Genomic DNA, 57,671 nt, shown 5'->3' on the forward strand with positions numbered 1-57,671 from the left:
CAATTTGTTACATTACCCTCATTCTGGAAGTAAACTGCACCACCAGTCCCAGAAGCAGTGTTGTCAGTAAAATTACAATTTGTTACATTACCCCCCTTCTGGAAGTAAACTGCACCACCATAGATTCTTGCATTGTTATCAGTAAAATTACAATTTGTTACATTACCCTCATCCTGGAAGTAAACTGCACCACCATACACTGTTGCAGTGTTGTTAGTAAAATTACAATTTATAACAATACCTGAATACATAAAGTAAATTGCTCCTCCATTACCCTCAAAGTTAGCATTTTTAATGGTTAGATTTTTAATTGTTACTCCGGATGTCGTAACAGAAAATGCTCCATGGCCTGAATTGGCCATGTCAATAACTGCACCATTACCGTCAATTACCCTGGAAGTAGTGATTTCAATTGTGTCGCCGTCACCGGAAACATAAGTGTAATTTCCTGCAAATAATGTTATATCTCCATCAAAGCGAAATTGGTCTTTTAACTGAGTATAATTATATTCACCTTCGCCTAATACGTCAACATCATTTTCAACGCTTACAATTTCATCATTTTCTCCTGCAGACAGTTTTCCCGTATCATTCACATCAACATCTGCCGCACTTGCCGCTCCAACCACGAGCAGGCCTACAAGAAATATTGCCATGAATATGATTATTTTTTTATTGAACTCCATTCTTTTTTCCTCGATGAATATATATTTTGATAGAAATGTTTTATGTTGAACGAACAAATATTTGAAGCCATTATTTCCACATAAAACATCAATACAATTAAAAATCTATTAATTATATATATTTATATATAACTATAATAAGAAAAGGTTAAAGCGGATTTTTACCTCTTCCCGCATAAATTGTTTCATAATATCCGTGTTGCACAAATATAATATCAAAAACAATATACATTAACTGGATTTATTTCTACCAATGCATACTTGCTGGCCGGCACGAAGCCCTGGAAGTTTCAAATATACTTCATACATATGTACAGACCTGCTTTTTAAAGTATTTTTTTAGCACCATTCAATATTATTTAAGTTAAACATTAACATCGAACTTATTCCAATAATCACTAACTCATCAGAAGTTTTATTCAACTAGGATCATAACTACAAATACTATTGGTAAAGTAAATATAGCGGTTAGTACTAACGATACAAACAATCCTACGAAATTCACCCCAAATATGCCTGTCATTAAAAATATAAAAATAAGAATATCTATAATCAAAGTTATTTCCCAGACCTTTTTTTCTGGTCCACTAACTCTAGTATATGGTGCCTGTTTATAAGTATATTGTATTTTTTCTCCAACTAAATGCACTCCACAATGAGGACATTTACTTGCCCCCCTTTTAACGGGTTTTCCACAACTTCCACATTTCGAACCAGCATAATCATCCATAAAAAACACCTTCTTGTTAGTATATCTATTAACATTACTTAAAAATGTTATTAGCATATATTCATGGTTTAAGTAAATAGCAATTGTTTAAACCAGCATTAACTTTTATTTTCGTAGTGTTTTGATGTGTGTTAATAATGTTTATGCGACACATTTTGTAATACGTTCTGCAAACCGGCACGAAGCATCGAAGTTTTGAATAGCTATGCTCTGACGTTAATGTTAAAGTTATTTAATGTCTTTAAAAATTTTTTTGCACCCAATATTCAATCGCCAAATATAAATATATTCTCTGATAGATTTTTGAATATCTATAATTTGGAGGTAAAAACAATGGATACAAAAAAAATTGTATTTATTACAGCAATCTTAATGATAGCAATTTCTTCATTAAGTATGGTAAGTGCCGGATGGTTTGATTTTGAACCAGAAGAAGTAACTGGTGAAATTTTGAATTCTTCCGTTACTTGGGAAACAGTAGAAAAAATGGATTTGGAGCCAGGTCAATCATTCCGTATAGATGCAAATGGCCACGCAGATGTTAATTATACAAACGAAACTACTATAAACTATACCCTAATAATCAAACTTAATGCCACTGATGACCAGCTGAAAAAAGTAAACGAAAACCTAGATGACAGTGAGCTGTCAGTGATATCAGATAATGATACACTAAGTACCAGTGATATAAGAGTATATAATTCCAGCTATAGTCTAGATGGAAATATCTTAACTATAAATGTAACTACAACATATGAAAATTATTATCTCATCCAAGATTCCGGTCAAGCAAAAATTCTATCGGGCAATATTACTTTCCAAGACACTTCATATCCGTATATAAAATTTTAGAAATATTTTTGTCAAATAGATGTTTTAAGTTTTAAAGTTTTGAATATTTCCCACTGAAAACATAAAACATCTATTATTATCATGCACATATCCAAAAAAAAAGAGTTTTGCATTAATTATATTGATAAAAATGATGAAGACAGAGTTGTTCATGAGACAACTGTTAAAAACATTGAGGTTAAAAAATGAATAATAAAAAAATCGTATATATTCTACTGCTTTTTTTAGTAGTTTTCTCTTTATCTTTTGTACTGACAGTATCATTTACAAATTTCACATCATACGATGGGCCTAATAATTATCATGCTTTAGCAGATGTTGATGTGACAAACGGAAGTGTTGAAATACTGGAACCTAATCCATCTTCTGATGCTAGATGTAAAGTTTATTTTGAGGTTGATTTAGATGATATTGATTGGTATGTGCATCCTGATTCAGATGACGCTTCAGATGAACTAAAAATAAAAGACTTTTTAAAATCAAATACTGGAAAAATTATTGAAAAAGGCGAATCTAAAGACGACGGATGGAGTATTGATAATGAATTATATTTACAATGGTCTACAGGCCCTATGGCTCCTTTCTTTAAACTTGAAGGTAATTTAACTATAGAAGATAATAAATTAATATTTTCAGGTTACGGTTATAACGATACTGAAACTATTGGTAATTTGAATTATCTTGATCCGGGCGTGTTAATGAGTATAAATAATCCGGACAAAAATAGTTCTGCGACTATAGAATTTAAAATTGATAAAAATGATTTTAAATTAAACTAAATAATTAAAAAATTAAATGTTAGAGTATTAAATACTCTATCAAAACTTTTTTTAAATACAATTTATAACTAAAAAAAAGATGAAAAATGCCATTAATAAGGCATTAAATTAAACTATTCAACCAGTTCCCATTCATTGTTTCCCAAATGCCTGTATCTATGGCCATCGGGAGCGTCGTGAATTTCACCAGTGTAGATTATTCTTCCTTCCTGGGCGCTGTAGAATGCACCTGGATCACTGACTGCTGCCGGCTGCGGTGAAACTGCAGGCTCTTCAATGACCTCTATGGTCTCGGATGTTGCGTTTTCAGTGAAATTGTCGTTTCCCTTAAATGTACAGTCGACAGTGTAGTTTCCTTTATCCACATCCATTTTTACTTTTGCAACGCCCCGATCATTAGTAACGGCTGTCTTTTGCTCAGTTGTTCCGTTATTATTGGTAATTGTAACATTTACAGTTTCGTTTTCAATAGGGGTTCCATTGACATCAGTGAGATTAATATAAATCGGGTCCCCCTCGGTTATTGTATCATTGGTTTCGATACTCACATTTGATTTTTCTTTGCCGTAATTCGGCATTATTGCCGCCAAAGCGAGGATAAGGACTGCAACGACTATTATCAATGCGACTACAATAGCTTTATTTCTATCCAAAAAATCACCTCAATTACAATTAAATTGATTAACAATTTAGAGCTTTTAGTATATTAATGTATTTGAGAGAAAAAGCCGGGAAAAAATAAAAACATTTAAATAATATTAAAATATAACTAATAAACGATGTGAAATAAATTTCATATTTGTACATGACACAATTCAACCATTTTATAATCTCCAAAATGATTAGAATATGTTTCATAGGAAGTAGCAAAACAAAAACTACTTCCAAAACTCCCCCTTTTTTGAAAAAAACTTAATTAAAATTACTATTTTTTAGGCGAAATATACTTTTTCTGCATTTATCCCATCAAACGACTCGTTCCAATGAAAATAAAATAAAAACATTTAAATAATATTAAAATATAATTAATAAACGATGTGAAGTAAATTTCATATCTATATATGAACATCAGTAAACCATTTTATAATCTCCAAAATGTTTAGAATATGTTCTTATAGGGAAGTAGATTAAAATACTTCCTCACTCCCCCTTTTTTAAAGATTAAACATCATCAAGTATTTTAGGGTCTGCACCGGCAATTTCAACCAGATATTCGGCTTCGACAATGTGCAGTCTTGAAGGAATGACAATGCAGTGAAGAGGCCCTCCAAAATCAAAGTCCATGAGCTCACTGATTTTACCCGCTCGAACGCAAACGTCCTTTGAACCCACGCGAGCAATGCCCATCGCAAGAGTATCCTCCGTGACCAATCCTTCACGGTCCAAATCATTTTTGATGTTCATGAGATATTCCAAACCCTGGTTCACAGTCATGTAGCGGTCCTTATGAGCCTGAATGTCAAGCAGAACCAATGTATGCAAGTCCATCTTCAAGTTCTCTTCAATGGCCTCATAGGGAGATTTCGGATAGAAGTTATAATCCGGAAACGGGATGGTTGTCACCTTTCCGAACTTGTATCCCTGAAGGCCAGAAATGGCCGGTGCCGAAGACAGTATTGAAGAGCCATGAATGACCTCATATTCAATGCCCCTTTTCGCACATTGCACCAAAAAGTCGCTATGGGTGGTTGCAATCAACGGATCGCCCCCTGTGATTAGGGCAACATCCTCATCTTTTGCCTCATCAATGAACTTATGCTCCTCTTCAACTTCGCCCCTGACCAGAACTTCAATTTCCTGGCCGACCAGCTCCTCAATAGCTTCAAAGCTTGAACCAAACAGTCTGGATGTGAAAAATTCCGCATAAATTCTATCGACATTTTTCAGACATTCCAAACCCTTTATTGAAATGTCCCTATGGTCAAATAATCCTAAACCCACTAAATAAAACATATACATTATATAATAATTTAAACATAATAAATCTTATGAAATGTGTAAAAGTTCCATTAAGGGAGTTGAATGATACCCGCATAAAATTAATGGAAATCGGCAAGATGAACATGGAATATAGGATTAAGGCGGAAGCCGATTTCGGATATATCCCCATCAATGACGATATTGAAGGTTATGAAATCGTCGACATTGAGCTTGAAGCCATGAAAAGGGTTCCCCATAACTTTTCCGAACTGCTTGAAGATGAACTCACTTCAGAGGAAATTGAGGATTTGAGAACCTCCTTTGACACTATTGGCGACATCGTGATTCTTGAGATTCCCGACAACTTGCAGGACAAAAAACAGACAATCGGGGACGCTGCGCTCAAGTTCACAAAAAGAAGGTCAATCTACATGAAAAAAAGTGCAATAAAAGGGACAACCAGGGTGAGGGATTTGGAGTTCCTATCAGGAATAGACGACCCAATCACCATACACAAGGAGCATGGAGCCCGCCTTAAGCTGAATGTCCGAGACATGTATTTCTCTCCAAGGCTTGCAACCGAGAGAAAACGGGTGATGCAAAGCGTTGAGGAAGGCGAAAAGATTCTTGACATGTTCTGCGGAATAGGTCCGTTTCCAATAGTGATTGCAAGAAATAAAGATGTGGATATCACCGCTGTCGACATCAACGGCGAAGCCATCAGATATCTGGATGAAAACATCAAGCTCAATAAACTCAAAGGTAGCATCAAAACATATGCCGGAGATATTGCCGAGGTCAGCAAAGGATTTAAATGCAAATTTGACAGGATGATAATGAACCTGCCAGGTCTTGCCTACACTTTCCTTGACCTTGCAGTCGATTTGATTGAAGACGGAGGAACAATCAACTATTATGAGTTTTCAGATTCATATGAACAGGGAATAAAACGGCTGGAAACCGCATGTGAAAAGAAAAACAAAAAGGTGGAAATAACCAATGCCCGCAAGGTCAAATCCACATCACCTGGAGAATGGCATGTTGCCATCGATGGGAAAGTAAGTGACGAGTGAAAACCTTTTTGCACTTAATTTTTTTAAATTGCAGATTTTGCACAAAATCTAATTTTAAAGTTAATAATATTAATATCTATATTAAATTACAATTGAATAATAAACAAATATGAATAATTTTATTCATCTTATGAAAAAATTAAAATCTGCGCAGTCAGATAAATATTAAACTCTTTTAGAAATTTTTAAATATAATCCCTTAAAAATATTATATTAACTGACTTTGAGGTATTTTTTAATTAACCTAAAAAATAAAGAAAATTCAGCTACAATACACAAACTAAATTAAAATCAAAGGTTATATTTATAAAAAAATATAATGAAAACTTTTAATTTGATGTTTGAAAAAATTCGAAAAATTTCTTAATCGGAGGTAAATAATATGGCTAAGTTTTGTCCACACTGTGGACATGAACAAGAAAATCCAGACAACAAATTCTGTTCAAAATGTGGCGGATCCATGGATAATACCCAACAAGCAGCAGCTGCTGCAGCACCTACCATGAACAATGCTGCAGGTTCCATCTGTAAAGTTTGTAAATCCGTGATTCCAGCTGGACAAGTTGTTTGCCCTAACTGCGGATCACCTGTTGTACAGGATACTCACACTGCAGCAATAGTTATAGGTTACATAAGTGCAATCGTATTAACACTGCTCATAGGTATCTTCGGGGTTATCATTACAGTCGGAATCGGTATCTACCTATACACCAGAGATAACGAAGATGTCCACAAACATGGATTAATCATTATAGCAATTTCCGTTATAATATTTGTTATATGGATACTTTTCGTATTTGCACTAGCTTCTAGCTATCACTCAACCTATTACTACTATTGAGTTTTCTAAACTCAATTTTTTTATTTTTTTAAATTAAAAAAAAACCTCTTTTTAAAAATTAATTGAATTATTGCCTAGATTGGGTCAATAATTCCTTTTTCTGTGATGATTCCAGTGACAAATTCCTTTGGGGTTATGTCAAAAGCAGGGTTGATGACTTCTGTTCCCTTAGGACAGATTCTTGAGCCCCCATAATATCTCACTTCATCACCGTCCCTTTCTTCAATGATGGTATCATAAATGGATATCTCATTATCGAAAGTGGAATATGGGGCTGCCACATAAAATGGAATATCATGGTGCTTTGCGGCCAGGGCAACCATAAATGAACCTACCTTGTTTACGACACCGCCTTTTGCTATCCTATCAGCGCCGATGACAACCTTGTCGATTTTGCCCTGTGACATCAAAAATCCTGACGCAACATCCGGAATCAATTTCACGGGAATGTTTTCCTGCTGCATTTCCCAGACGCTTAAGCTAGCACCCTGACCGCGAGGACGGGTTTCATCACATATCACATTGATACTTTTACCTGCATCTCTTGCGGCCCTGATTACGCCTAAAGCGGTTCCATAATCCACACATGCAAGCGCTCCTGCATTGCAATGGGTTAAAATAGTGTCCCCATCATCGATTATTTCAGCGCCGTACTTTCCGATAGCTCTGTTTGTGGCCATGTCCTCCTCATACATCTTTAAGGCTTCGCTGACTGCATCATCTTCACTGTTCAATACCCTGTCAACTGCCCAGAACAGATTTACGGCTGTCGGTCTTGCGGCTTTGATTTCATCACCAGCCATGTTTAAATCGACCCCTTCAAGTTCTGCAAGAGCCATTGCAAAACCGGCGGCCACACCAATTGCCGGAGCTCCGCGAACAGTCATGTTCTTAATTGCGACAATGACATCCTGATAGTTATCACAATATACGTAAGTTAACTCATCAGGAAGCTTTCTTTGATCAATAAGTTTTAATTTGTTGTCTTCCCATTCAAGTGTTTTCATGTTAACGCCTTTAAAAAAAATATCCTAAAAAAAATAAGTAAAAAAGTATAATTAAATGTTAGTTTCTAATTTTGTTTAATGTTTGAGCATTAATTTTATAATTATACTTTTTTAAAAAATATCCTCACGGATGGATTAGAGACGTATTAAAAATACATCTTAATTATTATTTATCAATTTATTACTTATAAATATTTAGGTCTAATTGAATAAAAACTGTTTATTTAGTATTACCCAAGTATTACGCATTTTCAGTCATAATTGGCACGACCTGTTTCTTACGTGAAACGACACCCTCAAGCAAAACAGTATTATCCTCTAATTTTACATTATATGCCTTTTCAACAAGTGATGCATCCTTGCCCAAAGCGATGACCTGTGAATTGCTGTTAACGATATCAGTGATTAAAAGCATGAATAAGTCCAAATCCTCTTCATCGATGATTTTATCCATTCCGGCTTCCAGATCGTCTTTTAAAGCCATGACATCAGAAATATCTGCAGTATTTACTTGATTTACAATTGATTTTACATCCTTGAAGTCGATTTGCTTTGCATCTAGCGCTAAAATCTCATCGATTGTAAAGCTGCTTAAGTCTGTTCCTGCCTTGAGCATTTCCAAGCCGTATTCTTCAGCATCGATTTCTGCTATTTCTGCAAGTTTCTCGACAGCCTTTATATCATCTTCAGTTGTGGTTGGTGATTTCAAAAGCAAGGTATCGGAAATGATGGCGGACAACATCAATGTTGCGATTTCCTTTGTGATTTCAACACCGTTTTCCTCATACAATTTGCATAGAATGGTTTCACTGCATCCCACAGGTTCAAATCTTAAAAACAACGGATAGGAAGTTTCCAGAGCCAATTTATGATGGTCAACAACTTTTAGGATGTTTGCATTTTCCAAATTGTCCACTGATTCAGCAGGAGAGTTGTGGTCAACCAAAATGACGTTAGCTCCATCTTCAACACTTTCCAAGAGTTCCGGCGCTTGGATGCCTAAATAGTTTAAAATAAATTCTGTTTCTTTGTTGATATTGCCTAATCTGTAAGCTTGAGCTTCACTATTACCCAATTCATGTTCCAAGTTAGTCATTACCAAACTTGAAGTAATACTATCACTATCCGGACTTTTATGTCCAAAAACATAAGTTTTAACCATATTATCTATTTCCTCAAAAATTAATATTCCTATTTAATTATCTTTTTCATCTAATTTATAGATTAGTTCTGAAAAATAACAAAATATATTGATGGTGAATTTGATTGGTGAAAAAAAATGAAATAATAGGCTATGAACAATAGCCCAACAATAATCAGTAATGGCTTTGAGGAGTCATTCCCAAATGATGGTCCTCGCTTTTTTTACCAGGTATCCCGTATGCATCCGCTCTGCATTGGGTGCATGCTCTAAATACCGGAATGATTTCCTCCACCTGCTCCCTTACGGATTCCATCATGGAACAGTCAGGACGTGAGTAATGTTTCATTTTAGCTAAAGGAATTAACGGCAAAATGTTCATTAAAGAAGCGCCTCGCTTTTTCACTTCCTTAGCTATTTCAACAATATGCTCATCATTTAGTCCAGGAATTAAAACTGAATTAACCTTAACCACCAAGCCATTGGCCGCTGCCTTTTCAACACCTTCCAATTGATTTTTGATTAGTATTTCGACAGCCTCATAACCTTTGTAAACTTTTCCTTCATACTTGATGAATGAATAAATATCAACTGCAATATCCGGATCGATTGCATTAATTGTTACAGTAACTGAGTTCACTCCAAGTTCTGCAAGTTTATCTGCATATTTTGGAAGCAAAAGACCATTTGTACTCATACATTTGATTAAATCCGGTTGTTCAGATGCTAACTTTTCAAAGAATTCGAATGTTTCCTCATTAGCTAGTGAATCTCCTGGTCCAGCTACCCCTACAACTGCTATTGGACCATCTGCAGTAACATCATTAATGTGACTAATTGCAGCATCAGGATTCATAACACAGCTTGCAACACCTGGCCTATTTTCTTCATCATTAATATCCCTTGTACAGAAGTTACAAAAAATATTACATTTTGGTGCGACAGGCACGTGTGCTCTACCTACTTTATCATGCATCTTTTCATTGAAACATGGATGTGCTTTTGTTATATGTGCAAATCTTGAACCTTTGTGTTCAGCCATAATATCACTTCTCCAAAATATAACTCGTGTTAATTTGTATTAATACGAACAAATATATAAAGTTTTCTATTTGCCATTGCTTAACTCATCAATATATTCATTGGCTTTTTCAATCCATGCATCCTTAATTAGCTCATCTGTAGCAACGACAGCGACAATATCCTCTGTTGACATGTCTTTAATAATCTTAAAGCCTTCAGGCAATATTCTAAAGATGGCATCATAGATTCTTCTTTGTAGATTGGAGTGAGGGTCATCAATAACCAATGTTTTTAAATCCAAATGATTTCCAGTAAGCTCAAGCTGATACCTGTTCGGTTGATAAATTTCATCTCTTGAAAATCTTTTCCACAATTGCTTCAATATGTTTGGAAGGTAATTCTCGTCATCAATGATGATTCTTGTAATGTCATCGGCCTTAACATAAGACAAGTTGGCCACCTCTTCAAAAGTGATGGCATTTGAAGTCTTTCTCATTTTAATAGCTAAGACAAATACAGGATCATCCGGATTGACATAAGCTTTTAAATCATCTACTGCTGTTCCAAGAACCAAATCCTGAAAGATTTGCTTAATGATGATATCATAAACTTCTGCACCTTTTTCATCATAGCACTCAACTAACATTAAATCAACCCTTAAGACTATTTATTATCTTGCCTGCGCCCCATTCCAGATACTAAAAGAGCCGCTCCAACAGCACCGATATGTTGAGAATATTCAGGAACAATGACTTCGATTCCACCTAAAGTCTCACTTACGGCTTCAACAAGACCTGAGATTAGGCTTGTACCTCCCACCTGAATTAATGGTTCACGAATATCGATTTCTTGAAGTTGCTGTTCATAAACCTGCTCTGATACTGAGTGACATGCAGCGGCTGCAACATCAGCTTTGGAACCTCCTGCTGCAAGTGTAGTTACCAAGTCCTGAATACCGAATACAATACAGTAGGAGTTAAGCATTGCTTTTCTCCAGTCCCCCTGCACGGCCAATGGACCCAATTCGGTGATGTCCACATCTAACCTACGGGAAGTCATGTCTAAAAATCTTCCGGATGCTCCCGCACAGATTCCTCCCATTGTGAAGTTATCCGGAATACCGTTATTTACAGTGATTACCTTGTTATCCATACCGCCTATATCCAATACGGTAGCTTCACCTTTCTGACAATCTGCCAGATACACTGCACCTTTCGCGTTGACTGACAATTCTTCTTGAATGAGCTCTGCATTGAATTCCTGGCCCATGGTAAATCTACCATAACCAGTGGTTCCGATACCATCCAGGTCATCCCAATCATAATCAGTTTGTGAGAATGCCTCTGCAGCGGCTGTCTTTGCAGATTCTATGATGTCCTTTGTGGATGTCCAGCCAGTTCCGATGACCTGATTGTTTTCCATGAGAACAGCTTTTGTAGTGGTTGAACCTGAGTCCAGACCAAGGGTAAGGCCTTCCTGTTTTTCACGGGCAAGAATGCTTCTGCGTGTTACAGTAGTGGCCAACGCTTCCATACGGATGAACAATTCATCCGCTTTTGTCCTTTCAGTGAATGAATATGTGACTACCGGGATACGAGTGTTGTTTTGTATGAATCTTCTGACCTCATTTCTGACCAATGCCGCTTCAGCACACCTGAAACAAGTTGCAATGAATACCGCATCAGGCTTAGACCTGCCTTCGACAATAGCCATAGCTCTTGCAATCATTAATTTCAAGCTTGAACTTTGAGCTGAAAATCCAAACTTTTCATAAGATTCATCAATGTAATCCAAATCGATTTCAGGAAGAACAATCTCTGCACCAAATTTGTTTGCTGCTTTTTCAATTTCTTTTTGAATTCCACTATATTCTGTTCCGCATGAAACTAAAGCAATTTTAACCATATTACTATTCCCCCTCAGCAGTCTCTTCTAGTGAGTCCACAAATTCGTTAATTTTATTTACCATGACATATGTTTCATCCTGATTATTAGGATAATCAAGCTCTAAAACAGGAATATCTTTATTTCTGAGCAAAAAGATTGATAATTCATTAGTTCTTGCACAACCGATACAACCAAAGCCATATGGAGCGCCATCAACAACTATGGCCGCTTCCGCTTCATCTATAATAGGTCCGATGATTGACATTCTTCCACGAACCCCTGACGGAACTTCGATAGCCGCATATTTAAGGCCCTTAATCGGGTCCTCTTCAGTGATATTCATCGGCGGAGAATCAATTTCCGGGTCTTTGATTTTTTGTCTGATTTGTTTTTGAAGAACTAAAGGAGTGTGACCTTTCCTTTCAAGTAAATCTGCTAAAATTAATGAGTTTGGAGGATAAATAGCTATTTTAACCATATTTTCACCTATTCTTTATTTTCTAAACATTCGTTCATAATTCTTTTAAATTCGTCAACGTCAACTGGTTTTTTCTCTTCCAATTCCACTTCTTTTGGATTTTCTAAAGCTTCAGCAACAAAGCCGAGTATTCTGTATTCCTTTTCCATTTGGTGGAATCCTTCCCTAGGTCCAAATCTATGGCCTCTGCATCTCCTAGGGTCACCTGGAGCAAAACCTCTTTCTTTTGTGAAAATGTGGTTTGGATCAAGTTTTCTTATTTCCTCAATGGCTTTATAGACATCTTCACTTTTTCCACTTATCATAGAGCCGTAGCAAGTGTTTTTTATTGTAAGAGGCAAGTCAAGCAAATGAAACTCATTTACAATTTCCTGCTCACTCACATGAGCTCCCGGCCCAATAAAAATCATACGGGTAATTACATCTGGGTCCCAATCTTCCTTACCCAAATCAGGACTCATGGTTAGATTCTGTGACATATACTACAACTCCTTCTTTTAATTTTTCGAGATAATCATAATCTGAAACAATATCGCCAATAATGTTAGTTGCCTCAAAGTTTTCCGCAGTCGGTCCGAATTCCACATTATCCTCAAATCTCACACCGATTAAACCTGCGCTTTTTGAAGACATGTTAGTGATACCGATTTGGCCTCTGATAACTTTGCCTACAGGATTATTTTCAGGAATCAAACCTTTGGCGGCTTTCTTATCACCTTCAAAAATAACAATGTGCATTCCGGGAACTGAGAAATGAACCTTTATTTGGCCAACAGGATTTTCCAAAAGACCTGATAAGAGTTTGAAATATCTAACAGACCTTGGCGCATTATCAACAAACTTAATTTTACAGATATCCTCTTTTTTGACAGCCTTAGTTATTACTTGTCCTTCTTTTAGGATGTCGATTGTATGTTTAGGATTTTGCTCAACAATGATTGCATCATCATCAACCAAGCCATCGATTAAATGCTCAACACCAGACTGAGACAATAATCTTGAAGCTTCTGCCTGAGTTTGATTTAACAATACCAATCTTTGTTGTTCTGATTTGACAGTAATAAAGTCATTTTCCTTTGCAATATCGATAATCTCCATTCCTCTAACGACTTTTCCAACAGTCGTATGGTTTGGAGTTAAAACTCTATTTTCCCGATATACAAAAAGCTTTCCCACACCTTTACCAGTATTCCTAACAGTGATTGTTCCTCTGAGTCTTTGAGTAGTATTCTCTTTAGGTTTATCAAGCCCTTCCAACTCATAAAAACCGATGAAAGATTCACTATCAAAAGAGACTTTTATTCTACCATCTTTAATTAAAGAGAACAAATGTTCAACACAAACCGGTGATTCCTCATCAATTTCAATGGAAATATAGGTATATAATTCATTGCCTTCTTCCAGTACAGTACTTAAATCAGATGTGGATGCACTATCGGTTGTTGTGCTTCTCTCTATAATCGGTTCAATGCCGGTTACAGAATCATCATCAGTAAGTTCCTCCAATGTTTTCTTACCTCCAATAATACGAGCAAAAATACCTTTATTATATGGAGGGACACTGTAAACATTAGTTGTGTTCTCTTTAAGCATGATTAAATGAGTAGACTCATTACTAAAACTAGATAAACTTAAAACAACATCTCCTTCAAAATACTTATATTCATCGGAAGTCGGTTCCAAATCAGTTACGATAGGGCCAATAGCCACCTCAGTAGGGGTGGACCATCGAATATCCAAATCAACAAACTCCTCATATTGATTTTTCCAAACATCAACCAAAGGTTTTGCTTCATCAGATTCATCGAGCTGGATTATAATAGAACCCTTATTTGTTTTAATTTTATATTTATTAATATTTTTCTCAAGTTCTTTTTTACCCTTAATCAAACAAACAACACTACCAGGAGTATATGGAGCATTAGTTTTATCAATCACGTCTTGTATTGAAGAACCTTCCGCTACATCTATTTCTTCTCCATTAATTTTAATTAACATACAATCTCCCAATAAGAATTTTTAATATTATATATTTATCATTTCACTATATTAAATAATTATTTATTTGATTTTCAAAAATTATATTAACACAAAGTTATAACAATATTATAAGGAGGAAAAAATAATGACCATTACAAAAAAGCATGTTTTTTCTTTACTAATTATATTGTTTATTGCAATAGGAACTATCTCAATAGTCAATGCATATACCGGAACCGGCTTTTCACATGACATTCCCACTTCCAGATATTCGGACATGTCTGCAGATGACATTTTGAGCCAGTATAATGATACTGATTGTGAAGCGGAAGTGACAGGAACCTGCGTAAAGGTAGTTGATGGAGACACACTTTATTTAGACAATGGCTATAAAGTTCGTTTAGTGGGAGTAAACACCCCTGAAAGAGGTGTGGAGGGATACATCACATCCAAAAACTTTGTTCAGAAGCTATGCTTAAATAAAGAAATTAGTCTTGATATTGACGATTCGAAACCTAACGACAGATATGGAAGAACATTGGCCGTTGTTATCGTTGATGGTAAAAATCTGAATGAAATTCTATTGCAAGAGGGTCTTGCAGAAATCATGTATATGCCTCCAAGCGAGTTTTATCCATATTCCTGGGCCAACAGTGACACACCGGTGGCAAATACAGACAGCACATCTTCAAGCGACAGTTCCAACACAGACACTTCTGATTCCGGAAGCTACATAGGAAATTCAAATTCTGGCAAGTTCCATCGTGCCAGCTGCAAAAGCGTGGATAAGATGTCTGATTCGAACAAAGTGTATTTTTCAAACAGAGATGATGCGATCAATCAGGGATATGAGCCGTGCAAGATATGCAATCCTTGAATTTTTTTTCTTTTTTATTTTGAAAAACAGTGAATCAATCTTTTGACATCATCGGAACATGAAAACTGGATTTTTCTCTTGATTGAACACTTCAGCTTGTTCATCACCATGATTCAAGTAAAGAGAATTGGAATCAGTCACTTCACCAACGACTTCAGCTTCAATTGAGTATTTTGCTAAATATTCTTTAATAAAATCGCATTTGTCTTCACTAGCTGTAAAAACAAATCCTGAACCCGGATAAGACCTGAGCCAATCAACCCATTCCACTGTTTCATTTCTTGGAATTTCCTCCAGATTAACAACAGCTCCTTTTCCGGATGTCTCCAAAAGCATTTCCAAAGTTCCTAAAATTCCCGGATTTGAGATGTCTTTTCCTGATTTAATGTAATCGTTTTCTGCAAGGTATTGGACAGCAGTGATTTGATCACGAACCAATTGAGAGTCTTTGTCATAGGTAGTATCCCAATTTAGGCTAAACATTTCATGAGGTTTTCCGTCCAAATCTATTGCAACAATTACCTTATCACCCACTTCAGCTCCAAAACTAGTGATTATTTTATCCTTTTGAGCAATTCCAACAATAGCAACACCCAATGAATCGACTTCGCCATCAGGGTGCAAATGACCTCCAACCATAGGAACGCCGAATTTTAGACATCCATCGTTGATTCCATTTAATAAGTCTTCATAAATCTCATCATTACTGATGGACATTATATTCACCATGGCAAGCGGTTTTCCACCCATTGCTGCAATATCATTAACGTTTACAAGAACGGAACAGTATCCTGCCCAATATGGGTTTACATTCATTATGTCGCCCCAAATTCCATCAGCGGCGATTAACATTACCTGATTATTTCCAATGTCAATAGCTGAAGCATCATCTCCAATGTCAATGACAACATTCCCTGAAACATTATATGATTCTTTTAAAAGAGATATTACATTATCTATTGAACTTTTACGAGATACTCCTTTAAATTCTTGAATAGATTTAACAAGACTTTTAAAATCCAAGATTACACTTCCTGTTTATTTAATATAATTTATTTTGTATTTGCAATTAATATTTTTTATTATTTCAACTATTTTTTCCTCAAGCTCGCCAATATCTGAAAAATCATATGTTGCCTGCTTTCCGTCAAATATTATCCTTTGAATATCTTTACCGCAGATATCATCAAAACCATCTTCAACCTCAAAGATGATTGAATTTTTTACTTTGAATCCATCTGCTACAACCTTATCCAAATCGCCATCCGTTATCCCCACTACAGGTATATCAAATCGATATAAAATATCAGAAGAGATCAATGTCGTATCATCGCCGACAGTAACGACAACGCTGGAATCCCTGAATCTATAAACATCTTCACCTGCATGATCTAGAAATGTCACCTTGAAATCTTTAGGTTTTTCCTTATTTAAAACCCTCGGTTTGACCTTGGCATTCCTTAAAAGTCCTGTTTTGATAATGGCCGAATCCAGGTCAACCTCGCCAAGCTTTTCAAGGCCATGCTCCTTAAGCTCACCGCCAACGATATCTACAATATGATTATCTTTAGCTATTAAGACAAGCTTATCAGAATTGGTTTTGCCGATGACAACACTGTTAACCATGATGTTTTCACCAGGACTTACACCATGTACAATTCTTTGATTGGTGCCAGCATCATCTTGTCTGATATGATTATCATACACCTCTTCAGGCATTACAATAGCTAAATCCAATCTTTCAGACAATTCATCAACAATATCCGGATGACCATTCCAAGGTATGATGCTTCCATCCACTTCACCAGGACGCTCTATTTGAACTACAGGAATGTTATTATCAGTTATTTTATTTTTATAATGATTATGAACCTTATATCCGAATACCTGTCCTGTCACATCAGATTTTCCATAGTTTAACAGAAATATTACATCAACGTTATCGTCATGGAACAACTTTAAAGAATCGCTAGGAACCAATTTGCGAGAGATATCAACAATATTTTCCAAACTTGCATCAATAACGGCAGTCCTGCCCATGGTTCCGCCCAATCTTGCTGAAACATCTCCATATTCCTTAAAAAGATTGATTAATTTTAATGCATAACCAGAATCAATAACATTTGGGCCATGAACTACAACACCAATCCTCATTTATTCACCTTAATTCTTTTTTTGAATATTCTGGATCCGCAGATTTCACAATCATCAAAAGGATAATCCTCATCAAATTCCTTTTTGCAACCTTCGCAGACCTTTTTCCAATTATATATTCCTTTAATTCCTTCAGTTATAACGCCAGAATAAGGAATTCCCATGATTTTTAAAGTGTTTTGAATGGTATAATCATCAGTAATCACCTTAACATCCTCACCATTTTGCGACAGCATGTATGCCAGAGAAATCAATTTGACGTCAGGCAATGACAATCTTAAAATATCACCACTACCAGATATAATTTCATTAACACTATTTATATACTGAAAAGGAACCTCTTTAATATTCAATAGCCCATCATTAACAACACTATCAAATTTCAAGCGGGACTCGAAATCCTTAATTTCGGCAGTTATTTCAGGGACTGTGAAATTGTTCTTGGAAGTTATCTGGAATCCATTTATAAATGCCGATGCATCCAACACATAACAAATTTCCATGATGAATATTTTAATCGTATAAACTAATAAATCTTAGCAATTCAAATTATGATTTTATGGAAATTTTGAAAAAAGGTTGGAATAAGCTTGGGAGAAGTTTGGGAGACATCTGGGAGAAGTTTGGAAAAATCTATTTAAATTTAGATGAAAAAATGTGTTATTACAGAAAATTCTTAGATTTTTCAAGAATTTTTATAAAAATAGAAAAAATGGAGGAAAGTGAAAATGCACATTGACAATGAAATTGACAATGAAATCCGATTTCTTGCACAATCAGAAATCAGATTGAAAATTCTCAGTGAACTAAACAAACGCCCAAATAATGTACGAGGACTTGTGAAGACCACAAAAATTACTTATAGCTCTGTATCAAGCAACATCACAAAATTAGAAGAAAATAACTACATTACAAAAGTTGGAACCAAATACCATGTCGACCCTATGGCCAAAATATATTTTAAGACACTGATGGATTTCAAGAAAAGCATTGAAATCATCAACAATTACGATTCCTTTTGGGACAAGCATGATTTGAAACTAATGAGCATTGATTCTATACGAAACATCAATGATTTGAAAAACTCACAGCTAATTGAAACAACACCATTGGACATTTACAAAACCCACAATACCATAAAACATCAATTGATGAACTCCAAACGGGTTAAAGCAATATTTCCATATTTACATCCGGAATATCCTAAATTAATTGAAAAGATATTGAAAAATGGAGGATCTGTTGAACTAATCATTCCAAAAGAAATTGTCAAGGCAATATTATTGCCTATGAATGAAAAATTAAAAAAGGATGCTACGAATAACGGGAAACTTAAAATATGCTCTGTAACAACTGATTTAAACTTATATCTAACCATTTGCGATAATAAGATGAGTTTGGGACTATTTAAAAACGACGGCAGTTTCGATCAGAACAGGATTCTGATATCCGATGATAAAAAATCATGCAAATGGGCAAAAGAATTATTTAAACATGTGAAAAATACGGTGATAGGATGACCAGCGTTCAAACCAAAAAAGAACTAAATCAAGAATTTAAAGACGTGAAATATATTTTAACATCCAGCATGAGAACCAAATTGCTATTGGCCGTATATAATGCTCCAAAGAATCTGGATGAGCTTAGAACAGAATTGCAAAAACCTTCAGCAACAATACTTCACGGGCTAAAAGAATTAGAAACGATCAATTTAGTCCGCAAATCACAAAAATACTATGAATTAACCTCAAACGGATACCTTTTGACAACTAATATGTTAAAATTAATTGAAAATTGGTACTCCTTAAGTAAAAGCGAAATATTTTGGAACAATCATGACTTGTCCGACATTCCTGAAGAAACAATCAGGAAAATCTATCTTCTAAAAGATGCGGAATATATCAGCTCAACAACAAGTGACTTATCGATATCTTTTAACAAATACATCCAATTAATTTCAAAAGCAAAAAAATTAGAAATATTGCTTCCAATATACTCTGAAAACCATTTGAAACACATTGTAAATCTTTTAAATGAAGGTAGCCTGAAGAAATTAGAATTGATTGTCAGTGAAGAAATATACAATTCAATCAGTGAAAATGAATTATTCAAAAATGAGTTGCTAGAAAATAAACAAGTGACCATAACAATCCTTGAAAATAATTTCAAGATATTCTTAACATGCTCTGATGAATTCATATCCCTAACACTGTTCTTCAAAGATGGGCATTATGATGATTCCCAAATACTAATCGCAACCGATGAGAATGCTAAAAAATGGGCATTTTCAATAATAAATCAATATCTACGGTGATTAGTTAATGAAGAATAATAGTAAAATAAATTTGACTATGTTAAAAGATAAAGAGTTATACAATCTGATTGTAATTAGAAATGGCGGTAGAACTACAATGCGGATAATTGACGAACTATTGGTTAATCCTACAAATGCTAATCAATTAGCAGACGCTCTGAATTTAGACTATAAAACAATCAAATACCATTTAGAGATTGCTTGTAGGCACAAATATATTGTAGAAGAGAAGTTCGACAATTACTATTCCTATCATCCGAGCGACAAGTTAATTAGAAACCTGGAGGAATATATGATAATAAGGGAACACCTCGAAAAAAGATAAAAGGTCAAAATATGAAAAGTGAAACATCAATTCAACATCAAGAAGAATCTTCCAAAGACATAACATGTGGAGTAATAACCTTAAGCGACAGTAGAAAATCTAAAAAACTAGATTTATCCGGCAAATACATATCTGAAGAAATCGAAAAACGCTACACCCTAAAATCAAGAAACCTAATCCCAGATGAAAAGGAAGATTTATTGAATGCCATCGAAAACATGGTTGAAGACGGCACTGATGTAATTTTAACAACAGGTGGAACAGGACTGGCATCCCGTGACATCACTGTTGAAACTGTTGAATCACTTTTCGAAAAGAAGTTGGACGGGTTTGGTGAACTATTCAGGGCAAAATCATATGAGGAAATTGGTGCGGCAGCATTGCTTTCAAGAGCTACAGCAGGAACTTATAAAAAAAGCATCATTTTTTCAATGCCGGGATCACCGAATGCCGTTAAAACAGCATTAGGACTAATAATTGAGGAACTGCCTCATTTAGTCCATCATGTAAAGAAATGATGAATCTTTCATCATTTTTTCTTTTTTTTAATCAAAAAATTCATTAACAATAATCAAAGGTTCTAGTTTTATTCCTGCTTTTTCAAACTCTTCAATAGCCCCTTCTTGCCTGTCAACAACAACAAAAGCTCTTTTTACATTACCGCCATTATCCTGGATAGCTTTAATGGCTTTAAGCAATGATCCTCCAGTTGTTGAAACATCTTCAACGACGATTACATCATCACCTTCATTTAACTCACCTTCAATGAGTTTAGATGTACCATAACCTTTCTTTTCTTTGCGTATCATCAATAACGGAAGTTTTGATTCAAGTGAAACGGCAGTGGCTATTGGAACTGCGCCTAAAGCAGGCCCTGCAACTTTATCAATTTCATCATCTACTATTTTTTCAGTGATTAGCTTTGAAATTGCAGATAAAATTTCAGGTTCTGTTATGGCTTTTTTCATGTTAATGTAGTAGTTACTTTTCTTTCCGGAAGATAAAGTGAAATCGCCTTCAAGAAATACTTCATTTTCCTTTAATAAATCTATTAAATAATCTTTAGAAACCATACAAATCAATTATAAATCGTCTTCGCCTTTAAGCAAGATTTTATCCCCAATTACTTTCACAAGCTCCATTGGAACCATATTTTCACTGGACTTAATTTGTTCTGAGAATCCAGTCTTCTTAAGTACTAAATCAGTGATTTCAAAGGTATCCCTATCCAAAATGACATCAGAAACTTTTCCAACAATTTGAATTTCTGCATCCAAAACTTCTTTACCAAATAATTCATCTTTAACTCTCATAAAATCACACATAATGTTGATGATATTATATTTGATAATCAAGTTAAAATACATTTACTTTCGTCATTTTTCATGTCATGGTAAAATTCAAGATTCTCATCATCGAAATTGACGACTTTAATCATGTCATATATTTCCTCATCGAGCTCGCCGTTAATATCAAGCAATTTATTTGGATAATCATTTATTAAATCTTTATTGAAAGCTATTCTTTTCTCATTTTCAAAAATTGCTCCATAATAAATGTCAGCTTCAACTAAATCCTGGAACATGTGACTTCCAAATGACAATTCAGGGACATAACCAACCTTACTGTAAGACTCTTCAAGGATAGCTCTGAATTGACTTATCTCTGCAAATACAACAGGAATTCCAAGCTCTGGTGAAGAGGTGCCTATCCTTCCAGGAACAATCAGCATTGAATTTCTTTCGTTTTCCTTGCAATATCCGTTTATCTCACCGATTATCCTTGCAATCAAGCTTTTTTTAGCATATGGATATTCATAATACTTGTGTGAATCGACATAGACCAATGTGTCAATCTTTTCCTTTCTTGACCTTCCCATGGATGCCTTCTTAATGTGGAAATAAGTTTCCCCAACATCCTCAGGTATTTCAATGACTTCTTTTGTTGTTGAAATCTGCAGCGGCCTGCACTGAAGTAGATTGACAACAAATGACTTGTCCGCACCAATATTGACCGTATATTCCACATCAACAGGATAATCATAAGCATTTTCCAGAGTCTTAAGCAAATCCTTCATCATCAAGATGAAATCGTCATTGTTTACAATACCATTACAGTTTACAAATACTATTTCCCTTCTTTTACCTCTTTCCCTAAATCTTCTTTCGGCTTCGGTATCATGTTCTATTACAGGGCGTTTTGCATATCTTGGGAGGACTTCCAGACCTTCCTCCACTGGGATTTCATGTAGAGAAATCTCCTTTAAATCCAAGACATCCAATGAATGTTGGGAGTATTTGTGGCGCTCGGCAACGTCAGGATGGTCGATTGCATGAGGCCTATCCAGATTGATAATTCTTGGATAATCATTTTGAGTTCTATCAACCGCTTTTGTACCAAGCCCCATTACAAGCCTAAGCATTCCTCCGTTATGCCCCATATCAGGCTGTGGAGAATATGGGCTGTATGAGAATCCGACGCCAGCTATTGTTGGGAAGAAATAATCTTCATAATAGGAACCTGAAACCCTCTGAACCAAAAGCCCCATCTGTTCATCACAATCGTCCAGATCATTCAATGAACGGTATTCCAATGCAGAAATGTTCATTGTACTTGCATAAACGGTTTTTACAGCCTCTTCAAATGCCTCAAGTCTCTCATCCAGGGACCCTCTATTTACGCAGAATACTGATTCATATTTTCCTGCAAATGCATTTCCGAAACCGTCTTCCAAAAGACTACTTGAACGGACGATGATTGGACTTTGTCCAAAGTAATCCAGAACACGTCTGAATTCATTTTTAATGTCATCCGGGAAAGTTCCATTTTTTAGGCCTTCTTCCAGCTCACGGCCTGCCTCATAGTAACCCTCTTTAGTCCTTTGCTTTACGCGAATATTCCACAAATCATTTGAAACAATGTATGTGTAAAACAAATCAGAACCTATGTAAAATGAATCATCCGGTTCAAAGTATGCGTATAAATCCGGGCGGTCCTTTTCGATGATTTTACGGGCCAAAAGCATACCGCAAGCTTTACCTCCAATCATTCCGCTTCCAACCAAACGATTATATATGCTGATGTAATCCTCATAATCAAAGTACTGCTTGATCTTTTGGGCTACCTTGTCATCCTTCGCCATCATCATGGAGCACATCAAATCGCACTTATCTGAAACATCAACCCCATTTTGATGCAACAATTCGGTTGCAGTGAAGAATCTCTCCCAACTGTCGGTATTCTGCTCGTTGTGATAAGCGGAAGTGGAATTGATTACCTGATAGAATTTGGAAACTTCCATTCCATCCGTTAATGTTGTGACTTCGCCAGTTTCAGGATTGTATTTATGGCCTAAAAACATTGTCTGCGAATATCTGTTCCAGACTTTTAGGGGATGTATATAAACATCTGACTTGTTAGAGTAGATATCGAGGAACAGTTGGGTGGTTTCCCTTATTTTTGCAATTGCTTCAAAGGAATGTTTTCCACGAATGACCGGGAAAAATGCTACCGTATCCAGTATGAATAAATAAGGACATGTTACTCTGAAGAAATTGCCCATCATTAGATCTGTTGACCATGCAGACTGCAAATCGGAAAGACAATCGAAAACGTAAAATGCATCAAAACCTTCTTTGGTGATAATATTGTGGACTTCCAGGGTAAATGATTCAAACTGTTCCATCGGGTCGACTTTATAAATTTTAATCCCGTTTCGCTCAATCATTGCAAATTCGCTTTCAGGATTTTCTCGCTCCTTTTCAAGTTCCGCAAGGTCATCATCAGTCATTGGGATTAATGGTTCGTGCTGACCGAAGTTGATGTAAATAAGATTTCTGTTATCTTCAAGTGCCTGTTTTACATAGGGGTTTACGAAATAGGAAAATTCCGTTAAGTTAGAAACTTGCCAAACAACATTATCCCCTAAGCGAATGTTGTCCAAAGTTTCGTCCAACTCATCGATACCTGATTTTATTCTTTCAAAAGCCGCCATAAAAATTCCTCATTTATTCAGATTTAAGTCAAATTTAAGTTCTATTTTGAAAATATATTCAATTAAATATATAAATATAGTGAATAACATTTAAAACGTCGGCAAAATGACTTCCGAGGCATTATGGCATTCAAAATGAAAAATTGTATTTAATACAAACAACATACTAACATCATAATTTAAAGGTGAACATATGGAAGCAGAATACTTAACCGTATCTCAAGTCAATGCCTACATCAACAAAAAGCTGAAATATGACCCTGAACTGAAAAACATTCATGTGAAAGGCGAGATATCCAATATCAACATCTATAGAAGCGGACATATCTATTTCACACTAAAAGACGAGTCCTCTCAAATCTCGGCAGTGATGTTCAAAGGCATGAGGAGATTCCTGAACTTCGAACCTAAAGATGGCATGAAAGTAATCGTCAAAGGTAAAGTAGAAGTTTACGAAAAAAATGGAAAATACCAATTATACGCCGCCCGAATTACTGAAGACGGAATCGGGGCACTATACGAAGCTTATGAGAAATTAAAGAATAATCTCCAAAAAGAAGGCTTGTTTGACGATGAGCACAAAAAGGAAATACCAAAATATCCCAAAAAGATTGGAGTCGTTACGGCAGAAACCGGAGCTGCAATAAGGGACATAATAACAACAATCAAAAATAGATATCCATATTGTGAAATACTGGTCTTTTCAACACTTGTTCAGGGAAATCAGGCAGCGCCCCAAATTGTACGACAAATAAAACATGCACAACAATATGACATCAATACCCTCATTGTTGGACGTGGAGGAGGAAGCATAGAAGATTTATGGCCATTTAATGAGGAAATCGTTGCAAGGGCAATTTATGACTGCAGAATTCCGACAATAAGTGCAGTGGGACACGAAGTCGACCATACAATAGCCGATTTTGTAGCGGACAAAAGAGCACCTACCCCAACAGGAGCTGCAGCAATTGCCGTGCCTGACATTAGGGAAGTTGAATTGAAATTGAATCAATTAACCGATAGATTAAATAAAAATATTGGTGACATGATTAGTCAAAACAGAATGAAATTAGATAATATTTCTCAAAAGCAAATATTCAAAAATCCCGAATCGATTTATGAGATAAAAGGGATGAATCTAGACACTATTGTAAATAAGCTAGAGTTTACCTCTAAAAAAATAATATTGGAAAACAGGAATAAACTGTTCCGGCTCGAGAATAAAAATATCCTAAAAAATCCAGAAGAGATACTTAGAATAAAAAAAGAAGCATATTTGAAAAACATTAACAAATTAGAAGTTCTAAATCCTCTTTTAACATTGAAAAGAGGATATACTCTAACAAAAATAGAAGGAAAAGTAATATCTTCAGCAAAAGATGTGAAATCCGGAGATGAACTTGACGTTGAATTTGATGACGGAACAATAAACACCAGGGTGATATGAATGGAAAACTTAAGTTTTGAAGAAAGCTTAGAAAGATTAGAAGAAATTGTGAAGAAATTAGAAAACGGCGATGTGCCATTGGATGATGCAATTGATGAATTCGAAAAAGCAATGCAATTAGTCAAGGTATGCAATCAGAAATTATCAACTGCAGAAGAATCAATTGCTAAAATCGTTCAGGACAATGGGGAAATAGAAGACTTTAATGTCAAATAAACAAAATAGGCGATTGTTTAACCTAATATAATAATATTCCAGAATGGATAGGTAATTGAATACTATATTACTTCACCTAACCGCCCAATGTAATGTAGACTATTTATTTTTCCTTGACCATGCCCCGGAAATAATTGCAACACAGGCAATGATTGTTATGCAAATCCAAAATATATCGCTCATATTATTATCCTCCCTAATGATAATTAATACTTATTATATTGAAAGGAATATTTAAATTATATTATTAATGAATTTTTCCGCAAATTCTATCGAATCTGATTAAATGGTCCCATAATAATAGAATATTCTGAATCAATCAAAATAGCTTATCCAATATTCCAATAACTTTCTAATCGGAAAACTTTTGCAATTCTTGACAATTCTATTTGCTAAAACCAGAGCATTTTCCTTTTTAATCAAGCCGCAATCAACCTCATCAATCAAATTCAGAACAGAAGTGGCAATAGCAACATTATCCTGTTTTTTCATGTCCTTCTGCAATAGCTTAATGAATTCCTCTTTATCATAATCCAGATTATCATAAAACTCATTAATGTCTAAAGTGAATCTATTCAACCTGACCAGAACATTTGATTGTGACCTGGAAGAGATCCAAACCTGCTTTTTAATTGCCTTCTTTACTGATTCGATTACTGCACCGGCTATCAGCTCACCTAATTTTGAATGCTTGCCTGCATTCGTTAATGCATCATCAGATTCCAAATTAGAAAAAACGCATAACCCATCTGTTCCTGTCCCTGTTGCATAACCGTTGGAATACTGTGATGGAATTTTTAAGTCGTTTAATGCGACCGTTTTTGCTTCGGTAGCGGTCATGAATGCTTCAAGCAACGTTTCATGACCTAAATTAGCATTGATTAGAATAATCGTATTTATTGTTCCGAATTTCCCATTTTCTTCAAAAAATGATGCTGGATCGCCTGCTTTTACTGCATTGGTCCTGACTCCTGCAGTCGTAATGGCCACAACCTCCAGATTTCTGTAGGTTTTGGTTACAATACTTGCATGATTCATCTTGGCAAGAGTAATCAAACCGGTGGTGTAGTTTGAGTCAATATTTAATGACCAGCATAGCTGATTTAAATAATCGCCGACATCATGATTTTCCAGATAATCAATGTTTTCCTGTGACAAATGATGATTGAAAACGCTTTTGAAATTTGAAGAGAATCCTCCATTTAGTTTGGAAGTGGAGATTCCATTGCGTTTAACATTAAACTTAACAAAAATAGTGTCCTTCAAGTAATATACTTCATCATTTAGTGAAGTTATAAAAAAGAGTCTGTCTTTCATAAAAATAAAAAAAAGAAAAGAAATTATAAAAATTTCTTTATATTTACATCATTGGAGGCATTCCTCCGCCCATTGCAGCAGGGTCCATACCCATGTCTTCAGGGCCTTTAGTAGATGCAATTACATCATCAATTCTTAAAATCATTTCAGCTGCTTCAGATGCAGATTGGATAGCTTGTTTTTTGACACGTTTAGGTTCGATTACACCAGCTTCTTTCATGTCTGCAACTTCACCAGAGAATACATCTAATCCCATGTAGAAAGAGTCTTCTTGTGCTGCTCTTAAATCTACCAAGGAGTCAATGCTGTCTAAACCTGCGTTTTCAGCTAAGGTTTTTGGTACGATTTCTAAAGCTTCTGCAAATGCGTTTACAGCTAATTGTTCTCTTCCAGAAATAGATTCTGCGTAGTCTTTGAGTTTTTTAGCCATTGCAATTTCAGGAGCTCCTCCACCAGCAACGACTTTGTCGTCTTCTACAGTAGCTGCAACTACACCGATAGCGTCTTCGATTGCTCTTACGATTTCATCCACGATGTGTTTGGTACTGCCTCTTACGAATAAGGTTACTGATTTTGCACCGCTGCATTCTTCAACAAAGATCATGTCTTCACCGGAGATTTTTCTTTCTTCTACAACTCCAGCAATACCTAAATCTTCTTCAGTTAAGTCATCTAAGTTAGTGATGACGTTTGCTCCAGTAGCTCTGGATAATTTTTGAATGTCAGATTTTTTAACTCTTCTTACAGCTAAAACACCAGCTTTGGATAAGTAATGTTGTGCTAAGTCATCAATACCTTTTTGTGCGAACAATACGTTTGCGCCAGCACCGACAATTTTATCCACCATGTCTTTGACCATTTTTTCTTCTTGTTCGATGAAAGCTTGCATTTGAGCAGGGTCAGTGATAGTGATTTCAGCATCCATTTCAGTTTCTTTAACTTCTAATGGAGTGTTGATTAATGCGATTTTAGCATCTTTGATTTCAGATGGCATGCCTGGGTGTACTCTTTCTTTGTCTACGATTACACCTTCAACTAAGTTGGATTCTTCAACAACAGCTCCATCTTTTTTCTCGATTTTAATGTTGTCGATGTCTACACCATCATCATCTGCTACTGCTTCTACAGCATCAACGATTAATTTTGCTAATGGTTCACGTGCTGCTTCGGTTCCTTTTCCAGTCATAGCAGTCATAGCTACTTTCAATAATACTTCAGAATCAACATCTTCGATTGCGATTTCATCTAAGATTTCTTGTGCTTTTTCAGCTGCTTTTCTGTATCCCATAGCTATGATGGTTGGGTGAATGTCAGAGTCAAGTAATGTTTCGGATTTTTTCAATAATTCACCAGCGATAATTACTGCAGTGGTGGTTCCGTCTCCGACTTCGTCTTCTTGGGTTTTTGCCACTTCTACAAGCATTTTTGCTGCTGGGTGTTCAATATCCATTTCTTTTAAGATTGTAACTCCGTCATTAGTTACAACAATGTCACCAAGTCCGTCGACTAACATTTTGTCCATTCCTTTAGGACCTAAAGTAGTTCTTACAGTTTCAGCTAATACTTTACCAGCTAAAATGTTATTTCTTTGTGCATCTCTTCCGACAGACCTGTTAGTACCTTCCGGTAAAATAAAAATTGGTTGTCCTTGTGCCATTAATAATCACCTTTTTTTAATTTTCAAATAATTAGATCAGTTTATAATATCAACATGAGAAAATAAGTTATAGTGTTGACTAAACCTTTCTACTTATTACATGAGTTTAAGGTTATATAAATACTTTATGGTATAAAGTAAATTAAAGTAAGAAAAAGAAATTACCGAGAAGAGGGGCTGAAAAAACCATCACAATAATGGCATTTTCACTTGATTATATTAGTGGAATAAAATTAAAACATCGAAATTATCATTGGAAACTTACATTATATTAAAAGCAAACTAAAAAAATAATAAGATTGATGATGATATATAGATGCACTGGAAAAAAATTAAAAATAAAAAAAGTTTTTGAGAAATTAATCTCAAAATATAGACTCAGAATAACCCCATTAAAGGAATTGAATGTAGGTAAGATTACCTACGTTGTTGTTTTTTCTCTAATCTGAAAGGTGGTGTCCTTTCAATAGTATCATAAGCTTCTTGTTCATCTTGAAGTTCATTAAAGAAAGCATTAATTTCTTCCAATCTTTTAATTTTGTCATTTTTCCTATTCAATTCATTTTGAAGGTTAAGATATTCTTCACGAGGGATAGTTTGCTGTTTTAAATATCTAAGTTCATTTTCTTTTGAATTGAATTCGGATTGAAGGGAAAGGAATTCTTCACGAGGGACAGTTTTCTGTTGTAAATATTCAATTTGAGTATTTTTTGATGCCAATTCATTTTCCAATCTATTTTGAAGGGAAATGTATTCATCTTTAGGGATAGTCTGTTCTTTTAGAGTATTAATTTGATTATCCAAATTAACCATTTCAGTTTCGAATTGGGTCTGGAGATTATTATAATCTTCTTTAGGGATAGTTTGTTCTTTTAGATTGGTAATCTCACTGTTCATTTCATTGATTTTTGCTTCGAACTGATTTTGAAGATCCAAATACTCTTCTTTAGGAATAGTCTGTTCTCTTAAAACATCAATCTGAGTGTCTCTTTGAGATATCTCATTATCTTTTAAAACAAGTTCATTATTCTTAAGCTCAATTTGTTTTTCAAGCTCCATAATTTGAGTTTTAGACTCGACATTATTTTCCAATTTGATTACTTTGATTTTATAATCATCGATGGTTCTTGAAAGCACATTGATTTGAGCATCTCTCTCAGCGACACTTTTATAGGATTCGTTTAATCTTTCGTTGACATCTGCCAATTCCTTTTTCTTATATTCTCTTAATTGATCAGCAAAATATTCTTTAATTTCATCAAGGGAATTATTAACATAATCCAGTTCGTAGATTCTATCCTCTTGATTTTTGATTAAACTGTCCTTTTCCTCTAATTGTCTTTTTAGAAGATTTATTTCATCTTCTGCTTTGAATTTAATAACAGAAACTTCTTTTTCTTTATCTACAATGTCTTTTTCGAGTTCTCGAATCCTTTGGGGAGTGTTATCGTTACATCGCTCCACTTCAAGTTCAGTTAAATCTAATTTTAACTTATTAAGCTCTAATAGGCAAGACCGAATTAAAGATTGTAGAGTATCTTTTTCAGCATCAATTCCTATTTCCATTCTATCCCTTAGTTTAAATTTTATCCCAATATCGTATTCAAATTATTGTATATTTATGAATTTGAAAACTCCGATATATTGTACAATATAATTCCTTGCTATAAATTATTTATTTTATACTATTTAAATTAAACCCTTAAACTATCCTAAAAATGAAAATAAAAACAATAAGAAAAAAGATAGAAAAAACAAAAAAAATTAAAAAAAATAAGAAAAATAAATTGATAAAATTAGAGTATTTTATCATTAATTAATTCAGCATTCAATATTGAAGCTCCTGCAGCTCCACGAATAGTATTATGTCCAACAAGAACATATTTAAAACTATTATCAAATGCTTGGTCCTTTCTCAACCTACCAACAGTAACAGCCATACCATTACCTGCATTTCTGTCCATTCTTGGTTGAGGACGGTCATCTTCTTCTTTGACAATGACTGGATTTTCAGGAGCAGAATACAAATTTAATTCTTGTGGCAATCCTTTGAAATTTACCATACTATCTTTAACATCCGCAATGTCAAAGTCATCATCTAACTCCACAAATACCGCTTCAGTATGACCATCAATTACAGGCACCCTATGACATGATGCACTTAAACTGAAATCTGCATCAATTACATCAGTCCCATCAAAAGAACCTAACAGATAGAGGGATTCAGTTTCCATTTTTTCTTCTTCCTGACCAATATATGGAACAAGATTATCCACAATAGCCATTGATGGAACGCCATTATAACCTGCACCAGACACAGCTTGCATGGTTGAAACTCTAACAGATTTTAAATCAAAATTATCCACTAATGGTTTCAATGTCAAAGCTAAAGCAATAGTTGAACAGTTAGGGTTGGTGACAATGAATCCATCCCAATTATTTTCCTTTTGTTGAGCATCAATCATGTCTAAACACTTAGGATTGACTTCAGGAATCACCAATGGAATATTTTTCTTCATCCTATGTGCGCTAGCATTACTTGCAACAACATACTCTTTAGCGAAATCTTTTTCGACTTTTAGAGCGAAATCAGCTGGGAGAGATGAAAATACAATATCCACATCGTTATCCATTGCATCGGGATTAGTTTCTACAACCTTAATATCCTTAACGGATTCTGGCATCTCTTCATTCATATACCAAGTTGTAGCATCCTCATATCTTTTTCCAGCAGAACGAGAAGACGCTGCTAAAGCTGTAATTTCAAAATCCGGATGGTTTTCAAGTAATTGGATAAATCTTTGACCTACCATCCCAGTTGCACCGAGTACTCCAACATTTACCATATAACTCACCTATTCTAATCCTAAAACATCATTCATACTACTTACAATACCTTTTTCAGCAGATGGAATGTATCTAATAGCTCTAATTACACCAGCAATAAATACTTCCCTAGTATGGGCCTGGTGTTTAACTTCCAATCTTTCACCATCACCGACAAACATTACGGTGTGGTCTCCAACAATGTCTCCACCACGGATTGCATGAACACCGATTTCATCAGGAGTTCTTTTACCAACCAATCCTTGTCTACCGTAGACTCCAACTTCATCAGTATCACGGCCAAGCTCTTCAGCTATTACTTCAAAAGCAGTCATGGCAGTTCCTGATGGAGCATCCTTTTTCTGATTGTGATGAGCTTCAATAATCTCAATATCATAATCGTATAAAAGCGGAGCTAATTTCTTTAAAGTATTGAAAAATACATTAACTCCAATAGACATGTTTGATGAAATTACCGCAGGGACATTATTGTCTTTAACGTTTTTAATGTTTTCCGCCATCTGATCATCGCTAAATCCAGTAGTTCCAACAACAACACCTACGCCACATGAGGTAGCCACTTTGATGGTGTCAACTGCGGCATGAGCGATTGTGAAATCAACCAATACATCAGCACCGGAAGCTTTTAAAGCCTTTTCCAAATCTTCAGATCCAACAATTTCAACGCCAAGTTCATCAATTCCGGCCTGAAGACCGGCGTCTTTACCCGCAAGAGGAGTGTTTGGCATTTCAATAGCTGCAACTACTTCCATGTCGTCTTGTTCTGTAATTTTTCTAATAATACCAGAGCCCATTCTACCTGCAGCTCCAGTGACTGCTACTTTAATCATAATAATACCAACTTAAATTAAATCAGAATCTTTTAACGCTTTTTTAAGAACTTCTAAGTTTTCTTCTTTCATTTCACATAATGGTTGTCTGAGAGGTCCTGCAGGAAGTCCCATCAGATTCATTGCAGTTTTTACAGGGACAGGATTGCTTTCTATAAACAGGGCCCTTATAATATCGAGCATCTCATAGTGAAGTTCGAATGCTCTTGTATAATCATCATTTAAAATACTGTTAACCATTAGGGACATTCTTTTTGCATCAATATTTGCAGATGCACTGATTACACCAGTTCCGCCAACAGCCATTATCGGCAATGTTAATGAGTCTTCACCGGAAAGGATGTTGAAGTCATCCTCAAGATTTTCACGGGAAAGTGCCTGGTAAATATCAGATACCTTATCAACGCTACCGCTAGCCTCTTTAATAGCTTCGACACCATCAACTTTAGCCAATTCGACTGCAGTTTCTACTGCAATGTCAGAGCCGGTACGTGATGGAACGTTGTATGCTATGAGAGGAATATCACATTTCTCAGCAATTGTGCTGTAATGTTCCACTAATGCGTGCTGTTGCGGTTTATTGTAATATGGAGTGATTAACAATGCAGCATCAGCACCAGCATCAACGGAAAATTTAGTCAAGGACAATGCTTCTGATGTGGCATTGCTGCCTGTTCCGGCAATAGTCTGGACTCTGCCATCAACTTCATCGACTAAAATTTCAATTATCCTTTGATGCTCATCATGAGAAATAGTGGCTGATTCGCCCGTGGTTCCTGCACCAACTAAACCGTCAACACCTTGATCAATTAAATAATTAATGTTTGACCTAAAACCTTCTTCATCGATATTTTTTTCTTTATCAAATGGAGTTACCATTGCAACGTAAGTTCCTTCAAATTTCATTCTAAAACCTCATTAACTAATTTGCATGCTCTTTTACCATCTTTCCAATCAACAAATAATACGACTGCTGTTTGAGAGGAAGTAATTTCAACTATATTAATGTTATTTTTTCTAAGTGGTTCGGTAATGCCTGAGATAATACCTGGAGTTTCAATAATGTCAGGACTGACCAAAGTAATCATTGCTGTGTCTCTACCTAAAGAGAGAGAACTTAATACTTCAGTTTCAACCACTAAATTATGTAAAATATGATATGCCTGTTCTGCATCCTTCTTATTAACAAATGTTGTGATTGAATTTTGACCTGCAGAAATTCCAAAAATATTAATATCATTTTTAGCAAGACAACCGGTTAAATCGGCCAGCAGCCCTACTTTTTTAAGCATTGCTTCTCCAACAAGAACAATAAGTGAAATAGGATCCTTGTAAAGGGATACGGATTTTAAAATATCTCCTTCAAAGGGTCCGGTAATACGGGTACCCTTAGCTTTTAAATCGCCATGAGCGAAATTGATAATTTTTGCACTGATTAATGGATCTTTATATTTTAATGCATGGGGATGTAAGACTTGTGCACCATGAGTAGCTAAATCTCTCATTTCTTCAACTGTTATCTCCTCCAATAATTCCGCTTCCTCGATTTTATTAGGGTCAGTTGACATTACGCCATCTACATCAGTGACAATTACAACTTCATTTGCATTTAAACAATGTCCAATTAAAAATGCTGAAATATCACTTCCGCCTCTTCCTAAAGTGGTGATTTCTCCACTAGGTCCTTTTCCTAAAAATCCACAAATGACTGGAATAATACCTTGATTTACAAGACTTTCAATACCGTTGATTTTCTTGTTAGTTGTGTTAAAATCAATTTTAGCTTCAAGAGAATTAGAATCAGTTACAATCGGCCATAATTCATTATAAGGATCAATAAATTCGGATTTTACGCCTAAAGATTCAATAGTTGCTGAGAATAATCTAGCACTAGTTAATTCACCCATAGCCATAATCTCTGCCTTCTGCTTGTCTGTTAATCCAGTTCCAATTGCGTCATTGGATAGACCAATTAACTCGTCAGTAGTCTTGTTAACTGCAGAAACTACAACTACTACCTGATTGCCTTTCATATACTCATTTACAACGGACTGCGCCGCTTTTTTAATTCTGGAACCGTCTCCTACCGAGGTTCCACCGAATTTCGCTACTATTAAATCCATAAATTCACCTATTTCATAAAAACTATTAAAAGTTTCCCATATTTTTGAGTTTACAAAAATATTAATTTATATTTATATCTAATCATATTAATATACTTTAATTAAAATAATGCCTATTAAAATGAAAATACTGAAAAATTAAAATTAAAAAATTTATACAAAAAAAGAAATTTCCAAAAACAGATTAAAAAATTTTAATAAAAAAAAGTAGTAAGAAAATATGAAAAAAGCTTATTCTTGGGTTTGTTCAATCCTTACAAGCCTTGTAACATATCCTGCAATTTTATTTCTTAAATGTTTAGTACTTACAGTAGAGTATTCTTGTACTAATTTTTTATTTTCCTCAAAATCAGTGGTGAAAACTCCTTTGTGAGTTTCAATAAGTTCTTTTGCTAAACGTTTAACAAATGAAGTTCTAATATTGCCCATCAACATTCCTCCTTAAAATTTTTTCTTGCTCATTTTTATTTAAAATAGTCAGCATGTCCACTATTTGATCAATAATATCAACATCAAGACCCAATTCTCTACAAAGAGTATCTATTTTCTCATGAACTATATCCTCCCTACTTTCATCAAAAATAGGCATACCGAGATACTCTTTAGAAAGTGCAATATCTTGTGCTAAAGCTGTTCTTTGATAAATCAAATCAAATAATTCATTATCAATTTCATCAATGCGATTTCGGGATTTTTCGAGAAGTTCCTCAGCTTCCTGCTTATTGCTAATAGATTTAATCTCATAATCACTTGTCAAAAAATCACCAAATTGATAACAATGATAATAATATAATTTATTAGCATCATAGTATATAAACTATATGTTTCCAATCAAAGAATGGAACAATAATTTAAAAGTGATTTCATCATAGATAGCGATTTTGAAACTGACCCTGAAACTATAGTACCGCGAGGGGCTATAACTTCGCAAGTTACTGCTGGAATGCCTTTCAGACTAACAACATCCTCCAAAGCTCCAGGATATTCCACCCCTGCTTCATTGTATATCAAGCATTTTACATTGCTTTTTTTAGCAATATATTTTGCAATGGTTGCACTTTCGCCAGTCGGGTTATATGTTCCCATGGCAACATTCTTTCCGGGAACGCCTCCAGGCTTGGTGCAGTGGAAATCGCCATAAGCATCACATTTATATTTAACAATCAATTGCACTGTCTTATACGAGATTGTTCCTTTCACATTTGCATTCCTATTTAATTTAATATTATAATCTCTGACATTTTTTTCAGTGGCTTTTGGATGCATGAACGGCATTATGTAAACAGTTCCATTAATTGGATTGGATTCCAAATGTTTAATTAGTTTTAATGCTGCAATCTGTGAGGACAACTCATTTCCATGAACTCCTGCAGTGATGAAAACGACTTTTCCGTTTCCGCCCTGAAACTTAACGACAGGAGTTCCTGATTTTGCAAGATAAACCATTTTTCTAACTAAAGCAGAATCTGGAAGATTGGCTTTTATTTTTTTATTTTTAGTGACAACCCCACCGGAATTCCACTTATAATTTATATAGGAATAAGCGTTTTTGACTTTGAAATTCTTCTTGCCGGAAATTCCCCCAGAAGAATAAGTCACTGGATAATTTCCAGCGCTCAAGTTTAGGTATATCTTAGCTACACCACTAGAGTTTGTAAAAACATTGTAAACCTTGTTATTCACTTTAAATTTAACTGACTGGTTTTCTATTGCTTTTCCTTTCTTATCTAAAACCGTGACTTGGAATTTGGTTGGATTTCCATAGGTGGCTGTGACATCTTTTGCAGAAATTTTTGAAACCGCATTGTTGGTTTTTTTATCTGTTGAAGAACCGGATAAATTATAATAACTGCTTGAAGCTTTCAAATCATTGTCTGGAATTTCAATTGAACTGGAAACCGAATCGTTAGCTGCAGCTAATGTGGAATTGCATGAATCAGGATTTACATCACTGGCATTGACCGCCGATAGTGATATGACTAAAAAAAATAAAAAAATTATGAAGTAGTATCTCTTCATATTATCGAATTAAATTTCAATAAATGTTTCATCATGTTTAGAGAAATATTTACTGATTTTGTTGTCACTGTATTATGTGGAAGGACTACTTCACAAATTACGGCTGGAATGCCTTTTTTATTAACATTGTCCGCTAATGCACCAGGATATTCCTGACCTGCATATTTGTACAGCCGTTTATTTACATTACAATTTTTATAGATATACTCGGTTAGCGCTTCACAATCTTTTGCAGGGCTTCTTGATCCCATCACGATATTTTGACCCGGTGCTCCGCCAGGCTTTGTTGTGTGGAAATCCCCATATGAATCACATTTAAGTTTTACCACCATATTCACAATCTTATTAGAGACAGTTCCAGGATTAGCGGCTACACGATTGAAATCCTTATCTGTGAACCTAACCTTTTTGGAGATTGCTTTTACATTAACGAAAGGAATAATGTAAACAGTTCCGTTAATCGGATTCTCAGTCATATATTTAATCAATTTCATTGCAGCTACTTGGGAAGACAACTCATTACCGTGAACGCCTGCAGTCAAGAAGACAACTTTACCTGACCCTCCTTTAACTGTCAATAAAGGAATGCCTTTTTTGGTTGCCGCTACAGCTTGTTTAACCCAGTAATTATTAGGCATGTACTTTTTGATTAGCGGCGCTTTAGTAACATCTCCCTTAAGGCCCCAATATAAAATTTTCATTGTGATTTTATTGGTGACAGTGTATTTGTTTTGACCGCGCATATCATCAAGAGAATAGCTAATCATGTATTTTCCAGAGTCATAATTCAGATACAAGGCAGCATAACCTTTAGCATCAGTTCGATTATTATATACTCTATCTCCAACTGTGAATTTCACATTAGCTCCTGAAATTGGATTTCCATCATTATCCAAGACCTTAATAGTGTATTTCGCCCAAGTACCGTATTTAACTTTTATGTCTCCAGAAGAAGTAATTTTATATGAATATAAAGTAATATTCCGTGTAACTGAAGCATTGCCGTATTCGATGAAAATTTGATAATCGCCTGCACCTAAACGAATAGGCAATTTACCCTTTCCATTTTCATCAGTGCTGATTGAATAAGCTATACTGTTAAGTATTACTGTAACGTCATCAACTGAAACCCCCTTACCATTTGAGTCCAGAAGTTTAAAGGTATAAACTGGGTTTGCATTATAATAACAAGCATAATCATCAGCTTGAATAGTTATATTTTGTGTGGAATTACCCTCAGTAGAATTACCCTCAGTCACATTACCAGAAGTAGAATTATCATCATTGAAATTACCCTCAGTCACATTACCAGAAGTAGAATTATCATCATTGAAATTACCCTCAGTCACATTACCAGAAGTAGAATTACCCCCAGTAGAATTATCATCTACATCAGTAGTTTCATTAGAATCAGAAATAATTGTGCTGATGTCACCATCATCACAGAAAATATCATCATTAGTACTTTCCATTACAGAATCAGTGAAATTATCTGATGCTGAAACAGATGAAATACTAACAAATAATATTAACATTAATATCATCAAACGTTTCATATCATCACACAACCTTTATTGTCAACATTTGTTTCTATAATTTTTCCATCATATTTACTCCAACATTCTTTAACATCATCAATTGACTCTTCATCAACGATTGCAACAAATGAAGAGCCAGTACCAGATAATCCGGAAGCAATAGCTCCTGATTGAAGGGCATCAACAGCTATTGTTGAATCAAATCCTAAAGTTGCGGAATAAATTAATCCATTTAAATTTAATGCTTTAAAATAATTTTTTTGCTTTGCAAATTCAAAAGCGGTTTCAACCAGAGGCGCTAACAATTTCATTCTTTCAGGGTCTGAATCACCTGATTTCGAATAGAAATTAGGCATATATACTAAAATAGGATGTTCTTCCATTTTTTCTTTTACAATGAACTCCCTGTTTTTATTATCGGTCACTACAACCCCTCCGAAATAGGAAGCTGTTGCATCATCAAAAGAGCCGGTTATTGTAACTCCCGCATCCAGCGATGCATCAATTGCCATGTTAATTGTTTCCAAATCATCAAGAGGAGCTAAATCAAATTCCTCGCTGATTATTGAAGATACAACTTTAACGATTGCATTAGATGAGGCGCTGCTGCTTGACAGTCCAGATGCCATCGGTAAACTAGATTGTGTTTTCAAATCAACTCCAAATTCATTTTTATCAATATTATAATGCTTGAACACCTTTTCGGCACACAAATGCATTAATCCAGTATCTGCTCCAACATCATTGGAGCAAGTAATCGAATTACTTGTTGATTTGGCAATGCATCTAATATCCAAACCAATGCCGAATGCTGAACCAAAGCCAGTTGCAATAGCATTAATGATTGTTGCCGAACCTGGAGACCTCACAGCTTTTTTCATTATTTAACCTCATCATAAGGAATATCCACTTTTGAAAATATCTTGGCCCTGCTTCTTGCATTTAATGATAAAGCCACCCTATACTCCTCATCATTAATTACCTTATCGATTGCGCTTGCAATTGAAGAAACTTTGTTAGGATTGATTAAAAGACCCACATCTTCATTAATAATTTCGGTTATTCCTCCCACATCACTACCGATTACAGGTTTACCGCATGCTAAAGCTTCAATTAAAACTATGCCAAAACTTTCAGAAAAGGAAGGTAGTACCAAAACATCACAACTAGGAATAATGTTTTCCACATCATTTCTAGACCCTGTGAATATCACATCACGGACGTTTTCGTCCTCAACTTTCTTGTTAAGCTTTTTATATAAAGGCCCATCACCTACAATGACCAGATAATAATCACTGTTTGCAATCTTTTTAGCTTCAATCAAAGACTCGACATTTTTCCTTCTAATCAGATTACCTACGAAAAGCACGATAGGCTTGTCGACCAATTTGTTTTCTTGTTTGAAAGAATCATTCTCCTTTAAAGAAAACTTATCAATGTCAACGGAGTTCCAACAAATTGAAGTTTTATCGGAAATGCCGGTAACACCAGTGGCAATAATTTCATGTTTTAAAGCATTGCTTACCGCAAAAACGCGATCTGCTTTTTTTAATACATTTTTAATAGTGGAACGCATCAATGGTTGTTTCTTGTATACTTCAAACATTTCAGATCCATGTGCAGTAACATAAGTTTTTATGTCATGCTCATTTCCAACTTCAACAGCAGCAGCTCCTGCAGGGAACAGGTAATGACCATGAATGATGTCAATGTCAACTTTTTCCAGAAGGTTTTCTAATGCTTTTTTAGCATTCTTTTTAAACATTAAACCTCTGACGCCGGGAATGTTTAGTCCTTTAGTTCCAATCACATGTATCCCATCAATATCTTCAATATTCTTATGGGGATATGTGATTACATAAACCTCATGTCCCTGCTTTACAAGTTCCTTTGATAAAGTATGAATATGAACACCTACACCACCCACATGAGGCGGGAACTGGCCAACCATAGCTATTTTCATAAATTAAAATCTCCACTAATTATATTATTATTTAGTGATGTTATTGTTTAAATAAATATCCGAAAATTAGAAAAATTCTTTAATAAAAAAAGTCAAGTTTAATGTCTTATGCAGAGAATAAATCTCGTAATATTTAACCAATATGTTCAAATCGTGAAAAAATTAACTCCACTGTCCTCACCCCTTGGAAAAATGGAAGAACCCCATAAACATAGGGGAAAAACTGAAGTGATTCTTAAATAAACACTACTTAAATTCATGTTTATCCACCCTCATTATTGATTACTTCTTATTTTGATAACATTAACATTATATCATAACTATATATGGATATTATAACGAAATATTATAATATAATTTGAATGTTAATTAATAACAAAATTTCTCGTGTTTTTAATTGGAATAATACTATTGCACAAAAAATACTTTAAAGCTTGAAGCGGAGGCCATATATTGAATTATTATCAAGATGTTAAATTTATATTGAATGTTGATGTTAATGAGAATTCAATAGAAAATGCCTTTAACAAGGCAAAAAACATTTTGAATTGGAGGATTGATGAAAATTCTAATGCAATCCTAATCGATGAGGAAGTCGATTATCAGATTAAGGATGTTTCCAATTTAAAAGAAACCTCTGTTGAGGAAATTATAGATTCATTTTTTGATTTTACATTTGATGATATTATTGATGTTCCACTTTACAGATTTCTAGTATTGAAAAACAATGAAAATTTTACAATTTTAGCAAACATCAACTCACTAATATTCGACTATTCCTCAATAAATGATTTCTATGAATTATTTGATAATTCTGAAAAATCTCCTCCAAAATTCAATCTGGATTCATATTATAAGGATGTTCAAGTTTACCTAAAATCTTCCGATTTTGAAAATGAATCCCGTTATTGGAAAAACTACGTCCTAAACTCTAGCAAGCATATCAAATTCTACAACATAAAACATGACCATTATAAGAGCCAAAAAATTAATCCTGATATGAATTCCGTTTCCAGATTCATTAAAAATCATGATTGTACTTTATTTGATTTTTATGGAAGCATATTCTCACTATACTTGTCCCGCATTGACAGACTGGACGGATGTTTATTAAAAACTATTGTCCCCCGAAAAACTGATTTACAGATATTTGATAAAAATACTCTTTTTAAAGTTGATGTAAATGACCATGATTCATTCGATGATTTGTTGGATGAATTCGAATCAGCTTTAAAAAATGCTGTTGATAATACTAAAGTTGATGTTGACAATTATTTGGGTGAAAATGTCTCTTATTATACAATTTATGATTTTTATGATTTAAATGAAAACATTAGTGTTTATAATGGAGAGGATTCAGCTTTAACATTGAACATTTATGAAAACTCATTGGAATTGCTTTACAATTCAGACCTGTTTTCAGATGAATATATTGGGCGTATGGCAAAAAATATTGAAAGTTTGATTGATAATGTTTTAAATTCTCCTAATGCCGCAACAAGTGATATTGATATCCTTTCAGAGGATGAAAAAAAGTTACTTCTTGATTTTTATAAGGGAATTGAAGATGATATTGACAAAGAGTTTATACTCAGCAAATATTTCCGCCATATTGCAATCAGTAATCCAGATATTATTGCTGTTGATGACGGTGTTGATCGGATAAGCTATGGTGAGCTGGAAAAATCAAGCAATTCAATTGCAAATGATTTATTTGAGAATTACAATATTTCTTTAGGAAGTCATGTTGCTTTATTATTGCCTCGCAATTATCATTTTCTTGAATTGGTTTTAGCTTTAAATAAAATTGGAGCCACATTCGTCCCAATAGATCTTACATATCCGATTAAACGTATTGAGCACATGTTGGAGATTTCTGAATCCGTGTGCATTGTCACTACTGAAGATATTGCAAATAAATCTGATTTTAATCTAAATGTGGTTTGCATTGAAGACTTAAATTATGATGATGATGCTGATGTTGATATAATCTCTAGAAGCGAGGATTTATTTTCTATAATGTTCACATCAGGAACTACAGGTCTTCCAAAGGGAGTGATGGTTTCCAATTATCAGATGGGTAGTTTAAGTATTGCTTTTAAACACCTCTTTTCTTTTTCATGTGGCGAGACTGCCGGATGTTATGTAAGTTTCAGTTTTATTGCATCATATATGGCTTATGTTGTATTGGCATTGGGGGGATGTGTCAGGATATTCAATGAAAATGAGCAGAAAAACAGCTTATTGATAATAGAAGCCCTTAAAGAAACACCAATGAATAATTTGATTTTACCTCCGACCATCGGCGTTCCTATTTATGACAATGAAGATTTGAAATTGGACTATCTTATTTTGGCAGGTGCAAAATTAAATGAACTAAGTAAACGGGACAGACATACCAAATTAGTTAATTTTTATGGCACAACAGAATTGATTTTAACAATTAGTAAAATTTATAATTTGAATGATGTTAAAGATAATCGTGTGCCCGTTGGTAAGCCTGTTGCTAACACATGGGTTTATGTTTTAGATGAAAATAGTAATATAATGCCTATTGGAGTTCCAGGAGAGTTATGTGTTTCCGGTGAAATTGTAAGTTCAGGATATTACAATAATCCTGAATTAACAAATCAATTTTTTGTAGACAATCCAATCGCTGACAGTGAAAGTAATGGAATAATGTATCGTACCGGAGATATAGGATTTTACAATCCGGAGGGAGAAATTGAAATTATTGGACGTGAAGACGATCAGTTGTCTGTCAGAGGTTTTCGTGTCGAATCAAATGAAATTCTTATCATAATGAAGAAATTTAAAGAAATTTCAGACGTTTATTTGGATGTTGATAATGACAACCTGATTGCATACTATACAACAAATGCCGAGTTGGACATAAATGAAGTTAAAGAAAATTTAGAAGATAATTTGCCTAGTTACATGATTCCTTCCCTTTTCATTGAATTGGATGAAATTCCATTAAATCTCAATGGAAAAATCGATAAATCTTCATTAAAAACAGCTTTAGATAATGATAACATTGAAATAACTGATGAAGTTATCAGCCATGTTGTTAATGCATTTAAAGAGGTTTTAAATATTGATTCTGTTTTCATTGATGATGATTTTGTTGGCAGAGGGGGCAATTCATTGTCTGCAATGAAATTACAATTATTATTGAAAGAAAAATTGGGCGTTAATTTATCCTCAAATGAAATAATAAGTCTTTCCACACCAAAAGACATCAGCAATCATATTAAATATAATATGAATATTCATTCGGCTCTTTATGAAGACAAATATCTGTTTGATGAACCATGTCCTCTATCAGAATCACAATTAAACGTTTATCTTGATGAAAGTGTAAATGATATGGGCACAGCATACAACAATCCATTTAAAATAAAGTTAAAAGACAATTATTCCGTTAGTGAACTTAAAAATGCATTAATTAAATTGTTTGAAGTATTTCCTATTTTAAAAGCTCGTGTCTTTAGCGATGATGGAATTCTGTCCTTTGCATTTGATGCAGAACCTGAAATTAATGAAGGACATCTGAATGACATTAACTCTTTTGTCAAATCCTTTGAATTCGACAAATATTTATCCAGATTTTTAATTGTTGAAAATAAGCAATCTGTTATATTATGCGCTGATTTCCATCATTTGATTTTTGACGGCACATCATTGAACATCTTACTAGATGTCCTGTTTTCGATTTTGAATGGAGAAGATGTTGATTTTGTTGATTATGGGGTGTTAAAACAGGTTTTATTTGAAGAAAATATCGATTCAAATTATATGGATAATGCCCATGAATTCTTTGATGAAATGCTGGCTGATAATGATGAGGTTTATGATTTACTGCCTTCTCTAAAAAGCAGTGAAGATGAATTTGAATTGGTAGATACAATAGAGCTGGATGCGGAATATTTAAATTCATTCTTACAAAAGCATTCCATTACACATAATCAGTTCTTCGCTAGCGTTTTTGCATATGCCTTATCAAGATTCAGCGGTTCGAATAAGGTTCTTTTCAATATTATAGATGACGGCAGAGGCAATATTGATTTGTCAGAGTCTGTAGGAATGTTCGTTAAAACATTGCCCGTCCTATTGGACTGCACAAATCAGAATGTTGATTCTTTTTTAGATTATTCTTCCACTTTGATTAATTCTGTAATGAAATATGATTTGTATCCTTTCCGTCTTTTGGCTAGTGAATATGATTTAAATTCAAATATCTTATTCCAATATTCCCATGATCTTTTTAATGACATGCTAAATAAAGAAGATTCAAAATATGGTATTGAAGAATTGGAACATGATTTGAATGCAGATTTATCTTTATCTATTTTCAACGCTGGCGAAGATAGATTAATGATTAGGACTTTATATTCATCATTATATTCTAAAGATTTCATTGAGCATTTTGTTGAATCTTATAAGCTAATTCTGCAGGATATAATTGAAGTTGAAGAATTAAAAGACATCAATTATACTGCAGGTGTTGATTTTGAGCTTTTAGACAGTTATAATCAGACTGGACATTCCTTGATTTATGAGGATATTTTGGATGCTTTTAATGACAATCTTGCCAAATATCCTAAAAACAATCTTGTAAGTTACAATGATAATGTTTACAGTTATGATGAAGGCGCTTTCATAGCCGATAAGATAGCCGACAGTTTAAGAAGTTTTGGTGTTGGAAAAGGGGAAAATGTCGCATTTTTAGTTGAAAGATCTGAATTATACATTTTCAGCATTTTAGGTATTCTGTCTGCCGGAGCGGTTTATGTTCCTTTGGATGATAGTTTGCCTGATGAGCGTTTAAGTTTTATGTTGAGGGATACTAACTCTAAGGTTGTTATTGTTAGTGATGAAACTAGTGAACGTGCATTTAATTTGGGTGGTAATTGTATTACTTTAAATATTTCTGAGATTGTCAATGATGAAATTGGTATATTGTCTTGTTTGCCTGTTGTTTATAGTGATTTAGCTTGTATTTTATACACTAGTGGTACTACTGGCGTTCCTAAAGGTGTAAAAATTACCCGCAAATCTGTAATTAATTTATCAAATTATTTTGCTGAGGATTATCCTTTTGATAATTTAGATGTGTGTGGTTTGTATCCTTCCATTGGTTTTGATGCAGCTTCTCAATCAATATTCAAAACTATTTATGCAGGTGCTTCTCTGGTTATTATTCCAGATGACATTAAATTAGATATGATAAGGATGAATGATTATTTCTTAAAGTATAATGTCACATACTCTGCAATTCCTACTCAAGTAGCTAAACTTTTCATGCAAACTGTTGAGGATACTTCTTTAAAGAGTTTATCAATTGGTGGTGAAAAATTAGGTGAGTTTGAAAATCCTTTAAATCATATGTTAATTGATGAATTTGGACCTACTGAAGCATTTGCTTTTATCTCATCAATTGACAATTCTAAAAAAATTGATTCGTCCTCAGTAGGATTCCTAAATTACAATACAAAAACTTATATTTTAGATAATGAATTTAGACAAGTGCCAATTGGTGCTGTCGGTGAATTGTATTTGGCAGGTTATCAAATAGCTGATGGATATCTAAATCGTGAAGAAGAAAATATCAAATCATTTATTGAAAATCCATTTGATGATAGTGTTGATTATGGTGTTTTGTATCGTACTGGCGATATGGTGCGTTTATTGCCTGATGGGTCTTTGGGTCTTGTTGGTCGTCGTGACAGTCAAGTTAAAATCAGTGGAAATCGTGTAGAATTATCAGAAATTGAATCGGTAATTCGTGAAATTGATTATATTACGGATGTGACAGTTCAAACTATCAAACATATGGATAATTATGAATTGGTGGCTTATGTTGTAGCATCTGATGAATCTGATGATGAAACTCTAAAAGAGCATGTTCGTGATTATGTTGCTCAATTTAAACCAGGTTATATGATTCCTTCATTTGTTGTCCGTTTGGACAGTATCCCTCTTAATATCAATGGTAAAATCGATTATAGGCATCTGCCTGAAGTTGATTTGGACAGTTTGCGTGTGGAGTATGTTGCTCCAAATAATGAAATTGAAAAACAAATAGCCAATGCATTTGAGATTGTATTTAATCAAAAAGACATTGGATTAAACGATGACTTTGTTCGTCTTGGCGGAGATTCCATCACTGCCATTCGTGTTGTTTCACTCTTGGAGAAAAATGACATTAACTGTGGTGCTGGAGATATATTGAATTATAAAACTCCATATTTGATTGCTCAAAATGTTGGCAGCATAGAGAAAGTTGCATACGATGCAGTAGAGGGAATTATGGATTTGCTTCCTATTCAGGAGTATTTCTTTGATCAAATTAACGAGGATGAATTTTCACAACACTTTATCTTAAAATCCTCAGAAAAAATAGATATAAATACATTACAAGAATCTTTTGATGAATTATGCAATGTTCATGACATGCTTCGTACAAAATACAGCTATGATGAAAATGGAAAAGTAATACAGGAAATATTGCCCGTGAATACCCAAATCCGTGAAATAGGTGAACATAATATCACCGAGAATCTTGAAGAATCACTGAAAGCAATCTATATAAAATCATTCAAATCACTTAGCATAAAGAATAAGTTAATTGAAATCAATTTAATCCATCACAATAACGAATCCTACCTCATGTTCATCATCCATCATTTAATCATAGACGGAGTAAGCTGGAACATTCTAATCACAGATCTAACCCACATCTACACCAATTTAAAACAAGGAAAAGAAATTGAACTTTTAAGGCCGTATCCTTATAAAAATTGGGTGGAAGATGTTAGATATTTGGCTGAAAATATCAGTTATGAAGAAAAACAGCACTGGACAAAATTAAACCGACAAATTGATGATTCTACTATCAAAGGAGATAATAAACCATTTGCGTTAGATTTTGATGTGAATTATGATGCGGATAATCTTTTGATGTTGTCTGAAGAGGAATATTGGGCCTTAGCAATCGCAAGAGCATATAAAAAGACATATGGAAAAGAGTTAATATTAAACCGTGAGAGCCATGGCCGTGATGAGAGTATTGCAAAACTTAACAGAACAATAGGATGGTTCACAAGCCAATACCCAATACTAATCAACACAAACAACAAAAATGACAACATTTCCATAATGAACGATGTCTACAACATCAAAACAGCACTCAGAGACGTTAAAAATTTAGGTTTGAATTATTCCTCCTTAATCTACACAACAAAAGAATTAGAATTCAAGCACTGCCCAGTAACCTTCAATTTCCTAAGCAGCGAATTTGCATTCGAAAACGAACTATTTGAATCATACATTCCAAAATCGGCTTCTAATGAGGAAATAAACATTAAACAAGACCCTACCTCTTATGGTATCACATTCAATATTGCTCGCAATGCTGATTCGTATATGGTTAGTGGGGATTATGCAGATAATACTTACATAGGCAATGATTTCAATGTTTTCATTAAAAATATCGAATCTGAATTGAAATTCCTTGGCAATTATACATTCAAGGACAATAACATTGTTTGTTGTTTGTCTGAGTCTCAATTGGGCATTTATCTGGATGAAAAAGTGCATGAAAAAGATACTGCATATTCAGCACATGGAATTTTCGAATATGATGCCAAATATACGACTGAGAACATTAAAGATGCCATTCATGCTTTAATTAATAGGCATCCCATCTTAAAAGGCCGAATTTTAGACACTGAAAACCTGCCTCTTTTAATTTGTGACAGCTATCCAACAATTGAAATAATCAATACGACAGATTATTCAAATCTAATCAAAGCATTCGATTTAGATAAATTCTTAGCGCGTTTTTACATCTTAGATAATGAGCAAAAGAAATTTGTATTTTATGATATGCACCATATCATTAGTGATGCAACCAGCTGTACAATCATTAATAAAGAATTACGGCAAGCTTTATTGGGCAAATTAGATGATAATGTGGATTTGGGCTTTGCTTATGCCAGCCGAAATTCATTTGAATCCCACTACAATCATAAATATGAATCCTCTCAGAAATTCTTCCATGATGAATTTGCCGACATTGATGAAATCCAACATCTTTTAAGTGACCTTGATGGAGATAAAGGTAGTGTTAGTCTTCCTATTAGGGGCGTTCGTGATGATATTGAAACATTTACGGAAAATATTGGCATTAGTGTTGGCAGTTTATTGAATGCTGCATTTGCATATACATATTCACGTTTCATAGGTGGCAACAAGGTTTACTATAACTTTACTGAACATGGCCGGCATGAAGATTACTCACAAAATGCAATTGGAATGTTTGTGCGAACAATACCAATCATTGCAAATTGTGAAAATAAATCGATTAATGATTACTTGACCAATATGTCTGATTTAATCTTAAACTCAATGACAAACAGCATATATCCATTTAGATTGCTTGCAAAAGAATACAATTTAAGTATCGATGTTGCATTTGAGTATAATCATGATTTGAATGATTTCGATATTGGCAATGATTTGGTGGCAAGTGATGATGCTGACGGCATTAGCGATTTCTTATGTGTCGTCAATGACCTGGAAGACGGATTTGTCGTGACTGTAAGCCATTTAGATAAATTCAGCCAACATACAGCAAAACAATTCGTTAAAGCATTCAAAGAGGTGTTGGTCCAATTTTTAGAAAAAGAAAAACTAGAGGACATCAGTTATATCTCCAATGAAGACATTGAACTTTTAGACAGTTATAATAAAACACAATGTCCTTTAAAGTATTGTGATATTTTGGATGCATTCAATGACAATCTTGCCAGATACCCAAAAAACAGCCTGGTAACCTATAAAAATAATAGTTATACATATGATGAAAGTGCATTCATCGCCAATAAAATAGCAAACGATTTGAAGAAGATGGGCATTAATAAAAATGACAATGTTGCATTTTTAGTTGAGAGATCAGAATTATACCTGTTCACCATTTTAGGAATTCTATCCACCGGAGCAACATACGTTCCTTTGGATGATGCCCTTCCGGATGAACGCATAAAGTTCATGATGGATGATGCTGATGCTGAAGTTGTTATTGTCTGTGATGATACTTACAATCGTGCTAAAAATCTATCAGAGGAAAACAGACTTCTAAATATTTCAAACATTATCAAAGAAAATATTGGAACTTCTTCTAAGTTGGATGTTACTTATAGCGATTTGGCCTGTATCTTATACACCAGCGGCACTACAGGCATTCCTAAAGGAGTTAGAATAACACGCAAAGCTATTTTAAATCTTTCACAAACATACTGTGACACATATGATTTTGGTCGGAATGATGTTTATGCTTTATATTCAAATATCGGATTTGACGCCGGATCTCAAGCAATCCTTCAAACAACATATGCCGGAGCTTCTTTAACTGTAATTCCTGAGGATATTAAATTTAATATTACTAAGTTGAATGAACATTTCATTAAACAGAATGTTACCCATACTTTTATTTCCACACAGGTCGCTAAACTGTTCATGGAGCAAATTGACAATACCTCATTAAGGATTTTATCAGTAGGCGGTGAGAAGTTAGGTAAATTCGAAAGTCCAAAAGATTATCGTTTAATTGATGCATACGGTCCAACCGAAACATTTGCATTCATATCTTCTATCGACAATGACGATAAAAAGGATGGGTCTTCAGCAGGCATGCTAAACGAAAATACTCGCGCGTATATTTTGGATGATAATTTCAGACGTGTTCCTGTCGGTGCTGTTGGTGAATTATGCTTAGCAGGTTACCAAATTGCCGACGGATACCTAAACCGCCCAGAAGAAAACGCCAAAGCATTCATCAACAATCCATTTGATGATAAAGAAGGCTACAGCATATTGTATCGCACGGGAGATATGGTTCGGTTATTGCCTGATGGGTCATTGGGCATTGTTGGCCGTCGTGACAGCCAAGTTAAAATCAGAGGAAACCGTGTGGAACTGACAGAGGTTGAATCTGCAATAAGAGACATGGATTATATTAAAGATGTTACAGTCCAAATCACTTCAAATAATGGAAATAATGAATTAATTGCCTATATTGTACTGTCTGACGGTTTTTACGGAGATGACATTGATAATTCTGTTCGCGAATTCGTATCCAAATGCAAACCGAATTATATGGTTCCGTCATATGTAATAACATTGTATGAAATTCCTTTAAATGTAAACGGCAAAGTTGATAAGCGTGCTTTGCCCGATGTTGACATAGATAGTTTACGTGATAAATATGTCGCACCAAGAAACAAAAATGAAAAAGAAATTGTCGAAGCCTTTAAAAAAGCATTAAATTTAGAAAAAGTCAGTATATATGATGATTTCATTCGTTTAGGTGGAGATTCATTGACTGCAACTAAGTTATCATCCTATGTTAAGTCTGATGATGTCACTATGGCGGATATCTTCACTTTCCGCACTCCCGAGGCAATTGCAAAGAATATCTCTGAATACTCATTTGATTTGGATATTTATTCTTTAGAAGATGGTTGTCCTTTGAATTCTGCGCAAAGTGATGTAATTGCAGATATAATAGGTTATAATAAATCGGATGCTTATCATGTAATAAGTTATATTCCTATCTCTAAGAAATATGATCTTGAAAAAATACTTAGTTCATTAGATGAGATGTTAAATATGCATCCGGTTTTAAGCATGCGCTTGAGTGAGCGGCATGATGAAAGTGATACTGATGTATCTAATCGAGATGCGCTTAATGATTTAATGAGAACTGCTAAAAAATTCGGAACCAAAAAATTCCTGAACATTATCAACGGATATGGAATAAAAGATATTTGCGGTCTTTACAATATGCTTAGAACCCTTATAAGGTTGTTTAAAGGAGAGTATCCGTATTTAGTGAAAGGAAATAAACCCCCAATTTCAGTGGAATCCAAATTTGATAGGGATGTTTTAATTGATTTCCTTTCTGAAAGTTTCGATATCTATGATTGTTTATCTAAGTTCATGATTATTGAATCTGAGGATTCCTATTATTTATTTTGTGTGGTTCATCATCTCATTTTTGATGCAGTTTCAGCAGGAGTATTCAAAAGTGATTTCATGACGCTTCTTGACGGAGGAAGCATCGATTTTGATGACGGATTTTTAAAGGCATCTGCTTTTACTCATCAAATGAAAAGAACCGGAAAATTCAATGAAGCAAGGGAATTTTATCACAATATTCTGTCAAATCTTGATGATGTAGACTTTTTACTGGAAGATAATCCTTCAGCTGAAGGTTATAATATGTCAACATATGATTTGGATTTTGATAAAAAGGCATTCAAATCCTTTTTAAATAATGCTGGAATTAGTGAATACGTATTATTTATCGCTGTATTTTCTTATGCATTGTCCCAATTTGTAAATGGTGATAAAGCCCAATTTATAATGAATGAAAATGGACGTGACAGATTCAACGAGAAATTCATATCCATGACCTCCAACCTGGTGCCGGTAGTTATAGACTGCAAAGATCAAAGCATCAATTCATTTATTAGAGATGCCGCAGATACTGTTTACAAATCATTGAGATATAGCTATTATCCAACTTTCCTGCTTTATCCGAAATACGACTTTGAAAGAGATATAGCATTCCAATTTGTACCCAACTGGATTGCAGACGATTTTGATAGTTTTGAGAATATTGATGATATGGGTGCAGGAGAAATTATTAATCAAGTCCTTAATGATTTCAATGATTTTGTAACGGAATTATTTGTTCAAGTTCACCAAAACGGTGATGATTACAGGTTAATTATCTCACATTCAAACAAATATTCCCAAAAGATGATTAATGACTTCAAAGACACTTACACATCAATTTTATCAAATATTATTAATGCATCCATGTCCTCTGATTTAAGCAGCACTTTGAAATAGGATTATGATGTCTGAAATTTTTAGTTTTTCTGAAAGTTATTGAATGGCTGTTTTTAAGTTGAACCACCTCACCTATAGAGGTCAAAGATTCCAAGATTTAATGATAATTAAGTATTTTCCGGGCAATTTTCGGTAAATTCCAACCTATTGAAATCAATGAACTCTAAACAGTATGAGAAGTCAGAATAAATGTTAAAATGTAGTGGTGGTTGAAATAAAACACACATCGGGTAATTTTTATATTTGAAAAAAATAATAATTTATTAAGCATAATCTCAAGGATATGATTTTGAAAAGTTTTTTCATTTATTTTTAGGATTTTGAATTTTGGAGACAATCATGCCATTGAATATAATTAAAGACAGGGAAGTATACAGCATATATGAATTAGCTTTCTAAACTATTTTTTATTTGAATTATCGTTTGTTTAAGGATATTACATATAAATATTAATAAATAATAAGGCACTACGGCTATAATCTAGAGAACTATAAAGTAGTGATAAATAGCATATTATTGTTTAAATAAATATCCGAAAATTAGAAAAATTCTTAATAAAAAAAAGTCAAATTTAATGTCTTATTACAGAGAAAAAAATCCCTACAATATTCGCTGTAGACATTAAAAATCAATAGATGTACATCTTCAAAGAGGTTTACTTTAAAAATAACTCTCTCGTATAATCTTATTTTAAAATTTTATATAAACTTAACTATTTTTAAAAAGAAGGTAATTAAACAGTGCCCATATTGTCGTTCAAATAATTCCCTTCCATATCCACTAAAATCACATTCAAATCCAAGTCAAATCGTTGCATGCATCGCTCATGAATTGCAGATGCGATGCTGTTTGAAACTTCTAATGAAAGGCCGACTTCATTTAAGATGTCCATCATGTCATCAGTTGTTTTGGAATCGTATAATTTTTGCAGATTTTCCCGGTCAACACCACAGAGAGCTGCATGAGTAACCATTATCTCGCGCCTGCCGTCTGCAACAGCATGCTTTGTGTCAAATATTCCTCCGGCAACTTTTATTAGTTTGCCCATGTGGCCAAAGTAAGTGAATTTAGTGATTCCCCTATTTTCAGCTTCTTCAAACATGAACCCGACATAATTACCAGTTTGAATGATTTGTTCCTTTGCAACATCCAATTTTTTAAGGGCTAATTTTTCGCCAATGTTTCCTGGAACGAAAACCAAATCCTCGATTTCAGAAGCGATGGCAACATCAATCTGCTTAACAATTGAATTTTTATATGCTTCACTGGACATTGACCTTGCAATTCCAGTTGTTCCCAAAACGGATATCCCATCGACAATGCCCAATTTAGGATTCATTGTTTTTCGGGCAATATTCTTACCTTCAGGAATTGAGATTACAACTTTGGCTATTTTGCCATCAGGAATTTTATCTTCCAAGTTCTTAACAATCATGCTGCGAGGAACTGGATTGATTGCATAATCCCCAATGGGAATCTGAAGGCCGGGTTTTGTAACCTTGCCGACACCTTCTCCTCCAGTAATGACAACATTAGATTCTTCTGCGGTTTTATCCAATAATTCCACAGTGGCAATAATGTCCAAATTAACAGTTACATCAGGATCATTATATGGATTTTTATGAGCTACGGCTTGCGCCTTAAAAGAAGACAATAATTTACACTCATCAATAATAATATCTAATGTTTTTTTGGGAGTTTCAACTTTAACGCATGCAATATCCGGCGATTCAATGATTGCATCCAAAGCGGCAAGGGAACATGCTGTTGCAACCGTGCCTGTTGTAACCCCAATATAGTTGTCATTAGTCATTTTAACAAAAAAGAATGAAAAAAAGTTTAATTTAGATTAAAGATTTGAGCCTGTCAAGAAGTTCTCCTTCAGCAGGTGCCCCCAAGAATTCCAATTCGCCATTAATCATAATAGTGGGAACAGCCATTATTTGATAATCGATTGCTCTTTGTCTATTTTCTGCACTTTCATCGATTTTTATTATTTCTACATCGATTGCATCGCCTAATTCATTTTTTGCTGCTTGAGCAGCATCAATTGCTGCCGGACAATGCGGACAGGAGTTAGTTGAAAATACTTCTACTTTAATTGCCATTATATTAATCTCCTATAATTTGATTTAAAACTATTTTAATAATTTGTAATATATAACTGTTACCACCTTCAATAGTTTTCAAATGCTCTCTGCAAATATTTATTATATATTAAAAAAATAAAAATTAAATGATTAAAATGGAAAATTTACCTGATGAAATTAAAGCAATAATAAATGATGCATATCCTTACATTAAAGAGTTCAATCCTGCTCAAAAAGCAGTTATCGAATCAGGATATTTAGATGACACATCAAATTACATTATTTCAATTCCAACAGCAAGTGGAAAAACTGTTCTGGGAGTACTTCCTGCACTTAAAACTATTCTCCAAGGTGGAAAAGCAGTTTATGCTGCCCCTCTTCTTTCAATCCAAAATGAAAAAGTAAAGGAGTTTAAAGCATTTGAAAAGCATGGAATCAATGTGGGAAAACACCCATCCAGTTCAGATTTATCAGTCATGGTTTTTGAGTCATTTGATGCACTAACACGATTTTCATGGGACAATCTGCGTGACGTTGACACATTAATCATCGATGAATTTCACATGATTGGAGAATTCACCAGAGGCCCTACACTTGAAGCTGCAATAACTAGGGCAAAAATTATAAACCCTTCCATGAGAATCATTGCCCTTTCTGCAACATTGAGAAATATTGAAGAGATTGAAGGATGGCTTGAAGGGACATGCATTGAACACGACTACAGGCCCGTCCCATTGAATAAAGAGGTCCTTGATGCGGAAATGTTCAATACCAAAAATAAGAATGATGTCATTGTTAAGGTAATCGAGAAAGCAATCAAAGACAAATCACAGGCTTTGGCCTTCGTGTCAACAAGAAGGTTTACAGAAAGCTTAGCCACTTACGTTTCTGGAAAAATCAGCAAAAAAATAAACGTTAAGCAAAGGGAAAAATTCAAAGAAGTCGCTGAAAAATTGCTTGAAGTGCCAAAAAAGAAAGGCTCCCTTCCAACAACGACCTGTGTCAAGCTAGCTGAAGCGGCTGAAAAGGGCGTCGCATTCCATCATGCAGGACTATTCAATGAACAGAAAGAAATCATTGAAGATGAATTTAGAAAAGGAAACATTTTAATGATTACTGCAACACCAAGTTTAATGTATGGAGTCAATCTGCCTTCAAAAACCGTGATTATTAGGGACCATACACGCTGGACAAGCAATGGACCTCAACCGATTCCTGTTTTTGACTATGAGCAGATGTCAGGGAGAGCCGGAAGACCCCAATATGATGATGTGGGATACTCATATCTCATCGCCAAAACAATGGATGAAGCTCTGAATTTACAAGAATACTATGTTGAAGGAGAAATTGAATTAACCAACTCCAAATTGGTGGACAATAAAGACGCAATCTACAGGCAAATCATAGCCCAAATCGCCTCAACACTTTCAAAAGACATTAATGATTTAACTGACTTTTTTGGAAAAACGCTTTATGGATATCAAATGAGCAACAATCCCTCAATGTCACTATTTGCAGAGGATAGCCTAAAGTATGAGCTTGAGAATGCATTGAGCTTTTTGCTTCAAAATGGAATCATAAGAGCAACACCCGAAGGGCTTAAAACTACTGAATTTGGAAATCTAATTGCAAAATCCAATTACAGCGTCGAAACAGCTGTAAAAATAAAAGAATATATTTCAACCATGAGCGAAATGAATGTTGAGGAGTTCATCTATGCACTTTCCGAAACTCCAGATTTGCCGTTAATCTCATTTAAAGGAAGAAAATCAAAAGATCCTGTTCGTGACAAATTATCCGAAGTAGGATTATTTGCAGTAGATATTGGAAACCCCGAAGCGACAACAGTTTCCCTAATTGAATGGATCAATGAGAGAAGCGAATATGAAATTGAAAACAAGTATAACGTTTATTCCGCTTCAACTAGAAGATCCGCTTATGAAGCGTCACGCCTTGTGAGATTTGCTAAAAATACATCAGAGGTTTTGGGAAATTATTCCAATCTAAAAGACTTCGATTTCCTATCTGCTAGACTATACTACGGTGTGAAAGAAGACATAATACCATTAGTCGTTGGCGTAAAAAGACTTGGTAGAAAAAGAGCTAGAAATGTGGTTGAAATATTTGGTAACGATTTAAGTGGTGTATCTCAAAAAGAACTGCAACAAATTGAAGGAATCGGACCTAAACTTGCTGAAAAAATTAGATTGTTTTGTGAAAAATGAAAAAAATAGGAGGATTAACCTCCACCTTCAGCAACACTTGAATCCATTTGCATGTTTTCAAGTTTTTCTGCTTTTTCTTTTAAAGCTTCTACATCCAGTTCATCATTGCCGTCATCATCGAATTGTTTCTTTAAATCTTTTTCATCAAGCAATTCGACTAGACTTGAACGATACCATAAATTAGTTTTATCGATTTTGACCCAATCAACACCATCAGTGGTTTTTACATCCAGGACCTTGCCGATTGTTCCCGTATCGACATATCTGACATGTGAATCAAGAGCAATCTCTTTATCTCTTGCATCAAAAGCCATAATACTACCTTTTTAAATTTATTCGTCGTCGACTTCAATAGTAGCTTCAACAGTTTCTTCGTCTTGTGGTTTTGGAATTTCCTTGTTTAAAATGACATATGCTCCAATGGTAGCTATATCATCAAATTCAATTTCAAGTTCATCTTTAGAGAAGAGATTTTTTTGTAAAGTCAATGTGATTTTTTCAATTTGACCTGTTTCTGCATTGAAATCAACATTGTCAACTTTACCTACTTCATATGCCTTTTTATCTAAAACGGTAGAACCTAAAAAGTCTCTAATTTTCATAATTTCACCTTCATAATTATTAATATAATATTATATTGAATAAACAAGTATTTAAATAAATACAATTATATAACATTAACTATTAATTTAATCGCTGGTGAAAAAATGGAAAAAGCATGTCGAATTATTATTGAAGATATCCTAAATGGCAAAATATCTACTCGACGTGACCTTGAAGTTGAAAAAAGACAGCTCTGCAGGGATTTGAAACTATCCAGATTCATGAGCAATGCCGACATACTGGAATATGCAAAACCTGAAGAAAAGGAAATCGTTTCAGGGATTCTGAAGAAAAAGCCTACAAGGACAATGTCCGGCGTTGCAATCGTTGCAGTCATGTGTCATCCGCATAAATGCCCTCATGGAAGATGTTTTTATTGTCCTGAAAGTGAAATAGCCCCTCCAAGCTATACTGGTGAGGAACCGGCTGCGCTTAGGGGAAGAATGTATGAATTTCATCCATATGTCCAATGTTTTAACAGGTTAAAGCAACTGAAAAAAATTGGCCATCCCATCGATAAAGTGGAACTAATAATAATGGGAGGAACATTTCCATCAAGAGATTTGTGCTATCAGGAATGGTTCGTTTCACAATGCCTTAAGGCAATGACTGATTTTGGACTTATAATTGAAAATAAGCCAACGAATTATGACTATAATCTAGATTGCAATGAAATCAGAAGTTTCGAAAAGGGAGTGTTCAAAGCATATCCCCCGAATGACTATGTCTTAATAGAGGACATCCAAGGAGCAAATGAGAATTCCAAAGTAAGATGCGTTGGAATGACATTTGAGACCCGTCCGGATTACTGCA

Annotated in this window: 49 protein-coding genes and 1 pseudogene (1 of these 50 running past the window's edge); 15 read left to right on the top strand and 35 right to left on the bottom strand. The window is 34.5% G+C overall.

What is annotated here, in order from left to right; genetic code table 11:
- Positions 1-686: pseudogene (locus IJE64_RS02895) on the bottom strand (hypothetical protein); the annotation flags it as partial.
- A gap of 415 nt (positions 687-1,101) precedes the next feature.
- The gene (locus IJE64_RS02900; RefSeq protein WP_292781783.1) at positions 1,102-1,416 is read right to left on the bottom strand and encodes a hypothetical protein; all 315 of its coding nucleotides are present in this window, start codon (positions 1,414-1,416) and stop codon (positions 1,102-1,104) included.
- Positions 1,417-1,749: 333 nt separating this feature from the next.
- Between IJE64_RS02900 and IJE64_RS02905 the strand changes: the two genes are divergently transcribed.
- Together IJE64_RS02905 and IJE64_RS02910 are read left to right on the top strand one after the other, a co-directional pair.
- Positions 1,750-2,268, top strand: a complete 519-nt coding sequence (locus tag IJE64_RS02905; RefSeq protein WP_292781786.1) for a hypothetical protein — start codon at positions 1,750-1,752, stop codon at positions 2,266-2,268.
- A 323-nt stretch (positions 2,269-2,591) separates the two neighbouring features.
- Positions 2,592-3,047 carry a hypothetical protein gene (locus IJE64_RS02910; protein WP_292781789.1) on the top strand — a complete coding sequence of 152 codons (456 nt, stop codon included), beginning with the start codon at positions 2,592-2,594 and terminating at the stop codon, positions 3,045-3,047.
- A gap of 113 nt (positions 3,048-3,160) precedes the next feature.
- Here IJE64_RS02910 and IJE64_RS02915 read toward each other — a convergent pair whose 3' ends face one another.
- Both IJE64_RS02915 and dph5 read right to left on the bottom strand, forming a co-directional pair.
- A complete protein-coding gene (locus IJE64_RS02915) occupies positions 3,161-3,700 on the bottom strand; it encodes a hypothetical protein (protein WP_292781792.1) in 540 nt (179 codons plus the stop codon).
- A 508-nt stretch (positions 3,701-4,208) separates the two neighbouring features.
- Positions 4,209-5,000: a diphthine synthase gene (dph5, locus tag IJE64_RS02920; RefSeq protein WP_292781794.1), complete on the bottom strand. Its 792-nt coding sequence runs from the start codon at positions 4,998-5,000 to the stop codon at positions 4,209-4,211.
- A 35-nt stretch (positions 5,001-5,035) separates the two neighbouring features.
- Here dph5 and IJE64_RS02925 point away from each other — a divergent pair, with 35 nt between their 5' ends.
- Both IJE64_RS02925 and IJE64_RS02930 read left to right on the top strand, forming a co-directional pair.
- Entirely contained in the window at positions 5,036-6,040 is a 1,005-nt protein-coding gene (locus tag IJE64_RS02925) for a class I SAM-dependent methyltransferase family protein (RefSeq protein WP_292781798.1), read from the top strand.
- 382 nt (positions 6,041-6,422) lie between these two features.
- Positions 6,423-6,881 carry a zinc ribbon domain-containing protein gene (locus tag IJE64_RS02930; RefSeq protein ID WP_292781801.1) on the top strand — a complete coding sequence of 153 codons (459 nt, stop codon included), beginning with the start codon at positions 6,423-6,425 and terminating at the stop codon, positions 6,879-6,881.
- 74 nt (positions 6,882-6,955) lie between these two features.
- Here IJE64_RS02930 and mtnA read toward each other — a convergent pair whose 3' ends face one another.
- The 8 genes from mtnA to IJE64_RS02970 form a co-directional block, all read right to left on the bottom strand.
- The gene (mtnA, locus tag IJE64_RS02935) at positions 6,956-7,888 is read right to left on the bottom strand and encodes an S-methyl-5-thioribose-1-phosphate isomerase (RefSeq protein WP_292781803.1); all 933 of its coding nucleotides are present in this window, start codon (positions 7,886-7,888) and stop codon (positions 6,956-6,958) included.
- 241 nt (positions 7,889-8,129) lie between these two features.
- Positions 8,130-9,050: a manganese-dependent inorganic pyrophosphatase gene (locus IJE64_RS02940; protein WP_292781806.1), complete on the bottom strand. Its 921-nt coding sequence runs from the start codon at positions 9,048-9,050 to the stop codon at positions 8,130-8,132.
- Positions 9,051-9,204: 154 nt separating this feature from the next.
- Complete coding sequence (locus tag IJE64_RS02945) at positions 9,205-10,071, bottom strand: radical SAM protein (protein ID WP_292781809.1); 867 nt, start codon at positions 10,069-10,071, stop codon at positions 9,205-9,207.
- A gap of 66 nt (positions 10,072-10,137) precedes the next feature.
- The gene (locus tag IJE64_RS02950; RefSeq protein WP_292781812.1) at positions 10,138-10,698 is read right to left on the bottom strand and encodes a methanogenesis marker 17 protein; all 561 of its coding nucleotides are present in this window, start codon (positions 10,696-10,698) and stop codon (positions 10,138-10,140) included.
- 17 nt (positions 10,699-10,715) lie between these two features.
- Positions 10,716-11,957 carry a methanogenesis marker 15 protein gene (locus IJE64_RS02955; protein ID WP_292781814.1) on the bottom strand — a complete coding sequence of 414 codons (1,242 nt, stop codon included), beginning with the start codon at positions 11,955-11,957 and terminating at the stop codon, positions 10,716-10,718.
- 4 nt (positions 11,958-11,961) lie between these two features.
- Entirely contained in the window at positions 11,962-12,417 is a 456-nt protein-coding gene (locus IJE64_RS02960) for a methanogenesis marker 5 protein (RefSeq protein WP_292781817.1), read from the bottom strand.
- A gap of 8 nt (positions 12,418-12,425) precedes the next feature.
- Positions 12,426-12,896, bottom strand: coding sequence for a methanogenesis marker 6 protein (locus IJE64_RS02965; protein ID WP_292781819.1), 471 nt, complete (start codon positions 12,894-12,896; stop codon positions 12,426-12,428).
- Complete coding sequence (locus IJE64_RS02970; RefSeq protein WP_292781822.1) at positions 12,868-14,415, bottom strand: methanogenesis marker 3 protein; 1,548 nt, start codon at positions 14,413-14,415, stop codon at positions 12,868-12,870. Before IJE64_RS02970 ends, IJE64_RS02965 begins: the two co-directional genes overlap by 29 nt.
- A gap of 127 nt (positions 14,416-14,542) precedes the next feature.
- On the opposite strand from IJE64_RS02970, the gene IJE64_RS02975 reads away from it, so the two are divergent.
- Positions 14,543-15,274 carry a thermonuclease family protein gene (locus IJE64_RS02975; RefSeq protein WP_292781824.1) on the top strand — a complete coding sequence of 244 codons (732 nt, stop codon included), beginning with the start codon at positions 14,543-14,545 and terminating at the stop codon, positions 15,272-15,274.
- A gap of 48 nt (positions 15,275-15,322) precedes the next feature.
- Here IJE64_RS02975 and IJE64_RS02980 read toward each other — a convergent pair whose 3' ends face one another.
- The 3 genes from IJE64_RS02980 to IJE64_RS02990 are packed head-to-tail and all read right to left on the bottom strand — an operon-like array spanning position 15,323 to position 17,931.
- Complete coding sequence (locus IJE64_RS02980; RefSeq protein ID WP_292781827.1) at positions 15,323-16,297, bottom strand: methanogenesis marker 2 protein; 975 nt, start codon at positions 16,295-16,297, stop codon at positions 15,323-15,325.
- A 15-nt stretch (positions 16,298-16,312) separates the two neighbouring features.
- A complete protein-coding gene (locus tag IJE64_RS02985) occupies positions 16,313-17,428 on the bottom strand; it encodes a DUF2117 domain-containing protein (protein ID WP_292781830.1) in 1,116 nt (371 codons plus the stop codon).
- Entirely contained in the window at positions 17,425-17,931 is a 507-nt protein-coding gene (locus IJE64_RS02990) for a ribonuclease VapC (protein WP_292781833.1), read from the bottom strand. Before IJE64_RS02990 ends, IJE64_RS02985 begins: the two co-directional genes overlap by 4 nt.
- 56 nt (positions 17,932-17,987) lie before the next feature.
- Here IJE64_RS02990 and IJE64_RS02995 point away from each other — a divergent pair, with 56 nt between their 5' ends.
- From IJE64_RS02995 to IJE64_RS03015, 5 genes are read left to right on the top strand one after another with little or no spacing between them, the layout of a single operon-like run.
- A complete protein-coding gene (locus IJE64_RS02995; RefSeq protein ID WP_292781836.1) occupies positions 17,988-18,167 on the top strand; it encodes a hypothetical protein in 180 nt (59 codons plus the stop codon).
- Positions 18,157-18,948, top strand: coding sequence for a winged helix-turn-helix domain-containing protein (locus IJE64_RS03000; protein ID WP_292781839.1), 792 nt, complete (start codon positions 18,157-18,159; stop codon positions 18,946-18,948). The genes IJE64_RS02995 and IJE64_RS03000 overlap by 11 nt, the downstream gene beginning before the upstream one ends.
- Entirely contained in the window at positions 18,945-19,742 is a 798-nt protein-coding gene (locus IJE64_RS03005) for a winged helix-turn-helix domain-containing protein (RefSeq protein WP_292781842.1), read from the top strand. Before IJE64_RS03000 ends, IJE64_RS03005 begins: the two co-directional genes overlap by 4 nt.
- Before the next feature lie 7 nt (positions 19,743-19,749).
- Positions 19,750-20,067, top strand: a complete 318-nt coding sequence (locus tag IJE64_RS03010) for a winged helix-turn-helix domain-containing protein (protein ID WP_292781844.1) — start codon at positions 19,750-19,752, stop codon at positions 20,065-20,067.
- Positions 20,068-20,078: 11 nt separating this feature from the next.
- Positions 20,079-20,585 carry a molybdenum cofactor biosynthesis protein B gene (locus IJE64_RS03015; protein WP_292781847.1) on the top strand — a complete coding sequence of 169 codons (507 nt, stop codon included), beginning with the start codon at positions 20,079-20,081 and terminating at the stop codon, positions 20,583-20,585.
- Between the two features lie 27 nt (positions 20,586-20,612).
- On the opposite strand, the gene pyrE is transcribed toward IJE64_RS03015, so the two are convergent.
- From pyrE to IJE64_RS03030, 3 genes are read right to left on the bottom strand one after another with little or no spacing between them, the layout of a single operon-like run.
- Positions 20,613-21,140, bottom strand: a complete 528-nt coding sequence (gene pyrE / locus IJE64_RS03020; protein WP_292781850.1) for an orotate phosphoribosyltransferase — start codon at positions 21,138-21,140, stop codon at positions 20,613-20,615.
- Positions 21,141-21,149: 9 nt separating this feature from the next.
- Entirely contained in the window at positions 21,150-21,380 is a 231-nt protein-coding gene (locus tag IJE64_RS03025) for a PRC-barrel domain-containing protein (protein ID WP_292781853.1), read from the bottom strand.
- A 38-nt stretch (positions 21,381-21,418) separates the two neighbouring features.
- A complete protein-coding gene (locus IJE64_RS03030) occupies positions 21,419-24,061 on the bottom strand; it encodes a PEP/pyruvate-binding domain-containing protein (RefSeq protein WP_292781856.1) in 2,643 nt (880 codons plus the stop codon).
- 193 nt (positions 24,062-24,254) lie between these two features.
- Between IJE64_RS03030 and xseA the strand changes: the two genes are divergently transcribed.
- Both xseA and xseB read left to right on the top strand, forming a co-directional pair.
- Complete coding sequence (gene xseA / locus IJE64_RS03035; RefSeq protein WP_292781859.1) at positions 24,255-25,508, top strand: exodeoxyribonuclease VII large subunit; 1,254 nt, start codon at positions 24,255-24,257, stop codon at positions 25,506-25,508.
- Positions 25,509-25,724 (top strand): exodeoxyribonuclease VII small subunit, encoded by a 216-nt coding sequence (gene xseB, locus IJE64_RS03040; protein WP_292781862.1) that lies wholly within the window; start codon positions 25,509-25,511, stop codon positions 25,722-25,724.
- 315 nt (positions 25,725-26,039) lie between these two features.
- On the opposite strand, the gene IJE64_RS03045 is transcribed toward xseB, so the two are convergent.
- The 13 genes from IJE64_RS03045 to IJE64_RS03105 form a co-directional block, all read right to left on the bottom strand.
- Complete coding sequence (locus IJE64_RS03045) at positions 26,040-27,041, bottom strand: adenosylcobinamide amidohydrolase (RefSeq protein WP_292781865.1); 1,002 nt, start codon at positions 27,039-27,041, stop codon at positions 26,040-26,042.
- 43 nt (positions 27,042-27,084) lie between these two features.
- Positions 27,085-28,698 (bottom strand): thermosome subunit alpha, encoded by a 1,614-nt coding sequence (gene thsA / locus IJE64_RS03050; RefSeq protein WP_292781867.1) that lies wholly within the window; start codon positions 28,696-28,698, stop codon positions 27,085-27,087.
- Positions 28,699-29,115: 417 nt separating this feature from the next.
- Positions 29,116-30,264, bottom strand: a complete 1,149-nt coding sequence (locus tag IJE64_RS03055; RefSeq protein WP_292781869.1) for a glycosyl transferase — start codon at positions 30,262-30,264, stop codon at positions 29,116-29,118.
- A 230-nt stretch (positions 30,265-30,494) separates the two neighbouring features.
- On the bottom strand, positions 30,495-31,544 hold the full coding sequence (gene asd / locus IJE64_RS03060) for an aspartate-semialdehyde dehydrogenase (RefSeq protein ID WP_292781871.1): 1,050 nt from the start codon (positions 31,542-31,544) through the stop codon (positions 30,495-30,497).
- 9 nt (positions 31,545-31,553) lie between these two features.
- On the bottom strand, positions 31,554-32,375 hold the full coding sequence (gene dapB, locus IJE64_RS03065) for a 4-hydroxy-tetrahydrodipicolinate reductase (RefSeq protein WP_292781873.1): 822 nt from the start codon (positions 32,373-32,375) through the stop codon (positions 31,554-31,556).
- A gap of 12 nt (positions 32,376-32,387) precedes the next feature.
- The gene (dapA, locus tag IJE64_RS03070) at positions 32,388-33,281 is read right to left on the bottom strand and encodes a 4-hydroxy-tetrahydrodipicolinate synthase (protein WP_292781875.1); all 894 of its coding nucleotides are present in this window, start codon (positions 33,279-33,281) and stop codon (positions 32,388-32,390) included.
- Positions 33,278-34,498: an aspartate kinase gene (locus IJE64_RS03075; protein ID WP_292781877.1), complete on the bottom strand. Its 1,221-nt coding sequence runs from the start codon at positions 34,496-34,498 to the stop codon at positions 33,278-33,280. Before IJE64_RS03075 ends, dapA begins: the two co-directional genes overlap by 4 nt.
- A gap of 231 nt (positions 34,499-34,729) precedes the next feature.
- Complete coding sequence (locus IJE64_RS03080) at positions 34,730-34,927, bottom strand: 30S ribosomal protein S17e (RefSeq protein ID WP_292781879.1); 198 nt, start codon at positions 34,925-34,927, stop codon at positions 34,730-34,732.
- Positions 34,914-35,255, bottom strand: coding sequence for a chorismate mutase (locus tag IJE64_RS03085; protein WP_292781881.1), 342 nt, complete (start codon positions 35,253-35,255; stop codon positions 34,914-34,916). The genes IJE64_RS03080 and IJE64_RS03085 overlap by 14 nt, the downstream gene beginning before the upstream one ends.
- Before the next feature lie 74 nt (positions 35,256-35,329).
- A complete protein-coding gene (locus IJE64_RS03090) occupies positions 35,330-36,517 on the bottom strand; it encodes a succinylglutamate desuccinylase/aspartoacylase family protein (RefSeq protein WP_292781883.1) in 1,188 nt (395 codons plus the stop codon).
- Positions 36,514-38,073, bottom strand: coding sequence for a succinylglutamate desuccinylase/aspartoacylase family protein (locus IJE64_RS03095; RefSeq protein WP_292781885.1), 1,560 nt, complete (start codon positions 38,071-38,073; stop codon positions 36,514-36,516). The genes IJE64_RS03090 and IJE64_RS03095 overlap by 4 nt, the downstream gene beginning before the upstream one ends.
- The gene (locus IJE64_RS03100; RefSeq protein WP_292781887.1) at positions 38,070-38,936 is read right to left on the bottom strand and encodes a shikimate kinase; all 867 of its coding nucleotides are present in this window, start codon (positions 38,934-38,936) and stop codon (positions 38,070-38,072) included. Before IJE64_RS03100 ends, IJE64_RS03095 begins: the two co-directional genes overlap by 4 nt.
- Entirely contained in the window at positions 38,936-40,018 is a 1,083-nt protein-coding gene (locus IJE64_RS03105) for a glycosyltransferase family 4 protein (RefSeq protein ID WP_292781889.1), read from the bottom strand. Before IJE64_RS03105 ends, IJE64_RS03100 begins: the two co-directional genes overlap by 1 nt.
- A gap of 453 nt (positions 40,019-40,471) precedes the next feature.
- Here IJE64_RS03105 and IJE64_RS03110 point away from each other — a divergent pair, with 453 nt between their 5' ends.
- Positions 40,472-51,940: a non-ribosomal peptide synthetase gene (locus IJE64_RS03110; protein WP_292781891.1), complete on the top strand. Its 11,469-nt coding sequence runs from the start codon at positions 40,472-40,474 to the stop codon at positions 51,938-51,940.
- 733 nt (positions 51,941-52,673) lie between these two features.
- Here the strand turns inward: IJE64_RS03110 and cbiD are convergent.
- Both cbiD and IJE64_RS03120 read right to left on the bottom strand, forming a co-directional pair.
- Positions 52,674-53,753, bottom strand: coding sequence for a cobalt-precorrin-5B (C(1))-methyltransferase CbiD (gene cbiD / locus IJE64_RS03115; protein WP_292781892.1), 1,080 nt, complete (start codon positions 53,751-53,753; stop codon positions 52,674-52,676).
- A gap of 31 nt (positions 53,754-53,784) precedes the next feature.
- Positions 53,785-54,048, bottom strand: coding sequence for a thioredoxin family protein (locus tag IJE64_RS03120; RefSeq protein WP_292781894.1), 264 nt, complete (start codon positions 54,046-54,048; stop codon positions 53,785-53,787).
- A gap of 128 nt (positions 54,049-54,176) precedes the next feature.
- Here IJE64_RS03120 and IJE64_RS03125 point away from each other — a divergent pair, with 128 nt between their 5' ends.
- Positions 54,177-56,255, top strand: coding sequence for a DEAD/DEAH box helicase (locus IJE64_RS03125; RefSeq protein WP_292781896.1), 2,079 nt, complete (start codon positions 54,177-54,179; stop codon positions 56,253-56,255).
- Positions 56,256-56,269: 14 nt separating this feature from the next.
- On the opposite strand, the gene IJE64_RS03130 is transcribed toward IJE64_RS03125, so the two are convergent.
- A complete protein-coding gene (locus tag IJE64_RS03130; RefSeq protein WP_292781898.1) occupies positions 56,270-56,569 on the bottom strand; it encodes a DUF2098 domain-containing protein in 300 nt (99 codons plus the stop codon).
- Positions 56,570-56,587: 18 nt separating this feature from the next.
- Positions 56,588-56,857: a PRC-barrel domain-containing protein gene (locus tag IJE64_RS03135; RefSeq protein ID WP_292781901.1), complete on the bottom strand. Its 270-nt coding sequence runs from the start codon at positions 56,855-56,857 to the stop codon at positions 56,588-56,590.
- A gap of 105 nt (positions 56,858-56,962) precedes the next feature.
- Here IJE64_RS03135 and IJE64_RS03140 point away from each other — a divergent pair, with 105 nt between their 5' ends.
- Positions 56,963-57,671, top strand: partial view of a tRNA uridine(34) 5-carboxymethylaminomethyl modification radical SAM/GNAT enzyme Elp3 gene (locus IJE64_RS03140; protein ID WP_292781903.1) — the 5' portion only. The gene runs 956 nt beyond the window's last position; the window shows 709 of its 1,665 coding nt (coding positions 1-709); it begins with the start codon at positions 56,963-56,965; the stop codon falls past the right edge of the window.

The sequence above is a fragment of the Methanobrevibacter sp. genome, assembly GCF_017409525.1.
GTDB lineage: Archaea > Methanobacteriota > Methanobacteria > Methanobacteriales > Methanobacteriaceae > Methanocatella.

Excerpts from the sequence above, each read along its gene's own strand:
- xseB (WP_292781862.1), top strand. The coding sequence starts at position 25,509 with ATGGAAAACTTAAGTTTTGAAGAAAGCTTAGAAAGATTAGAAGAAATT.
- pyrE (WP_292781850.1), bottom strand. The coding sequence starts at position 21,140 with ATGGTTTCTAAAGATTATTTAATAGATTTATTAAAGGAAAATGAAGTA.
- IJE64_RS02975 (WP_292781824.1), top strand. The coding sequence starts at position 14,543 with ATGACCATTACAAAAAAGCATGTTTTTTCTTTACTAATTATATTGTTT.
- cbiD (WP_292781892.1), bottom strand. The coding sequence starts at position 53,753 with ATGACTAATGACAACTATATTGGGGTTACAACAGGCACGGTTGCAACA.
- IJE64_RS03080 (WP_292781879.1), bottom strand. The coding sequence starts at position 34,927 with ATGGGCAATATTAGAACTTCATTTGTTAAACGTTTAGCAAAAGAACTT.
- IJE64_RS02900 (WP_292781783.1), bottom strand. The coding sequence starts at position 1,416 with ATGGATGATTATGCTGGTTCGAAATGTGGAAGTTGTGGAAAACCCGTT.
- IJE64_RS02955 (WP_292781814.1), bottom strand. The coding sequence starts at position 11,957 with ATGGTTAAAATTGCTTTAGTTTCATGCGGAACAGAATATAGTGGAATT.
- IJE64_RS03100 (WP_292781887.1), bottom strand. The coding sequence starts at position 38,936 with ATGAAAAAAGCTGTGAGGTCTCCAGGTTCGGCAACAATCATTAATGCT.
- IJE64_RS03130 (WP_292781898.1), bottom strand. The coding sequence starts at position 56,569 with ATGGCTTTTGATGCAAGAGATAAAGAGATTGCTCTTGATTCACATGTC.
- IJE64_RS03095 (WP_292781885.1), bottom strand. The coding sequence starts at position 38,073 with ATGAAACGTTTGATGATATTAATGTTAATATTATTTGTTAGTATTTCA.
- IJE64_RS02940 (WP_292781806.1), bottom strand. The coding sequence starts at position 9,050 with ATGGTTAAAACTTATGTTTTTGGACATAAAAGTCCGGATAGTGATAGT.
- IJE64_RS03000 (WP_292781839.1), top strand. The coding sequence starts at position 18,157 with ATGCACATTGACAATGAAATTGACAATGAAATCCGATTTCTTGCACAA.
- thsA (WP_292781867.1), bottom strand. The coding sequence starts at position 28,698 with ATGGCACAAGGACAACCAATTTTTATTTTACCGGAAGGTACTAACAGG.
- IJE64_RS03125 (WP_292781896.1), top strand. The coding sequence starts at position 54,177 with ATGATTAAAATGGAAAATTTACCTGATGAAATTAAAGCAATAATAAAT.
- IJE64_RS03135 (WP_292781901.1), bottom strand. The coding sequence starts at position 56,857 with ATGAAAATTAGAGACTTTTTAGGTTCTACCGTTTTAGATAAAAAGGCA.
- IJE64_RS03015 (WP_292781847.1), top strand. The coding sequence starts at position 20,079 with ATGAAAAGTGAAACATCAATTCAACATCAAGAAGAATCTTCCAAAGAC.
- xseA (WP_292781859.1), top strand. The coding sequence starts at position 24,255 with ATGGAAGCAGAATACTTAACCGTATCTCAAGTCAATGCCTACATCAAC.
- IJE64_RS02970 (WP_292781822.1), bottom strand. The coding sequence starts at position 14,415 with ATGTTAATTAAAATTAATGGAGAAGAAATAGATGTAGCGGAAGGTTCT.
- IJE64_RS02990 (WP_292781833.1), bottom strand. The coding sequence starts at position 17,931 with ATGGAAATTTGTTATGTGTTGGATGCATCGGCATTTATAAATGGATTC.
- dapB (WP_292781873.1), bottom strand. The coding sequence starts at position 32,375 with ATGATTAAAGTAGCAGTCACTGGAGCTGCAGGTAGAATGGGCTCTGGT.
- IJE64_RS03045 (WP_292781865.1), bottom strand. The coding sequence starts at position 27,041 with ATGAAAGACAGACTCTTTTTTATAACTTCACTAAATGATGAAGTATAT.
- IJE64_RS02995 (WP_292781836.1), top strand. The coding sequence starts at position 17,988 with ATGGAAATTTTGAAAAAAGGTTGGAATAAGCTTGGGAGAAGTTTGGGA.
- IJE64_RS02960 (WP_292781817.1), bottom strand. The coding sequence starts at position 12,417 with ATGGTTAAAATAGCTATTTATCCTCCAAACTCATTAATTTTAGCAGAT.
- IJE64_RS02965 (WP_292781819.1), bottom strand. The coding sequence starts at position 12,896 with ATGTCACAGAATCTAACCATGAGTCCTGATTTGGGTAAGGAAGATTGG.
- IJE64_RS03120 (WP_292781894.1), bottom strand. The coding sequence starts at position 54,048 with ATGGCAATTAAAGTAGAAGTATTTTCAACTAACTCCTGTCCGCATTGT.
- dph5 (WP_292781794.1), bottom strand. The coding sequence starts at position 5,000 with ATGTTTTATTTAGTGGGTTTAGGATTATTTGACCATAGGGACATTTCA.
- mtnA (WP_292781803.1), bottom strand. The coding sequence starts at position 7,888 with ATGAAAACACTTGAATGGGAAGACAACAAATTAAAACTTATTGATCAA.
- IJE64_RS03030 (WP_292781856.1), bottom strand. The coding sequence starts at position 24,061 with ATGGCGGCTTTTGAAAGAATAAAATCAGGTATCGATGAGTTGGACGAA.
- IJE64_RS03075 (WP_292781877.1), bottom strand. The coding sequence starts at position 34,498 with ATGGATTTAATAGTAGCGAAATTCGGTGGAACCTCGGTAGGAGACGGT.
- IJE64_RS02905 (WP_292781786.1), top strand. The coding sequence starts at position 1,750 with ATGGATACAAAAAAAATTGTATTTATTACAGCAATCTTAATGATAGCA.
- IJE64_RS02950 (WP_292781812.1), bottom strand. The coding sequence starts at position 10,698 with ATGTTAGTTGAGTGCTATGATGAAAAAGGTGCAGAAGTTTATGATATC.
- IJE64_RS02925 (WP_292781798.1), top strand. The coding sequence starts at position 5,036 with ATGAAATGTGTAAAAGTTCCATTAAGGGAGTTGAATGATACCCGCATA.
- asd (WP_292781871.1), bottom strand. The coding sequence starts at position 31,544 with ATGGTAAATGTTGGAGTACTCGGTGCAACTGGGATGGTAGGTCAAAGA.
- IJE64_RS03090 (WP_292781883.1), bottom strand. The coding sequence starts at position 36,517 with ATGAAGAGATACTACTTCATAATTTTTTTATTTTTTTTAGTCATATCA.
- dapA (WP_292781875.1), bottom strand. The coding sequence starts at position 33,281 with ATGAAATTTGAAGGAACTTACGTTGCAATGGTAACTCCATTTGATAAA.
- IJE64_RS03025 (WP_292781853.1), bottom strand. The coding sequence starts at position 21,380 with ATGAGAGTTAAAGATGAATTATTTGGTAAAGAAGTTTTGGATGCAGAA.
- IJE64_RS02985 (WP_292781830.1), bottom strand. The coding sequence starts at position 17,428 with ATGAGGATTGGTGTTGTAGTTCATGGCCCAAATGTTATTGATTCTGGT.
- IJE64_RS03055 (WP_292781869.1), bottom strand. The coding sequence starts at position 30,264 with ATGGAAATAGGAATTGATGCTGAAAAAGATACTCTACAATCTTTAATT.
- IJE64_RS03010 (WP_292781844.1), top strand. The coding sequence starts at position 19,750 with ATGAAGAATAATAGTAAAATAAATTTGACTATGTTAAAAGATAAAGAG.
- IJE64_RS02945 (WP_292781809.1), bottom strand. The coding sequence starts at position 10,071 with ATGGCTGAACACAAAGGTTCAAGATTTGCACATATAACAAAAGCACAT.
- IJE64_RS03105 (WP_292781889.1), bottom strand. The coding sequence starts at position 40,018 with ATGAAAATAGCTATGGTTGGCCAGTTCCCGCCTCATGTGGGTGGTGTA.
- IJE64_RS03005 (WP_292781842.1), top strand. The coding sequence starts at position 18,945 with ATGACCAGCGTTCAAACCAAAAAAGAACTAAATCAAGAATTTAAAGAC.
- IJE64_RS02930 (WP_292781801.1), top strand. The coding sequence starts at position 6,423 with ATGGCTAAGTTTTGTCCACACTGTGGACATGAACAAGAAAATCCAGAC.